General features: G+C 40.7%; 48 protein-coding genes (1 of these 48 running past the window's edge). 4 read left to right on the plus strand and 44 right to left on the minus strand.

Features of this window, described 5'->3' with window-relative positions; translation table 11 throughout:
* From HMPREF3237_RS00735 to HMPREF3237_RS00755, 5 genes are all read right to left on the minus strand, one after another.
* On the minus strand, window positions 1-1,104 hold a 1,104-nt coding region (locus HMPREF3237_RS00735; protein WP_070888503.1), incomplete at its 3' end, for an Ig-like domain-containing protein.
* A 134-nt stretch (window positions 1,105-1,238) separates the two neighbouring features.
* Window positions 1,239-7,097 carry a G5 domain-containing protein gene (locus tag HMPREF3237_RS00740; RefSeq protein ID WP_070888504.1) on the minus strand — a complete coding sequence of 1,953 codons (5,859 nt, stop codon included), beginning with the start codon at window positions 7,095-7,097 and terminating at the stop codon, window positions 1,239-1,241.
* A 269-nt stretch (window positions 7,098-7,366) separates the two neighbouring features.
* Window positions 7,367-8,647, minus strand: coding sequence for a histidine--tRNA ligase (hisS, locus tag HMPREF3237_RS00745; protein ID WP_070888505.1), 1,281 nt, complete (start codon window positions 8,645-8,647; stop codon window positions 7,367-7,369).
* 78 nt (window positions 8,648-8,725) lie between these two features.
* Window positions 8,726-9,973, minus strand: coding sequence for an MFS transporter (locus HMPREF3237_RS00750; RefSeq protein WP_070888506.1), 1,248 nt, complete (start codon window positions 9,971-9,973; stop codon window positions 8,726-8,728).
* A gap of 193 nt (window positions 9,974-10,166) precedes the next feature.
* Window positions 10,167-11,009, minus strand: coding sequence for an Rgg/GadR/MutR family transcriptional regulator (locus HMPREF3237_RS00755; RefSeq protein ID WP_070888507.1), 843 nt, complete (start codon window positions 11,007-11,009; stop codon window positions 10,167-10,169).
* 131 nt (window positions 11,010-11,140) lie between these two features.
* On the opposite strand from HMPREF3237_RS00755, the gene HMPREF3237_RS00760 reads away from it, so the two are divergent.
* Window positions 11,141-11,710: an MptD family putative ECF transporter S component gene (locus HMPREF3237_RS00760; RefSeq protein ID WP_070888508.1), complete on the plus strand. Its 570-nt coding sequence runs from the start codon at window positions 11,141-11,143 to the stop codon at window positions 11,708-11,710.
* A 30-nt stretch (window positions 11,711-11,740) separates the two neighbouring features.
* On the opposite strand, the gene HMPREF3237_RS00765 is transcribed toward HMPREF3237_RS00760, so the two are convergent.
* From HMPREF3237_RS00765 to tsaB, 11 genes are all read right to left on the minus strand, one after another.
* Window positions 11,741-12,433, minus strand: a complete 693-nt coding sequence (locus HMPREF3237_RS00765; protein ID WP_070888509.1) for a methionine ABC transporter permease — start codon at window positions 12,431-12,433, stop codon at window positions 11,741-11,743.
* A 1-nt stretch (window position 12,434) separates the two neighbouring features.
* Window positions 12,435-13,496, minus strand: a complete 1,062-nt coding sequence (locus tag HMPREF3237_RS00770; RefSeq protein ID WP_070888510.1) for a methionine ABC transporter ATP-binding protein — start codon at window positions 13,494-13,496, stop codon at window positions 12,435-12,437.
* A complete protein-coding gene (locus HMPREF3237_RS00775; protein WP_006146108.1) occupies window positions 13,489-14,862 on the minus strand; it encodes a M20 family metallopeptidase in 1,374 nt (457 codons plus the stop codon). The genes HMPREF3237_RS00770 and HMPREF3237_RS00775 overlap by 8 nt, the downstream gene beginning before the upstream one ends.
* Before the next feature lie 120 nt (window positions 14,863-14,982).
* Entirely contained in the window at window positions 14,983-15,837 is an 855-nt protein-coding gene (locus HMPREF3237_RS00780) for a MetQ/NlpA family ABC transporter substrate-binding protein (protein WP_070888511.1), read from the minus strand.
* Between the two features lie 153 nt (window positions 15,838-15,990).
* A complete protein-coding gene (locus tag HMPREF3237_RS00785; protein WP_070888512.1) occupies window positions 15,991-16,833 on the minus strand; it encodes an amino acid ABC transporter substrate-binding protein in 843 nt (280 codons plus the stop codon).
* Window positions 16,834-16,936: 103 nt separating this feature from the next.
* Window positions 16,937-17,260 carry an AzlD domain-containing protein gene (locus HMPREF3237_RS00790; RefSeq protein WP_070888513.1) on the minus strand — a complete coding sequence of 108 codons (324 nt, stop codon included), beginning with the start codon at window positions 17,258-17,260 and terminating at the stop codon, window positions 16,937-16,939.
* Window positions 17,250-17,945 carry an AzlC family ABC transporter permease gene (locus tag HMPREF3237_RS00795; protein WP_070888514.1) on the minus strand — a complete coding sequence of 232 codons (696 nt, stop codon included), beginning with the start codon at window positions 17,943-17,945 and terminating at the stop codon, window positions 17,250-17,252. Before HMPREF3237_RS00795 ends, HMPREF3237_RS00790 begins: the two co-directional genes overlap by 11 nt.
* Window positions 17,946-18,085: 140 nt before the next feature.
* Window positions 18,086-18,694, minus strand: coding sequence for a hypothetical protein (locus HMPREF3237_RS00800; protein WP_070888515.1), 609 nt, complete (start codon window positions 18,692-18,694; stop codon window positions 18,086-18,088).
* A gap of 66 nt (window positions 18,695-18,760) precedes the next feature.
* On the minus strand, window positions 18,761-19,771 hold the full coding sequence (gene tsaD / locus HMPREF3237_RS00805) for a tRNA (adenosine(37)-N6)-threonylcarbamoyltransferase complex transferase subunit TsaD (protein WP_070888516.1): 1,011 nt from the start codon (window positions 19,769-19,771) through the stop codon (window positions 18,761-18,763).
* Entirely contained in the window at window positions 19,761-20,198 is a 438-nt protein-coding gene (gene rimI, locus HMPREF3237_RS00810; RefSeq protein WP_070888517.1) for a ribosomal protein S18-alanine N-acetyltransferase, read from the minus strand. Before rimI ends, tsaD begins: the two co-directional genes overlap by 11 nt.
* Window positions 20,195-20,878, minus strand: coding sequence for a tRNA (adenosine(37)-N6)-threonylcarbamoyltransferase complex dimerization subunit type 1 TsaB (gene tsaB, locus HMPREF3237_RS00815; protein WP_070888518.1), 684 nt, complete (start codon window positions 20,876-20,878; stop codon window positions 20,195-20,197). The genes rimI and tsaB overlap by 4 nt, the downstream gene beginning before the upstream one ends.
* A 322-nt stretch (window positions 20,879-21,200) precedes the next feature.
* Between tsaB and HMPREF3237_RS00820 the strand changes: the two genes are divergently transcribed.
* Complete coding sequence (locus HMPREF3237_RS00820) at window positions 21,201-21,434, plus strand: DNA-dependent RNA polymerase subunit epsilon (protein ID WP_006146099.1); 234 nt, start codon at window positions 21,201-21,203, stop codon at window positions 21,432-21,434.
* A gap of 1 nt (window position 21,435) precedes the next feature.
* The gene (rnjA, locus tag HMPREF3237_RS00825) at window positions 21,436-23,118 is read left to right on the plus strand and encodes a ribonuclease J1 (RefSeq protein ID WP_006146098.1); all 1,683 of its coding nucleotides are present in this window, start codon (window positions 21,436-21,438) and stop codon (window positions 23,116-23,118) included.
* Window positions 23,119-23,150: 32 nt separating this feature from the next.
* On the opposite strand, the gene HMPREF3237_RS00830 is transcribed toward rnjA, so the two are convergent.
* The 7 genes from HMPREF3237_RS00830 to HMPREF3237_RS00860 all read right to left on the minus strand — a co-directional run bounded on the left by HMPREF3237_RS00830 (window position 23,151) and on the right by HMPREF3237_RS00860 (window position 29,916).
* Complete coding sequence (locus HMPREF3237_RS00830) at window positions 23,151-24,188, minus strand: aldose epimerase family protein (protein ID WP_070888519.1); 1,038 nt, start codon at window positions 24,186-24,188, stop codon at window positions 23,151-23,153.
* Between the two features lie 9 nt (window positions 24,189-24,197).
* Window positions 24,198-25,364, minus strand: coding sequence for an SIS domain-containing protein (locus tag HMPREF3237_RS00835; RefSeq protein ID WP_070888520.1), 1,167 nt, complete (start codon window positions 25,362-25,364; stop codon window positions 24,198-24,200).
* A gap of 139 nt (window positions 25,365-25,503) precedes the next feature.
* Window positions 25,504-25,908 (minus strand): PTS sugar transporter subunit IIA, encoded by a 405-nt coding sequence (locus HMPREF3237_RS00840; protein ID WP_006146095.1) that lies wholly within the window; start codon window positions 25,906-25,908, stop codon window positions 25,504-25,506.
* A gap of 5 nt (window positions 25,909-25,913) precedes the next feature.
* Window positions 25,914-26,738, minus strand: a complete 825-nt coding sequence (locus HMPREF3237_RS00845; protein ID WP_006146094.1) for a PTS system mannose/fructose/sorbose family transporter subunit IID — start codon at window positions 26,736-26,738, stop codon at window positions 25,914-25,916.
* Complete coding sequence (locus HMPREF3237_RS00850) at window positions 26,725-27,630, minus strand: PTS mannose/fructose/sorbose/N-acetylgalactosamine transporter subunit IIC (protein WP_006146093.1); 906 nt, start codon at window positions 27,628-27,630, stop codon at window positions 26,725-26,727. The genes HMPREF3237_RS00845 and HMPREF3237_RS00850 overlap by 14 nt, the downstream gene beginning before the upstream one ends.
* Before the next feature lie 25 nt (window positions 27,631-27,655).
* The gene (locus HMPREF3237_RS00855) at window positions 27,656-28,132 is read right to left on the minus strand and encodes a PTS sugar transporter subunit IIB (RefSeq protein ID WP_070888521.1); all 477 of its coding nucleotides are present in this window, start codon (window positions 28,130-28,132) and stop codon (window positions 27,656-27,658) included.
* Entirely contained in the window at window positions 28,129-29,916 is a 1,788-nt protein-coding gene (locus tag HMPREF3237_RS00860) for a glycoside hydrolase family 35 protein (RefSeq protein ID WP_070888522.1), read from the minus strand. Before HMPREF3237_RS00860 ends, HMPREF3237_RS00855 begins: the two co-directional genes overlap by 4 nt.
* Window positions 29,917-30,234: 318 nt before the next feature.
* On the opposite strand from HMPREF3237_RS00860, the gene HMPREF3237_RS00865 reads away from it, so the two are divergent.
* Window positions 30,235-30,951: a GntR family transcriptional regulator gene (locus HMPREF3237_RS00865; RefSeq protein WP_006146090.1), complete on the plus strand. Its 717-nt coding sequence runs from the start codon at window positions 30,235-30,237 to the stop codon at window positions 30,949-30,951.
* A 107-nt stretch (window positions 30,952-31,058) separates the two neighbouring features.
* Here the strand turns inward: HMPREF3237_RS00865 and purB are convergent, their stop codons facing one another.
* The 21 genes from purB to HMPREF3237_RS00970 form a co-directional block, all read right to left on the minus strand.
* Window positions 31,059-32,357, minus strand: coding sequence for an adenylosuccinate lyase (gene purB, locus HMPREF3237_RS00870; protein WP_070888523.1), 1,299 nt, complete (start codon window positions 32,355-32,357; stop codon window positions 31,059-31,061).
* A 63-nt stretch (window positions 32,358-32,420) separates the two neighbouring features.
* Entirely contained in the window at window positions 32,421-33,671 is a 1,251-nt protein-coding gene (locus tag HMPREF3237_RS00875) for an SNIPE associated domain-containing protein (RefSeq protein WP_070888524.1), read from the minus strand.
* Window positions 33,672-33,676: 5 nt separating this feature from the next.
* Window positions 33,677-34,768 carry a 5-(carboxyamino)imidazole ribonucleotide synthase gene (gene purK, locus HMPREF3237_RS00880; RefSeq protein WP_070888525.1) on the minus strand — a complete coding sequence of 364 codons (1,092 nt, stop codon included), beginning with the start codon at window positions 34,766-34,768 and terminating at the stop codon, window positions 33,677-33,679.
* The gene (purE, locus tag HMPREF3237_RS00885) at window positions 34,755-35,246 is read right to left on the minus strand and encodes a 5-(carboxyamino)imidazole ribonucleotide mutase (RefSeq protein ID WP_070888526.1); all 492 of its coding nucleotides are present in this window, start codon (window positions 35,244-35,246) and stop codon (window positions 34,755-34,757) included. The genes purK and purE overlap by 14 nt, the downstream gene beginning before the upstream one ends.
* A 185-nt stretch (window positions 35,247-35,431) precedes the next feature.
* The gene (gene purD, locus HMPREF3237_RS00890; protein WP_070888527.1) at window positions 35,432-36,694 is read right to left on the minus strand and encodes a phosphoribosylamine--glycine ligase; all 1,263 of its coding nucleotides are present in this window, start codon (window positions 36,692-36,694) and stop codon (window positions 35,432-35,434) included.
* A gap of 121 nt (window positions 36,695-36,815) precedes the next feature.
* Window positions 36,816-38,363, minus strand: coding sequence for a bifunctional phosphoribosylaminoimidazolecarboxamide formyltransferase/IMP cyclohydrolase (gene purH, locus HMPREF3237_RS00895; protein ID WP_070888528.1), 1,548 nt, complete (start codon window positions 38,361-38,363; stop codon window positions 36,816-36,818).
* 74 nt (window positions 38,364-38,437) lie between these two features.
* Window positions 38,438-38,992: a phosphoribosylglycinamide formyltransferase gene (gene purN, locus HMPREF3237_RS00900; RefSeq protein ID WP_070888529.1), complete on the minus strand. Its 555-nt coding sequence runs from the start codon at window positions 38,990-38,992 to the stop codon at window positions 38,438-38,440.
* Window positions 38,992-40,014, minus strand: a complete 1,023-nt coding sequence (purM, locus tag HMPREF3237_RS00905; protein WP_070888530.1) for a phosphoribosylformylglycinamidine cyclo-ligase — start codon at window positions 40,012-40,014, stop codon at window positions 38,992-38,994. Before purM ends, purN begins: the two co-directional genes overlap by 1 nt.
* Before the next feature lie 36 nt (window positions 40,015-40,050).
* Window positions 40,051-41,493 (minus strand): amidophosphoribosyltransferase, encoded by a 1,443-nt coding sequence (gene purF, locus HMPREF3237_RS00910; protein ID WP_006146080.1) that lies wholly within the window; start codon window positions 41,491-41,493, stop codon window positions 40,051-40,053.
* Window positions 41,494-41,774: 281 nt separating this feature from the next.
* Complete coding sequence (locus HMPREF3237_RS00915) at window positions 41,775-45,524, minus strand: phosphoribosylformylglycinamidine synthase (RefSeq protein ID WP_070888531.1); 3,750 nt, start codon at window positions 45,522-45,524, stop codon at window positions 41,775-41,777.
* A 200-nt stretch (window positions 45,525-45,724) separates the two neighbouring features.
* On the minus strand, window positions 45,725-46,432 hold the full coding sequence (gene purC / locus HMPREF3237_RS00920; protein ID WP_070888532.1) for a phosphoribosylaminoimidazolesuccinocarboxamide synthase: 708 nt from the start codon (window positions 46,430-46,432) through the stop codon (window positions 45,725-45,727).
* Window positions 46,433-46,596: 164 nt separating this feature from the next.
* A complete protein-coding gene (locus HMPREF3237_RS00925; protein WP_070888533.1) occupies window positions 46,597-47,490 on the minus strand; it encodes an HlyD family efflux transporter periplasmic adaptor subunit in 894 nt (297 codons plus the stop codon).
* A gap of 12 nt (window positions 47,491-47,502) precedes the next feature.
* The gene (comA, locus tag HMPREF3237_RS00930; RefSeq protein ID WP_070888534.1) at window positions 47,503-49,656 is read right to left on the minus strand and encodes a peptide cleavage/export ABC transporter ComA; all 2,154 of its coding nucleotides are present in this window, start codon (window positions 49,654-49,656) and stop codon (window positions 47,503-47,505) included.
* Between the two features lie 354 nt (window positions 49,657-50,010).
* A complete protein-coding gene (tsf, locus tag HMPREF3237_RS00935; protein WP_070888535.1) occupies window positions 50,011-51,051 on the minus strand; it encodes a translation elongation factor Ts in 1,041 nt (346 codons plus the stop codon).
* Between the two features lie 78 nt (window positions 51,052-51,129).
* On the minus strand, window positions 51,130-51,909 hold the full coding sequence (gene rpsB / locus HMPREF3237_RS00940; protein ID WP_025168745.1) for a 30S ribosomal protein S2: 780 nt from the start codon (window positions 51,907-51,909) through the stop codon (window positions 51,130-51,132).
* A 278-nt stretch (window positions 51,910-52,187) separates the two neighbouring features.
* A complete protein-coding gene (locus tag HMPREF3237_RS00945) occupies window positions 52,188-53,399 on the minus strand; it encodes an aminoacyltransferase (protein WP_070888560.1) in 1,212 nt (403 codons plus the stop codon).
* Between the two features lie 206 nt (window positions 53,400-53,605).
* A complete protein-coding gene (gene pcsB, locus HMPREF3237_RS00950) occupies window positions 53,606-54,817 on the minus strand; it encodes a peptidoglycan hydrolase PcsB (protein WP_070888536.1) in 1,212 nt (403 codons plus the stop codon).
* A gap of 93 nt (window positions 54,818-54,910) precedes the next feature.
* The gene (gene mreD, locus HMPREF3237_RS00955; protein WP_006146071.1) at window positions 54,911-55,405 is read right to left on the minus strand and encodes a rod shape-determining protein MreD; all 495 of its coding nucleotides are present in this window, start codon (window positions 55,403-55,405) and stop codon (window positions 54,911-54,913) included.
* The gene (gene mreC / locus HMPREF3237_RS00960; protein WP_070888537.1) at window positions 55,402-56,223 is read right to left on the minus strand and encodes a rod shape-determining protein MreC; all 822 of its coding nucleotides are present in this window, start codon (window positions 56,221-56,223) and stop codon (window positions 55,402-55,404) included. The genes mreD and mreC overlap by 4 nt, the downstream gene beginning before the upstream one ends.
* A 31-nt stretch (window positions 56,224-56,254) precedes the next feature.
* Window positions 56,255-57,049 (minus strand): energy-coupling factor transporter transmembrane component T family protein, encoded by a 795-nt coding sequence (locus tag HMPREF3237_RS00965; RefSeq protein WP_070888538.1) that lies wholly within the window; start codon window positions 57,047-57,049, stop codon window positions 56,255-56,257.
* Window positions 57,042-57,671 carry the 3' portion of an energy-coupling factor transporter ATPase gene (locus tag HMPREF3237_RS00970; RefSeq protein ID WP_070888539.1) on the minus strand. It continues 210 nt past the right edge of the window, so only the last 630 of its 840 coding nucleotides appear in the window; its start codon lies off the right edge, out of view — the gene reads right to left on this strand; its stop codon occupies window positions 57,042-57,044. The genes HMPREF3237_RS00965 and HMPREF3237_RS00970 overlap by 8 nt, the downstream gene beginning before the upstream one ends.

Consider the following 57,671-nt stretch of genomic DNA (forward strand, 5'->3'; position numbering starts at 1 on the left):
AGCCTCAGTTGTTGTTGTAGTCGTTGTTGGGGCTGCCGTTGTCGTTGTTGTGGTTGTTGGAGCTGCAGTCGTCGTTGTTGTGGTAGTCGTCGTTGTTGTTGTATTACCACCACCATCACCTGAAGCAGTTTCTAAACGAGCTTGTTCAGTGATAGAAGTCTCTTTAGGGAAATTAGTGGCTTTCCAATTCAAGGCGTTGGCTACTTTAGTTCCTTTTGGAAAATCTTGAGTAAGTTCAGTTGAATACTCAATCCAAACTGACTCTTTGTTAACATTTCCAAGGTTAAAGCTAAATCCTGTAATTTGACCTGCCGCATTTCTTGTGAAGACTGCTGACTTAGTGAGGTTTGCAGTTGGTTTTAACTTGTACAATTCGTCTACATTTAGGATTTTGCTTGGTTGAGTTGGATAACGTACAGCACGGAATGAGTCTTCTACAAGGACTTGACCATGATCACTAAAATCATCTGTAATCACTAAATTATCCAATTTATCTTGAACAGCGTTCAAAAGGACACGCCATTTGATACGTTTAGGATTTGCTTTGTCTTGGTAACCGACTTTCCATTCACGGTCACCTGGAACACCTACGTATTTTTCATAGGTTACTTGGTAAGTTTCTTTCCCAAACTTAAATGTATACTTCCCAGAATCTTTCAAAGTGTTTGCATTTGGACGAACTGAGTATGTTAAAGACATAACTTTGTTTAGGGGATTTTTAGAGAAGTAGTCCGTGAAAGTAATTTTTACTTTCCCTGTAGCTGGGTCAGTTACAGCATTTCCGACTATTTGACCGCTACTGTGTTTGATTGGGAATTCAAGTGTCGTAGTTAACTCTAATTCTTTTGGAAGATCCAAAGTCAGTGTATCCCCAGCATTGATTTTTTGTGAATCTGGGAAAGTAAGGCTATTTGTCGCTTCCAAGACACGACCAGTCGTGATCTTAGTCTCTGCAGTTAATGGTTTTCCATCAACCTTTACTTCTGTGTTCAAAGTATAGTTGGTAACATCAGTAGCAAAGACTGTCGTAAGCGTCGCCAATGAAAGAACCAAAATACTTACAAACGCTAAAATACGCGTTACGCTAAGCTGTGATTTCTTCATCACATAATCTCCTTTTTAAAATTAATCAGACGTATCATAGCATTTTTCTTAGCTATTGACAAGTCTTTTTTACGTTTTTTGCATTTTTCTTAAAATATTTCGTTATTTTACTATTTTTTCGATAAAAACCGGCTTCAATAGTCATTTTTTTTATCTATAAGGCCTACAAATGTTAAGAACAAGAGCAAGCTTCCAAGCAGACTTAACCACCAAGGTGACTGTTCTCCCGTTTCTGGTAACACCTTATCTTGATTTCCTTGAAAAGCAGTTTTCTGAGGTTCTTGAGTTGTATCGACTAACGGATTTTCTACTAGCTGCTTAGAAGATGGAATCATTGGGGTCGTCTTGTCCGCTGGTGTTGATGGTCTTTGCCCTGGTTTGAATTCTGGCTTCCTAACCAGTGGTTGAGCCTCGGGGGTTTGAACAAATATTCCAATTTCAACAATCTCAGCTTTGGGTTCTTCAAGGATTTCTGAGCGAATCAACTCTTTTTTGATGATAACGCCGTCCTCTAGAGTCAGACGATAGACATCTTGACGTTTGCCTGACTTCCCTTTTTGGAGCAGCCTTGTAGTTCCTTTAGCTAATGCCGCATTTTCAACCGTTTGTTTCTCAAAGGCTACTTCTTCTACTTGGTGGATTTCTTCGGTTGTGATAGTTGGAATTCGCTTAGTCCCGATTTCGGTAATTTCGGTCTGTGGTTTCTCAAGCACTTCTGAGCGAACTAACTCTTTTTTAATGATAACCCCATCCTCTAGAGTCAGGCGATAGACATCTTGACGTTTGCCTGCTTGCCCTTTTTGGAGCAATCTTGTAGTTCCTTTGGCTAATGCCGCATTTTCAACTATTTGTTTCTCAAAGGCTACTTCTTCTACTTGAAGGCTTTCTTCTGTTGTGATAGTTGGAATTCGTTTTGTTCCTACTAATATAATGGTTGGAACAGGCTCTCTGACAACTTTACTTTCAACTAGTTTTGATGAACGCTCTTCGTCATTGAAGAATTCCTTCTCGATAGTCTTATGAATAAGACCATCTTGACCTTCTTGGACAAGCTTTGTTTCACCTTCTGGCAAAGTACCATCGTTACGATACTCAATCGGACTTGTGATTCGCTCCTCTTGAATCTCAAAGACTGTATGCTCAATACCAGATCCCTCAACAACTACCTTATCAACAGGTGGAGTTGTATTCACAGTTCTGAGATGTTCACGCTTGGTTTCCTTACCATTGACGTAAGTTATTTGATAATAGTCTGTTTGAGTTCCTTCTTTCCCCTCTACTTCAACAAGGCTGTATCCAACTGGCTTGGTCTTATCCTTACGAAGGATAACATTGTATGGAATTGGACTTGTTGTGCTAATCTCCTTAGTTTCAGTGACTTGCGTACCGATATAGATAATCTCGTCTTGGACTTGTTGAACTTCCTTACTGCTGATCAAGTCTGTCTTCGTCAAGACTCCGTCTGTGTAGGTTAGTTGGTAAACTTTTTCTACGATCCCATTTTGGCCTACTTGCACTATCTTGGTCTCTCCTTTTGGTAGGTCAGGATCTTCGATCTTTTGGGTCTTATAGGCAATATTCTCAATTTGAGTGTTTTGCTCTACCTTGATCGTTGGCACGTGTTTGGTACCGACTAAGATAATGGTTGGGGTTGCTTCTTTGATAAGACTGCTTTCTACTACTGTTGTAGACCGTAATTCATCATTGAAGTACTGTTTTTCGATTGTCTTACGAAGGAGACCCTCTTCACCAACTTGGATAATTCGCGTTTCGCCTTCTGGAAGAGTGTCATCATTGCGATGCTCGGTTGTGCTGGCGATCTTATCTTCTTGAATCTCAAAGAGGGTACGCTCGACACCAGCACCTTCGACAATCACCTTATCAACAGCTTCTCTTACGACTGTTGTCTCGAGATGTTCACGTTTTGTCTCGGTACCATTGATGTAGGTTATTTGATAAAGATCTGACTTTTCTCCATCTTGACCTTCTACTTCAGTCACTCGATAACCGATTGGCTTTGTGGTGTCTTTACGAACCTTAACGGTAAATGGAATTGGACTTGTTTCGCTAGCTTCTCTAATCTCTTTGACACGAGTTCCGACTTGGATAATCTCATCCACTGGCTCTGTTGTCATGTTAGACTCTACAAACGTACGAGATGTTTCTTCTCCATTTACTTTCGTTACAGAGTAGCGAATTGTTTTCTGACCTTTCTTACCTGGCTGGAGAAGCTTGGTTGTTCCTGCAGGAAGTTGGTCTGAAAACTCTTTGCGAGTATTGTAATTGACTGGCTCTGTCTCGTCTACAAATTCAGTTGTTTCAACAATTGGTGTTGTACTTCCGACACGAACAACACGGTTGACAGCATCTGTAATCTTGTGCTCTGAAACGATAACACGACTATTCTCGTTACCGTTCTTATAGCTTACCAAGAAGGTACGGATCATTTGAACTGGAGTTCCTTCTTGTTCAACAACACTTGCTCCTGTTGGAAGAGTATTGTCAGCGATATAAACAGTCTTAAATGGTACATCAACCTGCTCATCTACTGTACGTTCGGTCATCTTAGAAGTACCAATTACTGTGATTTCGTCAACAACCTTTGGATTTTCGACTTTTGAGATTTCTTTGCGTGAAACTTCGACATCGCCCTCATAGGTCACTTCATAGGTTGTTGTGATGGTACCAGGAGATCCGACTTGAGTAATCTTGCTGTAGCCTTCTGGTTGGGTCTCATCCTTTTCAATGACCTTGTTGAAGTCTTTTTCTTCAACAGCAACTACGGATTTAACCGATTCAACTACACCTAGCCCTTTAACAATGATCTTGTCTTTCTTCTCTTTGAGGACATTTTCATTGACCAAGGTACGATCAACCAGTTCATCATTGATGTAGGTCAATTTATATTGGTTCTCAATGCGACCCTTTTCACCTTCTTGGCGGACTTCTTCGTAGCCTTTTGGTTTCGTGTAGTCGTATTCGATAACAGTTTTAAAGTCTACGTCCTTGACCTCAGTAGTGTATTCTACTTTTTCTACGGCACTACCAACTGTGATAATGCGTTTGACTGGTTGATCCACTACTGTTTCAGATGTCAAAGTCTTATCAACTTCCTTGCCATTCAGTTTTCTGATTTGGTAAGTCTTTTCAACAGAACCATTCTTACCAGCTTGATTTTCAAATTGATAAGTCTTTGGTTTTGTTGGGTCCCTTCTGATCTCTGTTTCGTATGCGAGAGTTTCTTTTTCAGTATTGGTTTCAAATGTTTCTGTCGCTGTACCAATCAAGACAATCTCTTTTGTTGGCTCTAGAATGGTTTCTTCAGAGACGAGCTGACGTCCTACTACTGAGTCTCCAACTTTAGTAATCTTGTAAACATTGGCCTTCTTACCAGGCAAACCTTTTTGAACAATCTTCTTAAATCCGATAGGAAGTTCATCTGTCTGACGAGTTTCGATGACGTATTCTGTTGTTGTGGAGGTACGGAGTGTTTCAACCGTCTTATCCCCAGCGATTTCAAATGGGGCTAGCGGTTTGCCGTCTAGGGTGTTATGCCCCAGAAAGACATTCTTTTCTTTGGCATTCAAGTTCACCCAGTCTCCATTATATAGTCTAAAGAAGCCATTTTTATTTGGTGTATCTGTAATGAATTTGTTGTCTGTCGCTGTTACTTTAACACTATCGTTGAGACGGTTGATACCAAAGAAGGCTTGCATCAAGTCTTTGATAACTGCTCCGTCTGTTTTTCGAGTGACATCGTAACGTTGCCATGGCTCATTGTCTTTATATTTAAAAGTATTACTATTGACACCTATAGATGCTGCATTTGTACTTTCAATCGCAACTGCGTTTTTCCATCGAGACTTGATTTTCGATACGGTCAACTCATTGTTATCAATGTTGATACTTCCTCTGGTCTTTGTAAATGGTACTTTTATAACCTTGTTTACACGTTGTCCAGTAGTAGGGTCAAGGACACTCGCTACATAGGTGGTATCATCGTTGATGTAAATCGGTAACTGTTTGATATCATCTACTTCAACCTGGTTTCTTGCAATAGTAATGTCACCTGATCCTCCACCTTCAACACCTCTAGATGCTTGAGCAGTATTGTTGTTGACAGAGATGATATAGTCTGTTGAATCACCAGTGATGCTATTTCCTTCGATGTTTAGGCTGTAATTATTTGAAGCCTCATTATTTCTAAAGAGAATGCCAAAAGTCCCCGGTTGTCCATTTTCAAATGGTTTTGTTAAACCGTCAATCGTATTATTTGATATTTCATAACGACCTTTTTCAAGGGGTTTTGTCCATTTATGGTTTTTCTCATTTGTCAGGATAGAGATGGCTGTGTACCCACGGTAACGATCTGAAGCATTGTCATCATTTCCTAGCTTAGAATTTGGATTTTGCGTGACATTGTTGTTGCGAACAATGACATCCGTCATTGGATTGGCGTGATTATAAACCTCAATACCTTTCAAACGATCTCCAAGTGAGACGTTGTTTTCAATTAAGATTCTATTCCCGTCATGGATATCCAAACCTTTGCTGTAGTTGTAGTTTGTATAATTCCCCGTATAGGTAATACCATCATTATAGGAGCCTTCCATTGAGGTTGCTCCATAGCCAGTGTCACCATCTAAAGCATGACCGTTGTATGACAAGATGTTATTTTCTACAAGAAAATCGCGTTGATAGCCAAACATAACACCAGCAACACGATTATTATGAAGGAAAGAGTTGGTTACCTTGTTCCCGTCCATGATAGGAACATCTGGATCTCCGATAGACTTGACTTCATTTGAAACCTTTTCAGAGATGCTACTATTCGGGATTGGTCTGCCATCAGCATCATATTCTTGTGCTGTTGCCTTACTTGAGCCGAAGAAGACACCTGCTCTGTTGAATTTTAAGGCGCGAACATCATTAATCGTAACATGTGAAGAATCGTTTACATAGATACCATTTGAACGACCAAAATAAGACTTGCCTTTGCGGTAAAATTCATTGTCTTTGGTATAGTCTGATGAATCATAGGCGTGCTCAACTGTCAAACGACCAACGGTAAAGTTGTTCTTGTTTTGAATGAGAATTGCAGATTCGTAACGATTATCCGTCATGTTTGTATCAGAATCATGTTCACCTTCTTGTTTTTTATCAAACAAGATTTTTGTATTGTTACGACTTGGACCGCTACCAATCAAACCTTTTACATTACTATAGTTCTCATCGATCACCAAGGTTTTCTTTAAGAGGACATTTCCTGAAACCATTACGGCAGCTCCGCCCTCAACCTCATTGGCTGCTTTCAGAGCTCTTTGGAGAGCATCACTTGCTTCAACGACCCCAGTAGTATCCAGACCAAAGTCAGTAGCTTTGACATATTTACCATAGGTTGCATCTTTATAGACTTTGGTATTACTAGTTACAGCTCTTCTACGACGAACCTTAGGAGTTGTTGATTCATCTTTAGGAGTCGTTGCCCCCTCTTGAGGTGTCTCTAACAACTTTTTCAGTTCTTCTTCAGGTTTTGTATTTTCAGCTACTGGTTTTTCTACCTTAGGCTGTTCTGCTTTTAGCTGCTCAGTTGTTGGTTTCTCTTGAGTAGGTTGTTCTGTTTTAGGCTCTTCTACTTTTGGTGGTGCTGTAACTGATTTTTGGACTACTGATTTTTCTACAGTAACTTCCTTCCCGGCAGGAGACTTGTCTGCCTCCTTTTCTGCTACTTCCGTTGTAGAGGTAGAATCTGCTGGCGTTAAAGATGCTGACTTTCCCTCATTAGTTTCCGCCTCTTTCTTGCCATTAGCGGTAGTTTCACTCTTTTCATTTGAGTTCTTATTTAATGAAGTTTCTTTTTCATCCTGATTTTGAACAACTGTATTATTTAAAAAATCAGTTGTATCAGCTTTAACATGCACTTGACCTAATTGGAAAGTAGTTAAAATCCCAATTGTCAATAGTGAATATTTTGTAGATTTTCTGATATTCATGTTGTATTTCTCCAAGCGCTCATTTAGCAATCATATCTAGTCTGACTGATTATCCTAAGTAAATATTTGATTCTATCCTACATGAGGGTGCAACATACTTATTCTATACAAGAATACAGGTATAAAGGCTTAAAGTCAATAAATTTTAACCAAAATTTTTATTTCTCTAACTAATTCTTTTCTGACAAAATATTTTTCTATACTTCTCGTCTTTTTGATGCTTTCATTCAAAAAGGCCAGGAATGATTTCCTGACCTACTTATCTATAATTAAAATCCTAATTTTTCAAAGACTTCTGAGAAGTTTTGACTAATTGTATCAAGTGACACCTGAACTTCTTCTCGGGTTTGGTTGTTCTTAACGGTCACTTGTCCACTCTCAACTTCACTTTCTCCGAGGGTGATGAGAGTCTTAGCCTCAAAAACGTCAGCTGACTTGAATTGGGCTTTGAGTTTGCGGTTGAGGTAATCACGTTCTGCTTTGAAACCTTGTTGGCGAAGGGCTTGTACCAACTCTAAAGCCTTGATATTTGCTCCTTCGCCAAGAACAGCAATATAGACATCTAGAGCGTTTTCGATAGGGAGATCTACACCTTGCTTTTCAAGGACCAAAAGGAGACGTTCCACACCAAGTCCAAAACCAAAGCCAGCAGTCTCAGGACCACCAAAGTAGGCAACCAGGCCATCATAGCGACCACCTGCACAGACGGTCAATTCATTACCCTCGATTTCTGTGATAAACTCAAAAATCGTATGGTTGTAGTAGTCCAGTCCACGTACCATGTTGCTATCGATGATGTAGGCTACTCCGAGATTCTCCAACATCTGACGAACAGCATCAAAGTGAGCTTGGCTTTCTGCATCCAGGTAATCCAAGATAGATGGTGCATTCTCCACTGCTATCTTGTCTTCTTTTTCCTTAGAGTCCAAAACACGAAGAGGGTTTTCCTCCAAACGACGTTGGCTATCCTTAGACAAGGTCTCCTTGAGCGGTGTTAAGTAGTCAATCAAGGCTTGACGGTAGGCTGCACGGCTCTCAGGATTTCCAAGAGTATTTAGATGCAATTTGACACCTTGAACACCGATTGCTTTCAAGAAGTGGGCTGCCATAGCGATGGTTTCTACATCAGTAGCTGGATTGCTAGAGCCAAAGCACTCCACACCAATCTGGTGGAATTGGCGTAAACGACCTGCTTGTGGACGCTCATAGCGGAACATTGGGCCCATGTAATAGAATTTACTTGGTTTTTGGACTTCTGGTGCGAAGAGTTTGTTTTCCACATAAGAACGAACAACTGGAGCAGTTCCTTCTGGGCGGAGGGTAATATGACGGTCACCCTTGTCGTAAAAATCATACATTTCCTTGGTTACGATATCGGTCGTGTCCCCAACCGAACGACTGATGACTTCATAGTGCTCAAAAATTGGAGTACGTACTTCTGCGTAGTTATAGCGTTTGAAAATTTCACGCGCAAAGCCTTCAACGTACTGCCATTTAGCAGACTCAGCAGGTAAAATATCCTGCGTTCCTTTTGGTTTTTGTAATTTCATAGGAAATCCTCTTTAAAACTTAATAGTCTTATTTTACCATAAATGACGGGATTGGGACAGTGTGAAGAAAACATGGATTTAAAGATTATTTTTGAGATTGAGACTTGTCAGAAGAATAGCTAACAGAGAAAGACCTACAAAAAGCATCCAAGTCAACTGCATATTCCATACGGCTACAAGTGAAAAACAGGCCGTCCCCACTGGTATGGATAGAGTAAACAACAAACCTAAAAAATTACTGGTACGAGAGAGAACCTCTGGAGCAAGATTTTTCATGAGCAGAGCACTAATTTTTGGAGAAATTTTCCCAGAAACATACATGGTAAAAAAGACGAAAAGCATCCCGAGCAAGACTTGGTTTAACAAATTAGATAGACCAACTAGACTGGCTCCTAATGTAACCCACATCATCAATCTAGGCAGAGATTGCTTCCCAAAATAATCATTGCCAGTAAGGCTACTGATGATAACTGCTAATAAGGTAATCAATTGTAAGATAAACAAGGCATCCTTGTAGGAAAAATCCAGTAAGGAATGATTTAAAAGGAAGATGTTATAGATACCACCTAAGGCACCACCCAAAGCATTGATAAGTAAGATAGCAAAGAGCATAAAACCAAAGTTTTTCTGTCCACTGTTAAGAAAAACGAGACGTAGGTTTCGGTAAATCGTTAAAAACTGATCTTTGATCGAAAGCTTCTCATTTTTCAGTGATTTACTATCGACAAGTGGAGTTGATAAGCTTAATTCAGTCCTTCCTAAAAAGAGAATGAGAGCTGACACTAGGAAAAATATGGCATTGATCCCCGCTACGAGCGAAAAGTTCTGTGTTGACACCCCTAATAGCCAAACTCCAAAAGCTTGGCCGCCAATCGCAGAGATGTAGGTAATAAACTGCGAAAAGGAATAGGCCTCCATCAGATCTGGCTCTGCTACTTTTTCTTTAACGAGAGGCATTCGCAAGCCACCAGCAAAATCACTGGCTACATCACTAATGACATTGATGAGGCAAAGGGTCGAAAAGGCAAAGAAACTAGCTTGCTGAACAACTAGGGCTGCTAGAAAAAATAAAATCGCCTGAAATAAACCGACATAGGTCATCCATTTGACCTTGTCCCTCGTGTAATCTGCCCGAATTCCCACAAAAACTGTAAAAAGAGTTGGAAGCATCATCACAACATTCGCTACAGCAACCGCAGACGAGGCCTGTGGTAAGGTCGAAGCGTAGACCACAAACACTAAATTAAAAATGGAAGCTCCAAAAGCATTGAAAAATCGTGATAAGCTCAAGATTCGATAAGCTTGATTTCTTAGTAATAATTTCATATAGATTTCTCTCCCACATACTACTTTTATGGTAGCTCTAGTATAGCATCAAGAATCCCTCGTGAATACTTTTTTGAATATATGCAACAGGCTAAACTGACAACGAAAACGATAGAATTTGTCTAATGCTCATAAATATCTTCACAGTCCTATCGTCTCAATTTAATTTATCTAGTTGCAGATACTCAACATTCTATGAGTTTCTATAATAATCTGCAGATTTGCTACAACCGATCATCTCAAAGATACGGACAGCGTCCTCCATTTTTCTCTGTCCTTCCTCTGCTCTTCCTTGCTTACTATCAAGCAAACCTTCTGCCCATAGGTAGACTATTCGAAAATAGGTTTCATTTTCTTCAAAGAAGTTCTTTTCAATTTGTTTTTTGAAATAAAGGGCATTGGTAAAATCATCAACTTCAATACAGACCATAAAAGCGTTGAGGAGCAAGGTATGCATTATATTTCGATTTTTCCCAACTCCTTGCAAGAAATCTGACTTCCGCAACATTTCTCGAGTATACTTTGTCAAAAGCTGGACTGATAAAAGAGAAGAGCAGGAAGAAAAGAACAACAGTTCATAGAGCCCCCAAATTTCAACAGAAAATAGATAATCATGTAGGACTCTTTCTTCCTCAGAGGTCAATGTAACCGTCTCATCAATGGCTTTCATATAGGATTTTATTAAAATCGCATTGAGAATGTGTTGCTGTCTTTCCTTTGAAAAAGGAAGTTGTTGATATTCTCTCTGGTAGAGAGTACGCAAGGATGTCAAATCTTGAGGGTCGATAGCCTCAAAGATTCTGTTTCTAAATTCAGAATAGGCATCCTGATGAAAACCTCTCGCCAAAAATAAGAGTTCTTCTACGTTAGCATGGATATTCTCTAAAGCAACAAACAACTTTTGAGCAGATATTTCACTTTTACCATTTTCAAAACGTGATAATAAGGATGCTGAAAAACCTCCACCTGTTGCTTTTCTCAAGGAGATTTTTCTAGATTCCCGTAGCTCTTTAAAAACTTTTCCTAAATTCTTCATCCTCTTACCACTCGTCTTTTACTTTTTCCTATTTTACCACATTTCCTAATAAATACTAGTTCCAAACCAGCATTTACAATCTCCCACAAGCATGATAAAATGAAAACCATCAGATATACAAAGGAGAACTTATGAAAAAGAATATTTTTACAACTCTTGTGGCTGCTCTTGTCTACTTTATCTGTATCGGAGTGGGTGTCCTATTGGGCAATCTTGTCGACCATACGGGAAACATGTTTTACGCGCCGGCCTTTGCTGCACTTGTGGGCGGTAGCGTCTATATGGTCCTTTTAGAAAAAGTCCCTCGCTTTGGAGCGATTACTACGATTGGACTTGTTATCTCTCTTTTTTTCCTCGGGAGCAAGCATGGTGCTGGAGCCTTTCTGCCAGGAATCATCTGTGGACTTGTGGCAGATGGCATCGCAAACTTAGGACATTACAAGGATAGGGTCAAGAATCTACTTTCCTTCCTAGTTTTTGCCTTTGGCACTACTGGTCCCATCCTACTTATGTGGTTGGCTCCTCAAGCCTATATGGCTACTCTAGTAGCTCGCGGAAAATCTCAGGACTATATCGACCGCATCATGGTTGCACCTAACACTAGCACCATCCTTCTCTTTATAGCAAGTGTCCTCATCGGTGCTCTACTTGGTTCCCTTATTGGTCAAGCACTGAGTAAGAAATTGGCGCAGAAAATCTGAGCAATAAAAAAAGAGCCATGTGGCTCTTTTTTATTTATGACTTAATTTTTTGGTCAAGAAGTCTCCTAAGAACTGGATGGTGAAGATAATCAAGATAATCACAAGTGTGGCAAGGACTGTCACATCATGATTGAAACGGTTAAATCCATAAGCAATCGCTACGTTACCGATACCACCGGCTCCGACCGCACCGGCCATTGCTGTTTCACCAACAAGTGAAATCAAGGTCACAGTTGTCACACGGATCAAGTCTGGAAGTCCTTCTGATAGGTAAACACCTACGATATCCCAGAAAGTAGCTCCGCTGGCTTGAGCTGCCTCGATGACACCTCCATCAAGCTCTGATAAAACCACTTGCACCTGACGGGCAAAGAAGGCAAAGACTGCAAAAGATAGGGGTACGATAGCTGCATTTGGACCGATACTTGTCCCTACGATTAGATGAGAGAAAGGCGACAATACCGCTAAGAGAATGATAAAGGGCACTGCACGAAAGATTGAGGTAATCTTATCCAAAACCCAAAAGACTAATTTATCTTCTAAGACGCCACCAGGAGCCGTCAGGACAAGGAAAAGTCCTGCAACTAGTCCTAGGAATCCTCCAATGATAAAGGAAAGAACTGTCATATAAAGCGTTAAGTAAATAGCTGTCCCCCAGCCCGCTTGGCCTAACCAGCCCATCTTGTAGACGTTTGGTAAGTATGTTTGAATCAACTCTGCCATCTTACTGTCCTCCCTTCAATACTTTCAACTGTACCCCAGCCTGTCTAATCGCTTCTTGTGCTGCTCCCAGAGAGGCTTTTTCACCTGATAAAACAACAACTAACTCACCCACAGGAGTACCATCCAAAATTTCAATGTTCCCATAGAGAATATTGGCTGTTACTTGATAGTCCTTGTACAATTCATTCAAAAGTGGCTCATCTGTAGAAGCGCCTGCATACTTGAGCTGTACCAAAATGCTGTTTTCAGATAAATGCTCCACGATTTCTTGCTTTTCAATCTTGACCATAGCTTCATCGATTCCTGTCGCTGTTGAGATAAAGTCCTGAGTTAATGGTTGCTTAGGATCTGAGAAGATTTCAAGAACGCTACCTTCTTCAATCAAGCGGCCATCCTGCATGACTGCTACACGATTAGCAATATCTTTGACAATCTGCATCTCATGCGTAATCAAGACAATGGTCAATCCTAGCTTGCGATTCAAATCTTGCAAGAGAGATAAGATTTGTTTCGTCGTCTTAGGGTCTAGGGCAGAAGTTGACTCGTCTGAAATCAAGATTTTTGGATCATTTGCCAAGGCACGCGCAATGGCTACACGCTGTTTTTGCCCACCAGAAAGTTGTGAAGGGTAGCTTTCAGCACGGTTCGCTAAACCAACCAAGTCTAATAACTCAGCTACTTTAGCCTTCTTATCTTTCTCACTGAGTCCAGAGTGTTTGAGGGCAAAGGCTACATTTTCCTCGGCCGTTTTTTGACTCATAAGGTTAAAGTGTTGGAAAATCATCCCAATATCTTGACGCTTACGACGTAATTGCCCGGCAGTTAAGGTTTCTTTACCATCGAAAATCACATCATCATCAATGGTAATTCTACCTGCAGATGGTTTTTGTAAAAGATTAATAACACGCACCAGGGTTGATTTCCCTGCTCCAGAATATCCTACGATTCCGTAGATGTCCCCTTCTTTGATATGAATGGTCACATCCTTGACCGCTGTGATGGTCTTTTTCTTTTGGTGAAAGATTACATCAATCTGATCTAACTTGATAATATCTCTACTCATAGCTTCTAATCAGCTCCTCTACTAATTCAATATGGGTATAATAATCGGCGATTCGCACATTTTCATCTCCACCATGGTCTCGGCTATTGGCATTTCCTAGACCGAAGGCAACCATAGGCACTTCCAAGGCATCAAATACCGTATGCATTGGTCCTGTACCAGCTGTAGTTGGCAAAACTGACACGCCTTGCGGATAGAATTTCTTAGCCAGTTCAATGACGTTGAGAATAGATGGTGCACTCATGTCGCTCCGATAACTGATTTCACCCAAGGTATAATTTAATTCTACCTTATCAAAACCATTTTTGTCTAGTTGTTTCTGAATCTTTTCCAAAACATCGCGTGGATCTAAGCCAGGAACCAAACGAACTTCTAGCTTAGCGCTAGCTTCTGCCGGTAAAATCGTTTTAACCCCTTGACCTTGATAACCTGACTGGATACCCTCGATATTGAGGGCTGGTTCAAAGAAGAAACGTTTTAGAAAGGCTGTACGTTCCTCTTGTAACAGTGGCAATTCCAAGCCATAAATCTGGCTGATTTCCTCTGGGTTGCGTTGAGCGTAGGTCTCAACCAAGGCCAGCTCGCGTTCATTAGGTTCCTGTACATCATCGTACAGACCTTCGACTAAAATACGTCCATCTTCAGCTCGCAAACTAGTCAAAGCTCGAATGAGATACCATGCGGCCGACTCCACAACACCACCATAACTAGAATGAATGTCCACATCCGCACTCTTAATCTTGGCATCAAAGGTTACAATTCCTTTGTTCCCGCCAGAAATTTCTAGTTGTTCCAAAGCATTTTTGGTTCCTTGCTCCCAAACCAATAAATCTGCGCCGCGGAGCTTATCCGCATGTTTTTCCAAATACTTATCCAAATCTGTCGAAGCAGACTCCTCTGCCCCTTCCATAATAAAGCTGATATTGACAGGCAGGTCATCGTGATGCTGCATATATTTTCTAAGGGCACTCAAGCGAGCAGTAATATGTCCCTTGTCATCATCAACCCCGCGTCCATACATGATGCCATCACGCACAGAAAGCGTAAATGGATCCTCTGTCCAGACTTGGTCGCCGTCCGCAGGTACTGTGTCATAGTGGTTGTAGAAAATGATAGTCTTGGCATCTGGTCGTGAACTTTTGAAATGTGCCATGACAAAGGGTGCTGTATAGCTCTCGTCAATCTCGACTTCCGCCCCTACACGTTTAAAAATCTCACCTAGATAACGAGCCACCTCTTTCAGGCCGACTTGTTGGGCAAAGACTGATTTTTTAGAAATCAAGGTACGCAAAACTTCAAAGTAATGCTGTGCTACATGATCCTTCTCAAACTTTTCAATTTGTTCTTCTTGACTAGGGAAAATCATTTTCTCTCTACCTTTCTACTAGGACTTGTACCTTTAGAGTCAATACAAGTGGAGTTCATTTGCTTTAGCTCTATACAAAAGCAAGAGGTGGAAAATATCTCTCCCACCTCCCTGTGTTTATTACCAAACTGGTTGATCCAAGCCATCTGAAGTTTCTTCGATGACTTTTTTCACTTCGTCAGTATGGTAAGCTGCGATAATTTTCTTGATGGCATCAGCTTTAGGTGATGATTCCCAATCTTTTTTCGCAACGATAATGTTGTACCATTGTTTTGAGTTTTCGTCAGCTTGCTCTTTAAAGAGTGCTTTCTTGTAGTCCAATTTTGCTTCTGTAACAAAAGTGTTGTTAACAACAGCGGCATCAACTGATGTCAAGGCACGAGCTGTTTGGCTAGCATCCAATTCAGTGATTTTCAAGTTCTTAGGATTTTCTTTGACATTTGCGACAGTAGCAAGTTCAGTACCTGAAACATCCAATTTAATCAAACCAGCTGATTGAAGAAGGTAAAGGGCACGACTTTCGTTAGTTGCATCGTTTGGAATAGCGATTTCACCGTTATTTGGGATTTCTTCCACTTTAGTGTACTTGTTTTCTTCCCCGTTTTTACCTGAGTAAAGGCGGATTGGTGAGATATAAGTATCTGCAATCGCTACAAGATCTTTACCGTTTTCTTTGTTCCAGTTGTTCAAGAAGTTATAGTGTTGGAAAGCGTTCAAGTCTACTTCACCATCAGCAGTTGCCCTGTTTGGTTGAGAGTAGTCTGTAAACTCAGTAAATTCCAATTTGATTCCGTCTTTTTTAACCAATTCTTGGACTTTGTCCCAACGTGCTTCTTCAGAACCACTACGGTTTACTGTTGCGATTTTGACAGTTGTTGCATTGTCTGCTTTCTTGTCTGAATTTCCGCAAGCTGCAAGAGTCAAGCCTGCTACTGTAGCAATCGCTGCTACGCTTAACCATTTTTTGATTTTCATGATTCTTTCTCCTTTAAAAATAATACCGTAATAGTATCTCATACTTTATTTGATTTCGCAAATTGTTATTAGATAGACAGACATATAGTTTGAAACTATATGCCTAAAAACTGTAAAATCATCCACCTACCAGAGAATGGATGACTTACAAGCTTATTTAATATCAGCTTCTGCTGGTAGGTAAGAACCACCAAAGAACTGTTGAGATAATTTTTCAAGTGTGCCGTCTTTGTAGAGTTCTTGGATGCGTTTGTCTACAAATGATTTCAACTCATCTTGACCTTTTGCAAGAAGTGGATATACGTAAGGTTGTTGGTCGCTTGGAAGTTCGATAACTTTCAAGTTATCCAAACCTTGGTCCTTGATGACTGTCTCTACACCGATTTTATCAAAAATCTTGTAGTCAAATCGGCCATCACTCAAACGTACCATGATTTGTTGGAAGTCCCCTTTAACGTAGTTAAGGATAGTTGGGTTATCTGAGTGTTGTTTGTTGTAGTCTTCTAGCTGTTTAGCAGATGTTGTTCCTTGAACAACTTCTGTTGATTTTCCACCGATATCATCAAGTGATTTGATGCTGTTGTCATCTTTTTTCACTACAAGAACGTTAGGGTTTTTAGCAGTTGGAGCTGCATAAAGGTATTTTTCAGCACGTTCTTTAGTGTAGCTGATGTTGCTAACAGCCATTTGGTAACGATCAGCATCAAGTCCTGCAAAAACACCTGACCACTCTGTCTTCTCAAACTTGACAGTATACTTGTCAGAATCTTTAAAGATAGCGCGAACCACTTCAATCTCGTAACCAGTCAATTCGCCATTTTCTTCATAGTTGAATGGTTTTGGTGTAGCATTGGTTACAACGATAATTTCTTTTTTACTAGATGTTGCTTCACCAGATGCAGCATCTTTCTTTTCACCGCCTGAGCAAGCTACCAATACACCTGCGGCTACAAGCCCTAGAGCAGCAAGTGATGAATATTTAATAATTTTCTTCATAATATTTCCTCCAAAATAGAATATAGTCTTATCTTAACAGAAAAAAAGCAATTACGCTATTATATGATTTCTATCTTTGCCATAAGTTTTCTTTATAGCTGATTTAAAAGACAAGACGCAAGATAGCAATCAAGACAACTCCAAAAAGAACAGTGCCAACCAGATTGCGGTAACGAAAGGCGACAAAGCCTGTTGGAAAAACTGCTAAAAAGTCCAACCACTTTATCTGTGGGAAACTTCCAACTTTTCCTGTCACTACACTTGAAAGAATCAAGGCGAAGATAATAGAGACAGGTAAAAATTTCAAAAAACGCTCTACGATTGCTGGCAATCCTTTGTACTTAGCAAGGATAAAAGGAATCATTCTCGGAATCCAAGTCACCAAGCCAGAAAAGACGATTGCCATTAAAATATACTTACTGACCATCCAAAATCACCCCCATTGTACAACCCAACAAGGTCGCAAATAGGACAGCTAGCGACTGAGACACTACTGTCAAGAGCACAAAAAAGAAAAGGGCAACAATTCCTAAAATGATGAAGAGATTGCGTAAGGGAATCCGTTTTTGCATAATTTGAAACTGGGAAGTGAAAATCCCGATAAACATTCCCACTAGGGCAAAATCTAGACCAAAAACTTCCGGATTTGGCAAAAGGCCACCTAGAGCAGTTCCGACAACTGTTCCCAAAAACCAAGAAATATAGCTATTGAGATTGTTTCCATGCATCCACATAGGGTTGACCTTATCCGTATGAACTAGCTCTCCCATCAAGACCCCATAAGTCTCATCGGTCAAGAGACTGGACATTCCGATATTATGCCATAAGCTAGTATGACGGAAATAGGTCGACGCATGCAAACTCAGCAAGAAGAGACGCAAATTAATCAAAAAGACCGTCATAGCAATGGCTGCCACAGGAGCTTGAACTGCTATCAAGGCTATCATGGCAAACTGAGCACTCCCAGCATAGACAAAGAGGCTCATCAAGCCCATCTCTACAGGGGTTACATAAGGGGAACCGATAATGCCACAAGCAAGACCAATGCTAACATAGCCCAGAGCCGTTGGCACCGCAGCCTGCACACCATCCCAAAATCCTTTTTCTTTCATAAACCTCCTCACTATTCATTCCTTCATCAACTGCTTTCCAGACAGTCACAGCAAAAATTATTATAACACATTCAAAGAGGAGAAAACAGTCTGGAATTTGAAACTAATAGCAAGTATCAGCACCTGAACAGTATGGTTCATTATGGATACATGAGAAATTGATCAATTCGAATTCTATACTTATAGCCTTCATTTTTTTCAGTATATTCATTTTCTATCGGGTAGACATCAATCCAGAGTTCTCTCCTTTCTCCTCTCAATTTGACTTTATAGCGATAGCCATCATCGTATAATCCTACTGTCTCGGTAGTTACGGATTTGAAAGTCGGAAGAGCTTCAATTTCTTTTTTTATAGTCTGGGATAAATTGTAGAGCGCTACTTGTTGCTCCATTTTTGAAGCTACAGGAATATGAACTGTCACTTCTTCCAAGCGATGTGATTTTGAAAATGTGAAATCTGCTCGACCTGTATAACCATTCAATGCAATATTTTCGTAATGATAGAAAAGCCGGCCTGTTTTATAGAAATAAGGATCCCTTGCATGCCATGTATCGTGATAACCCATTGCAGTTTCTTCCTCCACTTTATCAGCTTCTTCAAATACTTCCTCAAAAGATTTTGTGGACATATTGAAAAAAAGTGAATCAAACAGGACCAGTTGAGTCTTTTTAAAATTCTGGCAAGCTATCAGAGACAGCAACAATACCCCTAAGGAAAGTACAATTCTAATTGTTTTTTTAAATCTCATATTTCTACTATACTAAAAAACTCGCGCATTTGTCCAAGATAAAAGAGTTAACGCTGAGCTAACTCTTCATTCCATGGTATCAAAGGCAAGACTTGGTTTGGCATTGAGGTCCAAGTCTGCAAAGTTTTCTTTGTTCCACTCGCTGACACTGGCATAGGCAATCATACCTGCATTGTCTCCACAGAGACGCAGGGGTGGAATAATGACCTTGACATCAGTGATTTCAGCTGCTAAGCGTTCTCTGAGACCTTTATTGGCAGCCACACCACCAGCCACAACTAAGGTTTTAACAGGATATTTTTCTAAGGCCTTCTTGGTTTTTACCATGAGAATATCCATGACAGCTGCTTGGAAGGAAGCACACAAATCCTCTGTAGACAAGCTTTCTCCCTTTTGCTCAGCATTGTGATGCAGATTGATAAAGGAAGATTTCAAACCTGAGAATGAGAACTCCAGATTGTCTTCCTTAATCATGGCACGAGGGAAATCATACACATCCTGACCTTTATGAGCCAATTCGTCAATCTCACGACCTGCTGGATAGGTCAAGCCCATGACACGACCGACCTTATCATAGGCCTCACCAACTGCATCATCTCGGGTTTCGCCAACAATCTTGTAATCACCAGCCTCAGACACATAGACCAACTCTGTGTGTCCACCGCTGACTAGAAGGGCTAGCAAAGGAAACTCCAAGGGTTCCACACTTTGAGCTGCCATGAGGTGACCAGCCATGTGATTCACAGGAATCAGAGGAAGTCCATGAGCCCAAGCAAAGGCCTTAGCAGCTGACAAGCCAACCAGCAAGGCTCCGACCAAGCCTGGTCCGTAGGTAACCGCAACAGCTGTCACATCCTCTTCGGTAATCCCTGCTTCTGCTAACGCCTCCTCGATACAGGCTGTAATGACTTCGACATGGTGACGACTGGCTACTTCTGGCACTACTCCACCAAAACGTTTGTGACTCTCAATTTGACTAGCAATGACATTGGACAAGAGCTCGTCATCGTTTTTCAGTACGGCGACACTGGTCTCATCACAGGATGTCTCAAATGCTAAAATATATCTATCCTTCATCTATTTCTCTCTTCATGATGATGGCGTCCTCGACCGGATCATGGTAATAAGCCTTTCTCTCAGCGATGACCGCCATCTTTTCTTTCTTGTAAAATGCTTGCGCTCTGTGATTTGACTTTCTGACTTCGAGGAAAACTTCCTTGTCTGTCGGTAATTGAGCAAACAAGGCTGATGCAACCTTCTGACCTTGATAGGCTCCTTTTACAGCGATTTGCAGGACTTCTGCTTCAAAAAGATTTTCCTGCACGGTTAGAAAGCCAATCACTTCTGCCCCATCATAAGCTAGAGCATACCAGATTTGGTTTTGAGACAAATCCGCTTGGATTTGTTCCAGAGTCCAAGGGCTGACTGGGTAAACAGCTGCCATAACCGCATAGATGGCTTGAGCCAAGTTAGGCTGTTTTTGAATTCGTTTAATTTCTATCATAGGCGCTTAATGTAAGACTCGCCAGACTCAGTATGGCTCTTGAGCCAATTTTCCTCAGCTTCGACACGCTTGAGGTAATTCGGTACAAAATCGTGCAAAGAGTCTGCTTCCTTGTCCCAAGCCCAGAGGGCTAGATTGGCTGCATTTGGCAAAGTTTCTTGGTAGTTAGCCTGTGGTAATTGCTCTTGAATCTGCTCGACAAAGGCACCCACTTCACCAACAAAGGTTACCTGCTCGGCATCCTTGATTTGCTCTAGGACCTCCTCAAAAGACAAGTGAGCCTCGGGAAATACAGGCTGGGCATTTTCATAAAATCCTGCATAAACATTGTTGCGACGCGCATCCATCAGAGGAACCACCAAACCTTGCTGCTGGCTTGGTACCAGAGCTAAAAGGCTAGACATCCCGACTAACTCAATGTTTAGGGTATGAGCCAAGGTCTTGGCAGTTGCTACTGCGATTCGCAAGCCAGTATAACTACCAGGCCCTTCAGCCACCACGATTCGATCCAAATCCTTAGGTGTCCAATCCAAACTTGCCATTAAGAAATCAATAGCAGGCATGAGGGTAATACTGTGATTTTTCTTGATATTAATCGTGGTCTCAGCAAGAGGCTGCTTGTCCTCTAAAATAGCTAGAGAAAGAGCCTTGCTGGACGTATCAAAAGCTAATACTTTCATAACACATTCCTATCTTTTTGTCTGTTTACTATTATACTACAAAAGACTTCGCATGGGAATTTTCTTTGTGTCAAAGAAAGAATAGGCCTTCCGCAAGGCCCTATTCACAAGCCATACTCATTCTGATTCACTCTATTTTTCAAGTCTTTTCACAAGTTTCACTTTCCCATTTCCCTCTTTTACTAATTCACCTTTTTATGTTATAATTGAAGTAATTGTAACGAATCAAGGTCAATCTAGACACAAAAAATCAGATGGAAGCAATCAGCCGCCTAACGGATAATGTTGAATAAAAAATGACCTGAAAACAGAAAGGAAACACATGATTTACAAAGTTTTTTATCAAGAAACAAAAGACCGTAGCCCACGACGTGAAACTACACGCTCACTTTACCTGGACATTGATGCAAGCTCTGAACTTGAGGGACGTATCATTGCTCGTCAACTCGTCGAAGAAAATCGCCCAGAATATAATATCGAATACATCGAACTTTTAACTGACAAATTGTTAGACTATGAAAAAGAAACGGGTGTATTTGAAGTTACGGAGTTCTAATATGACTTATACTCTTAAACCAGAAGAAGTCGGCGTTTTTGCCATCGGTGGTCTAGGAGAAATCGGGAAAAACACATACGGAATTGAATACCAAGATGAGATTATCATTGTCGATGCAGGGATTAAATTCCCAGAAGATGACCTACTTGGTATCGACTATGTAATTCCCGACTATTCTTATATTGTGGACAATATCGACCGTGTTAAGGCTGTCTTGATTACACACGGGCACGAAGATCATATCGGAGGAATTCCTTTCCTTCTCAAGCAAGCAAATGTCCCTATTTATGCAGGACCACTTGCTCTTGCTCTCATTCGTGGAAAACTCGAAGAACACGGACTTTTACGCAACGCTAAACTTTACGAAATCAATCACAACACTGAGTTGACCTTTAAACATCTCAAGGCAACTTTCTTTAAAACAACTCACTCGATTCCAGAGCCTTTGGGGATCGTCATCCATACGCCTCAAGGGAAAATCGTCTGTACAGGTGACTTCAAGTTCGACTTTACTCCCGTTGGAGATCCTGCGGACTTGCACCGTATGGCAGCCCTAGGAGAAGACGGTGTGCTTTGCTTACTATCTGACTCAACAAATGCTGAAGTCCCAACCTTTACCAACTCTGAAAAAGTCGTTGGTCAGTCGATTATGAAGATTATCCAAGGTATTGAAGGACGCATTATCTTTGCATCTTTTGCCTCAAATATCTTCCGTCTTCAACAGGCGACAGAAGCCGCTGTTAAGACTGGACGCAAGATTGCTGTCTTTGGTCGTTCTATGGAAAAAGCTATCGTCAACGGGATTGAGCTTGGCTACATAAAGGCACCTAAAGGAACCTTTATCGAACCAAATGAAATTAAAGACTATCCTGCAGGCGAAATCCTTATCCTTTGTACGGGTAGTCAAGGTGAGCCTATGGCAGCTCTCTCTCGTATTGCTAATGGAACCCACCGTCAGGTGCAACTCCAACCAGGAGATACGGTCATCTTCTCTTCTAGCCCAATCCCTGGAAATACTACGAGCGTTAACAAACTGATCAATACTATTACTGAGGCTGGCGTGGAAGTCATCCACGGTAAAGTCAACAATATTCACACATCTGGGCACGGTGGTCAGCAAGAACAAAAACTCATGCTTCGCCTGATCAAACCTAAATATTTCATGCCTGTTCACGGTGAATACCGTATGCAAAAAGTTCATGCTGGACTGGCTGTCGATACCGGTGTAGAGAAGGACAATATCTTTATCATGAGTAACGGGGATGTCCTTGCTCTTACAGCCAACTCTGCTCGTATCGCAGGTCATTTCAATGCTCAAGACATTTATGTCGATGGTAATCGTATTGGTGAAATTGGTGCCGCTGTCCTTAAAGACAGACGAGACTTGTCGGAAGATGGTGTTGTTGTCGCAGTTGCAACTGTCGACTTCAAATCTCAAATGATCATCTCTGGACCAGACATTTTGAGTCGCGGTTTCGTCTATATGCGTGAATCAGGAGATTTGATTCGTCAAAGCCAACGCATTCTTTTCAACGCTATTCGTATCGCTTTGAAAAACAAGGATGCTACTGTGCAATCCATTAACGGTGCTATTGTCAATGCCATTCGCCCCTTCTTGTATGAGAATACGGAACGTGAGCCTATCATCATACCAATGGTACTCACACCCGATGAAGAAGAATAACAAAAAGTTGGAGTCTAACGACTCCAACTTTTTTATTTTACAATAACCTCATAGCGTGTTTTGCTTGTAAAAGATTGCCCTGCTTTGAGAATCACTTGATCTTTGAAATCGCTGTGGATAGCGTCTGGCAAGGCTTGTGCTTCAAGAGCAACTCCATTGTGCTGTAGCATTGGTTGACCAGCGATGATGACACTCTCATCCACAAAGTTTGCAGTATAAACGACCAGACAAGGAGCTTGCGTTTTAAAGAATAAAAGGCGACCAGATTCTGGGTCATAAAGAGAACCCGCACGATCAAACCCTCGTGAAAGAGCAAACGGATGATCTAGCCCTGATACAAGTTGAATTTGCTCATCTTTGTCTGCAAAAATATCTTTCAATAAAGCTCCATTAGCAATCTGTTGAACGACATGACGACTCGCATCTGGAGTTTTCTCAGGAACTCCATCGGCTGCGATTGGATAAATGCCTTCTGTATTTAATTGAAAGACATGATGATCAACTGTCTTTGTGAAATCCCCAGAGAGATTGAAATAGCTGTGGTTGGTTGGATTGACCAAGGTATCTTGATCCGTTGTTACCTTGTAGTGAATCTCATAGGCACCTCTTTCTTCCAATTGATAGCTAATCCAAATCTTCAGATTGCCAGGAAAACCGCCTGTCCCATCTGCTCGTTCTGTATAAAGGGTCAAGCCATGGTCGCTCACTTCGACCAACTCAAACAGGCTAGAATCCCAGCCGGTCGAACCACTGTGGTTGCAGTTGCTTTCATTATTAACTTCTAAGTTATAGATTTGTCCGTTTAAGTCAAAGCTAGCTTCAGCAATGCGGCCTGCCACAGGACCAACACTTGCACCGTGTTTAGGAGTATTTCCTACATAACTGGCAAATTCATCAAAACCTAGAATAACATTAGCGAAATGTCCCTTCTTATCAGGAGTGACATAACGTAAAATAGTGGCACCGTAATTCATAACTTCTAGTTGATAACCAGCATCTGTTTCAAAGTGATAAGCTATCACATCCTGACCCTTAACATGCCCAAATATCCGCTCTGTGTAGGTCTTCATCTTATCTCCTTATTTTTTAAATTCGTGAATAATGACGCCTTGTACCACTCGGTTAACAGTTCCTGTAGGAGAAGGTGTGTCTGGTTTATTTTTCACCTTAAGTGAAGTCAAAAGTGCAAAAAGCTGACCGTAAACAATATATGGGAAAACGCGGTAAATGTCCGTCAAGACACCACCACAGCCAAGCACGACTTCCTTGACATTTTCTAGATCAAAGGCTTGATCACTCAAGAGAACAACGCGACGAGCAATTTTATCTCCTGCAACTTCACGCACAAGGTCAAGATCATATTGGCGCGTGTAATCTCTAGTTGATCCAAATATCAAAACAATTGTCTGATCATTGATCAAAGATTTTGGACCATGACGGAAACCAACTGGACTTTCATACATAGTTGCGACTTGTCCCGCTGTCAATTCCAAAATTTTAAGTTGAGCTTCATGTGAAAGGCCAAAGAAAGGACCCGCGCCAAGATAGATGACACGATTAAAGTCTAAATCTACCAATTCTTTCACATCGGCTACATTGTCAAGTACTTTACGAGCCAAACGAACCAAGACTTCAAAACGTTCTGCTTTGATAGCAAATTCTGTTGGGTCAAAGACCAAGAGAGCTGTCAACATCATGGAAGTAAAACTAGAAGTCATGGCAAAGCCTGCGTCGTTAGAAGGCGCCGGTTGCAAAAGCAAGAGGTTGCGGTCATCACCATGTGCTTGGAGGGCTAGTTTCCCTTCAGCCGCACATGTGATGGTCACCTGATAAAGATCATCAACCAAAGATTTAGCTAAATCAACAGTTGCCACACTTTCAGGTGAATTCCCACTACGAGCAAAAGAAACTAAAATCGTCGCCACATCTTTTTTCAGATAAATCTGTGGATTAGCCACAATGTCAGTTGTCGCAATCGCATTAAAGTTCCATTTACGTTCATCATAGACTTCCTTAAAGTAAGGCACCAAGGTGTCTCCCACATAGGCTGATGTCCCAGCACCCGTCAAGATAACTTTGATATAGTCATGCTTTTCTGCAATTCCTTGCAAGAAGGCTGCGATTTCTTCACGCTTTTCTGTATAAGTTTGGAAAGCATCTTCCCACACATCTGGTTGTTGATAAATTTCACGTGTCGTGATTTCAGCACCCAGCTTGATCAAATCTTCCTTTGTATAATTTAGCATAAGGTTCCTTTCTTTCATTCTCTTTTTCTTATTCAAAATATGGGAATAGGAGTCTTTCCCATTCCCATCTCTATTTTACCAAATTTGTTTCAACAGTTTGTTTGGTGACAATGGTTTAGCAATTTCACGCTGTCACATCTTATTCATCTTCATCGTCATCAAAGCTCGCTAATAGGTCATTGACTTTCACGATGCTTTCTGCAGCACGACTCTGGTAATGAGCCTCTGCACCTGTTAGATTAGCATTGATAAATTCAATCACCATTGGTAGATTCATACCTGCGTACAACTCGATATCTCTGCCTTCCATGATGAGTCGACTCACAACGTTACAAGGCGTGCCTCCTAGGAGATCTGCAAACACAACGAAATCAGATAACTTTTCTATAGTCGCTTCAAACTTGGAAGCAAAATCTTCTGGCCCATCTTCTGGAAGCAGAGCGACTGTATAGATATTGTCTTGTGGGCCCATAATCATTTCTGTACTACCTTTAAGTTCCTCACAAAAATGACCATGACTCACTAATACTAATGATTTAACCATAAAACTTATTTAGGTCCCATTCCAAGTGCGAAATGACCAAAGGCAGATAAAGCCAAAGCAAGCACGATGATGATACCGATAGCTTTTGTAGAGTTCATGCCTTTCTTACCAAGCAACCAGAAGATAAAGGCAGTGAAGATCGCTGGAAGCAAGCGTGGGAAGATTGAGTTCAAGATATCTTGGAAGTCAATCATCTTTTCACCGATTGGCATTTTATAAGAAATATCGAAGTTAATCATTGTTGCTACAAGAGCACCCATCATGAAGACACCAAGTACAGATGCAGCTTCAATCAAAGCTGTCAAAGTGCTTTGCATGTTGTTAATAAGGTTAACCCCTTCTTTGTAGGCAAATTCCAACTGTTTCCAACGGAAGATGTCATACGCTACTGCAACTGCGATCCAAAGGAAGATACCCCAAGGCTGACCAGCAATCGCCATAGTTGCTGCGATAGAACCCATGATAGCAGGAACCAATGAACCAAAGATTGTATCTCCAAGAGGAGCGAATGGTCCCATCAAACCTGTCTTGATACCGTTAACCGCATCTTTTGAACCAACGCCATCTTTTTCTTCCATGGCAAGGTCAAAACCAGCGATGATTGTATGGAAGAATGGTGAAGTGTTGAAGAATTGAGTATGAACTTTCATCATTTCTTTCAACTCAGGAGTTCCATCTCCATACATTTTACGCAATTGAGGCAAGATCATGTAAAGATAACCTGATGCTTGCATCCGTTCATAGTTCCATCCTAATTGGAAAGTGAACAAGCTACGTTTGTTAATTTGATTAAAATCTTCTTTTGTTAATTTGTAATTAGAATTCGTCATCTTCAATTTCCCCACTTTCTGATGGTGTAGAAGGTGCTGCTACAGCTACTTTCTGGCTATTCTTGAAATGAAGAACTGCAAGGAAGATACCTATGATAGAAATACCAATCATAGACAATCCTTTGAAGTTATTTACAAAGCCAAGTTTTTCAGCGACATCAGCAGGAAGAGTACCTACGATACCCGCAACTGCTCCACCAATACCTGTTACATATGAGTAAAGAACAGTCAACATAGCTGTCAAACCAAATCCCAAAGCAAGGTAGTGAAGGTTCCGTCTAACTGGAAGATAACGAAGCAAGATTGCAAATCCAAGACCTGGAAGCATACGACCTGCAAGTGTCAAACCATCTGCCACCCATTGGTATTGTTTCACTAAATCTACAACTGATTGTACAAATTCGCCACCAAAAGCAAGGGCGAAGAAGACTGGAAGGGCACGAGAGAGAGCCCATGGAATAGCACCAAGAAGATAGTTGCGTTCGATTCCTTTGTAGTCAAAGCGTTCGATTGCAGCATCCACACGGTGAGCGAAGAATGTTGTGGTCATACGACCCAATACATCAAAGTAAGTTAAAAGTGCAGCTACCGGTACAGCAATCGTAGTAATCGCAAGCGCTGTATCAATTCCTTGAGAAACAGAGAAGGCTGTTGCAAGGACGGCACCAGAAGTTGCGTCGATACGAGAAGCACCACCGAAGGTACCAACCCCAAGAACGAACAATTGCAAGCTACCACCGATAAACAAACCAGTTGCCAAATCTCCCATGACCAAACCAGTGATAAAACCAGCAAATACAGGGGAACCTGCAGATGAAACGATTGTCAACTCATCACAGATTTGATAAGCTGAGTACAAAGTGAGAAGTAAAATTTGCCACCATTGTATCATAACAATGACCTCCTAAAAATTTTTCCTATTTTAATAAACTCAAAAAGTCTGATACTGGATCGTTGGGAACCATTTGAGCGGTTAATTTAACACCTTTTTCTGCGAGTTTGTGGAAATCTTCCACATCCTTGTCTACTACGTTGATTGAACGTGTGATCGAACGTGTTTCAGGTGTCTGAGACATATTTCCAACATTGAGTGTTTCAAGTGGAACACCTGCTTCAACCAAACCAAGGAAGCGGTCTGGCTTACGAGCTACGATAAATAGACGTTGACTATCGTATTTCCCAGCAAGAATATTTGCTGCAGCTTTTTCGATTGGCAGAATACTCAATTTCACACCTGGTGGTGTTGCAAGTTTTAAGCCACTTTTTTCAACATCATTATTGACAACGTCATTATCTACAACCATAATCCGTGAAACATTTAGTTTAGCAGTCCAAAGATTGGCTACTTGTCCGTGGATCAAACGTCCATCAATACGGCATCCTACGATTGTCATAAGTTTTCCCCCTTTATGTCTTTTTGTGTAGGTTTATCAGTTAAATGTATGTGTTCTTTATAATTTCCTTCTGTTTCAAATACGATAATACGATTCGCACCTGTGTGAAGATAACTATGAGGAATATAAAGTGATAAGATTGGTCCGACATTCCAGAAACGTCCCAGTGGATGGCCATTAACGAAGGCCACGCCTTTCCCAAACTCAGTTAGATCCAAGTAAGTATCCTTCGGCTCTTTTATGTCAAAGTCATAAGCATAAAAGGCAGGTTGTCCTTCTGTCCATCCCTTTGAAAAATCAATGTTCTCAGGATGATCGAGTGGAAGTGGATATTGTTTCCAATCAGTCAAGAAATGTAAGTCCTTGCAGACACCTGTACGGATTCCCTTTCGCTGCGTGTCTGCTAGGAATTTATGCCCATAATTGACACGCCCCATATTTTCAATCAGGATATCAATATTAGAGAGCGCTTTCTTTTTTCCTTGACAAAAGATATCTTCACCGATTTCTGTCTGGTACTGAGTTGCAATCCATCTTCCGTCAACATAGAGCTGAGCTCTATCACGACCATCAATGATTCGAATCCGTTCTTCATCTGCATCCCAACTAGCTTTTGTACGATAGAGTAGGTAGCCATAACTTTGGCCTAACTCTTCCATTTTCTTAGGATAGAGACTTTCTATTGGACTTGATAGACTATCTAAGGTTGCAAATAAGGAAACTTTTTCAGCCAGAGGTATCGCTTCTACTTTGGTACTTTCCTTGTAGAGTGGTTCTAGCTGTGGATACTCAGGAAAGTGAGTCGCCATCATTTCTTTCACTGCCAAGTATTTGGCTGTTGGATTTCCCGCTTCATCGAGTAGAGCATCATAATCATAAGATGTGACCTGTGGTAAATCCAGAGTGCCTCTAGCGGAGCAACCGTTCATAAAGCCAAAGTTTGTACCACCGTGGAACATGTAAAGGTTAATAGAGCCCTGCTCTATAACCTCGCGAACGGCATCTGCCAGTTCTTTGGGATCACGTTTGATAATCGGTTCTTTCCAACGGTTAAACCAGCCGTCCCAAAACTCCATACACATGAGCGGCCATTTCTTGCCGTGCTCATCTAAGAACTCTTGCATCTGTGAGAAATTATAAGCAGCTTTGGAGCCAAAATTCCCAGTCACAAAGAGATCATCCTCAATCAAGGTTCCAGCTTTAAGAGTAGCTCGCCATGGACCATCTGATGTAAAGAGCAGACAAGTAGCACCACGCTCTTCCATCAAACGACGAATCGCTCTCAGGTAAGCCTTATCTTCGCCATAGGATCCATACTCATTTTCGACTTGCATCATGAGAATGTTTCCACCGTTTTCCAATAATCTCGGAACTAAACGTGGAAACAACTGATCATAGTAGCGGCCAACCATTTCAATAAAAGCTGGGTCAGACGATCGAATTCTCATATTCTTGGTCAAAAGCCATGCAGGTAAACCACCGAATTCCCACTCTGCACAGATAAATGGAGAAGGACGTACAATAGCATATAAGCCCAGATCTTGTGCAATTTGTAGAAATCTCTCTAAATCAAGATTACCTTCAAAGTTAAATTTTCCTTCAGTAGGTTCATGCATGTTCCAAGCTACATAAGTCTCAACTGTGTTAAAACCTAAAGCTTTGAGATTATACAATGAATGATGCCAATCTTCCTCAGGAATTCTAAAATAGTGAATGGCACCAGACAAAATCTTGAATGGTTTTCCATCCAGATAGAATTCATCTTTAATTTTAAACCTAGCCATTCTTCCTCCCTTAAAAACGAAAGAGTTTGCGCTTTCATGTATTGTTATATCAACTATAAACTAATATTGACTTAATGTCAATACTTTTTGAATTTTTCTTTTAAATTTTTCTATTTTTTCTGAATATTTTCTTAAAATTGTCTCAAAATCTATAAAACTCGCATTTTAAATACCTGGAAAATATAAAATAAAACATAAATTATTTGCACATACTCTAATTTCTTATATCCAATATTATAATTTTTTATCGCTTTTCTACTCTTTTTTTCGATTTTATGTTAGAATCATAAGTGGAGAAGGAAAAAATGAGGTGAAAATATGGCAATTCCAAAGTATCAATACATTAAAGATGAATTAAAAAATAAGATTATTTCTGGCCAATTTGCTAGCGGAGACAAGTTCTACACTGAAGCAGAATTAATTTCCATGTATGATGTTAGTTCCATCACAGTGGTTCGTGCCTTAAATGACCTTGCTAAAGATGGTTACATTGTTCGCCAACAAGGTAAAGGAACTTTCGTAGCACGTGCCCGTAAGCATAAACTCGTTGAATTTTCTGATGTAGAAATCTTCGAAACTAAAGATGATAAGGTAACCGTTCTTTCCATCGAACGTGGGAACGATTTTAAATATCTAGAAAAGCTTGGTCTACGCAACGATCAATTCTATTACAAGATTGAACGTGTTCGCGAAACCAATGGTGTCACCTATATCTATCACAGTTCGTATATCCCTGAGCAATATATCAATGCCAACTATCCAAATCCTGAATACTATAGCTCTATCTATAATCGTTTCAAATTGGATTACCACATTCACATGAATGACGAGCATTTTGAAGAAATTAATGAAATTGTATTCCCAACTCCAGAACATGCCGCTTCTGTCCTAGGAATCGACACTCAATTCCCAACTGTACTACAAACTAAGACAACGAAACTTGAAGCAACTGGCCAAGTTTTGGAATACATCGAAACTTACAAACGTTCTGATTTCTACAAAATCAAATTCATTTCTTGTGATCGAGATCACTAATAAATAAAAATCTGAGGCAATGTTGCCCCAGATTTTTTAATTTTATTGAGATCGTCAATATAGAAAATAGTAAAAAAGCGAGACTCTCATCTCGCTTTTTTACCGTTTTAATCCCCAAGTCCAATTCGTTCAAAGATTTCATCCACCCGTTTAGTGTAGTAAGTTGGGTTGAAGATTTCGTCGATTTCTTCTTGAGTGAGGCGTGAAGTCACTTCTGGATCAGCTTCAAGAAGTGGCTTGAAGTCAACTTGGTTATCCCATGATTGGGCAGTCTTCGGTTGAACAAGGTCGTAAGCTTGCTCACGCGTCATGCCTTTTTCAATCAAAGTCAACATGGCACGTTGACTGAATATCAAACCAAATGTAGAGTTCATGTTGCGTTTCATGTTTTCTGGGAAGACTGTCAAGTTCTTAACTATGTTTCCAAAACGGTTAAGCATGTAGTCAATCAAGATGGTTGTATCTGGTGTGATGATACGCTCAGCTGATGAGTGAGAGATATCACGTTCATGCCAGAGTGACACATTTTCATAAGCTGTCACCATGTGACCACGGATGACACGCGCCAAACCTGTCATGTTTTCAGAACCAATAGGATTACGCTTGTGAGGCATTGCTGAAGACCCTTTTTGCCCCTTCGCAAAGAACTCCTCCACTTCACGTTGTTCTGATTTTTGAAGACCACGAATTTCAGTTGCCATACGCTCGATAGATGTTGCGATGCTCGCAAGAACTGCAAAGTACTCAGCGTGAAGGTCACGAGGGAGAACCTGTGTAGAGATTTCTTGAGCACGGATACCCAATTTATCGCAGACGTATTTTTCAACGAATGGTGGGATGTTGGCAAAGTTACCAACCGCACCAGAAATCTTACCAGCTTCCACACCTGCAGCCGCATGCTCAAAACGTTCGATGTTCCGTTTCATTTCGCTGTACCAAGTCGCCAATTTAAGACCAAAGGTTGTCGGCTCAGCGTGCACACCGTGGGTACGACCCATCATGATAGTGAACTTGTGTTCTTTCGCTTTGTCAGCGATGATGTTAAGGAAGTTTTCAAGGTCTTTGCGGATGATGTCGTTAGCTTGTTTGTAGAGGTAACCATAGGCAGTATCGACCACGTCAGTAGATGTCAAACCATAGTGAACCCACTTACGCTCTTCACCAAGAGTCTCAGAAACCGCACGTGTGAAAGCTACCACATCGTGGCGAGTCTCCTGCTCGATCTCCAAAATACGGTCGATGTCAAAGTCCGCTTTTTCACGAATCAAAGCCACATCTTCCTTAGGGATTTCTCCCAATTCAGCCCATGCCTCGTCAGCCAAGATTTCCACCTCAAGCCACGCACGGTATTTATTTTCTTCAGTCCAAATGTTCGCCATTTCTGGGCGAGAGTATCGTTCGATCATTGTTTTATTTTCCTTTCTTTTGATGTTTCACATCAGCTAGCAAGCGAGGGAAACTTATTATATCTATTTACCTTCAATGGCCTTGGTTTGCCTGTATTCAAATGCTTCAGCATCTTCATTCAGCTCTACCGTTAATTCTTTATGGGTTGCTAGAATATTTCTAATTTCTTCAAAGGAAACTTTGAAATACTCTTTTCGTCCATTCACCTTATTTACTTTATAATTAGCAAGTTGATTGTGTAATTCTGTTTCCAGTGCAAATGCTTCCTCACTAAATATCAACGCATGAACATCAAATTGGAATGGTACAGATGCACTACTCAATTCCCTAATTCGTTCCAATGGTTCTAAACGGCGAGTTACTCCAATTTTATATACATCTTCACCAAAAGAACCTATGTTAGATATTACATATACATATCCTGCCGTTGCATGGCCTTCTCTATAATCAATATCTTCTTCAATTTCATCTAATTCAGATAGTTTATCTTGATATTCAGCTAATTGGCGTCTGAGTTCATCTACTTCATCATTTTTTGCTTCTTTCAGTAACTCCGTTACCTTGGCAACCATATTCTTAAAGTGATCTCTGTCCTTCTCCAATTGTTTTCGTTTCGATTTAATCTCAGCTTGAAGTTTTTTATCTTCTCGTTCCTTTTCTCGTTGTTCACGAAGCAACTCTTTTTCTTCTTGTTTCTGAAGTTCGTACTCAGCTGCTAAACGTAGCTCTTCAATTTTCAAGTCTAAATATGGATAAGTGATTTCAATTAAATTCCGTGAATACATTTTATTCAACTGTTCAAATACTTTTCTTAAAGCTTTAATTTTATTATCAACATTTACCACTGAAACCTTGACTAAGAGAGCATCAGCCTCACCATTAAAGCCTCTTAAAGCTGCTTTAATTAGTTGATTCTGCATAGCCTTTCCTTTACTTTTACTATTATCTAAAAGCATCGGAGTGATTATTCTCCCAGCAGTTCCATTTTTAATCATGGATTTTTGTTGTATTCTTAAAGAATCTAATTTATCTTTATACTTTGTACTATCCGAGAAGCTATATTGTCTTTCAAAGAAACCAAATTCCTGCAAATTTAGATTGCCATTTGCCACAGCAATTTCCTCATTTAATCGAGCTAACTCATTCCTCTTTTGAGCAAGCTCCGTATCTAACGAAATTACATCCTTCCCTTTTTTTATTTGTTGCTCCAATTTGGCTAGTTCTATCTTTTTTATTTCAATATCATCAGTAAGTTTCTGTAACTTAGCTTCTAATACTTCATCTTTTGGTTTTCCGAAATTAAATAATCCCATAATTTTTACTCAAACTCTTCTTTTCCAAACTCATCCACACTATCCGGCACATCACTAAACAAAGTCACATGTCCCATCTTGCGGTTGTGCTTCGCTTCTATTTTACCATACAGGTGGAGGTGGGCGCTTGGATTTTCTGTGACATATTTTTCAGCAGCCTCAACATGCTGGCCGAGAACATTGAGCATGACGGCTGGGGCATGCAGTTTGATAGTTGGTAATGGTGCTCCGAGAACACCCAAGATATGGGTATCAAACTGGGAAAAGTCACAAGCTTCAATTGAATAATGCCCTGAGTTATGTGGGCGTGGGGCGATCTCATTGACAATGATATCATCAGCTGTCGCAAACATTTCCACACAAAGGGTTCCAGAAAGGTTGAGTTGTTCAGCGATTCGAACTGCCATGGATTTAGCCTTGTCTGCTAGACTTTCTGAAATGCGTGCAGGCACGATAGTTTTAGAGAGAATGTTGTTACGGTGGATATTTTCCTGAACTGGGAAAACCGTCACGTCCTTGCCATTTCCTGACACGATGACAGAAATTTCAAGGTCAAAGTTGACAAATTCTTCCAAGACACAAGCTGCTGAGTCAGCTAGCGCATAGGCTTCTTCCAAATCTTCTGCTGAGCGAATGACCTTCTGACCATGCCCATCGTAACCACCTGTCGCAGTCTTGAGGACATAGTTTTTCGACAGGTCAATATCTGCCAAGTCTTGACTTGAGGTCACGACCTTGTATGGAGCCACTGTTACTTGAGCCTTGTTGGAAAGGAAATCCTTCTCAAAAATGCGATTTTGAGAAATGCGAAGTAGGTCTGTCCCTTGAGGGAGTTGTCCATCCCTGATGACTGCATCCAAACCGTCAGCATCGACATTTTCAAACTCATAAGTGAGGACATCACATCGCTCCGCCAACTGACGAAGGGCGTCCACATCATTATAAGGAGCTACGATGATTTCCGCCACACGTGAGGCCGGACAATCGACTGCAGGATCCAAGGCGATAACCTTGTGCCCCATGTAGATAGCTGAGATGGCCATCATCTGACCCAGCTGACCGCCACCGATAATTCCGATTGTTTTAGATGAGCTCATTACTAGACTCCTCTGCGATTTTTCCTTGTTCTTCTGCATAATCTGCCAAAGCTGTCGCAATAGCCTGATCCTCCACTGATAGGAGACGGAGGGCAAATAGGGCCGCATTGGTCGCACCTGCTTCACCGATAGCCATAGTTGCGACTGGCACTCCACCTGGCATCTGAACAATCGAATAGAGCGAATCCACACCGCTAAGAGCACGAGACTTGACGGGTACCCCGATAACTGGAAGGATTGTTTTAGCAGCAACCATCCCTGGCAAGTGAGCTGCGCCTCCAGCGCCCGCGATAATGACCTTAATCCCACGGCTACGTGCTTCTTCGGCATGTTTAAACATGAGGTCTGGTGTACGGTGTGCGGAAACAACTTTCTTTTCGTAGGCCACACCAAAACGGTCTAGGACTTCTGCTGTTTTTTGCATGGTTGCCCAGTCGGATTTGGAGCCCATGATGATGGAAATAATTGGTTTAGTCATAATTTTTCCTTTTTCTTCTTTTTTGATAATGGTCTTAGGTGGTGGGGACGGAAGCAAACCTTCGGTTTCATTCCTAAAATTTGAGCCTAAGTCTCAAATTTTCCCTAGACCAGAACAGAAATTGTTCTGGTCTTTTCACCACGGTGACCATTATCGGATTTGGCGACTCAGTCGCTTTTGAAATTTTATTTGTTAGCTTTGCTACCAATGTCATTTCGGTAGAAGAGGCCTTCTGTGTTTTGTTTGTTGAGTTCGTTGTAGATAATGTTTTGGCCGTCTTTGACGGTGTCTGCTGTTGTGACGAGCATGTAGACACGTCCGCCGTTTGAGAGGAGGTCTTCCCCATTTTCAGCGAATTTTGCTCCTGCATAATAAGTGATGATGTCACCGTCTGTCTTGGCTGGAAGCTTGACACCCTTCTCATAAGCGAGTGGATAGCCGTTTGATGCTACAACCACGCCCAGTGTCACACCCTTGTCCGTCCAAGTGATGGCTGGCTCTTTGCCATCCAAAATGTCAGTGATATTTTGCGCAAAGTCAGATGTCAAACGAGGCAAGATGATTTGTGTTTCAGGATCACCAAAACGTGAGTTGAACTCGATGACTTTCGGTCCATCAGCTGTTAAGATAAGACCAGCATAAAGAACACCAAGATACGGACGACCTTCTTTGATCATGCCTTCAAGAACTGGCTTGACAATAGTGTCAACCGCTGTGTCAACCACGCTCTGTGGCAAGTGAGGAACCGGCGCATAGGCACCCATCCCACCAGTATTAGGACCCTTGTCACCATCGTAGGCACGTTTATGGTCCTGAGCTGTTGGCATGATGTAGAACTTGTCCCCATTGACAAAGGCAAAGAGAGAAAATTCTTCCCCGTCAAGGAATTCCTCGATGACTACACGCGCACCTGAATCACCGAATTTATTGTCCAAAAGCATCTCATGAGCGGCTTCGATGGCTTGCTCAACTGTCTCCGCAACGACGACACCTTTCCCAAGGGCCAAGCCGTCTGCCTTGACGACGATTGGAGCGCCTTTTTCTTCGATGTAGGCCTTGGCTTCTTCGAAATCTGAAAAGGTTCCATAGGCTGCTGTCGGAACGTCGTATTTGACCATGATTTCCTTAGCAAAATCCTTGGACCATTCCAGTTCAGCTGCAGCCTTGGTCGGACCAAAAGCCTTGAGACCAGCTGCATTAAAATCATCCACGATACCAGCTGCAAGGGCATCATCTGGGCCAATAAAGGTCCAAGCAATATCGTTGACTTTTGCGAAGTCAATCAGCTTAGAATGTTCGGAAATAGAGATATTTACCAAATCAAGTCTATCTAAGATCATCCCGTCATTCCCAGGAGCCACGAAAACTTGCTCAACGTCCTTAGACTCCAACAACTTTTTGGCAATCGCGTGCTCACGACCACCTGAGCCAACAACTAACAGTTTCATCTCTCAACCTCTTTTGCGAATTATTTACTAATATTATATCATAAACGTTCGTTTTAATCTTGTTTCGTTAAGTTTTTTTAAACAAAAAAGGAAAGAAACTGTTTTCTTCCCTTTCGTTTTCTTAATGTCTAAAATGTCTCACACCTGTAAAGACCATAGTCAAGCCGTATTTATCAGCCGCTTCGATGGACTCTTGGTCACGGACTGATCCACCCGGTTGGATGATGGCCTTAATACCTGCTTTGGCGATTTCTTCCACGTTATCCGCAAATGGGAAGAAGGCATCAGAAGCAAGAACAGCACCATCAAGACGGTCTTTAGCTTGGTCAATAGCGATACGAACTGAAGCCACACGGTTAGTTTGACCAGGGCCAACACCAAGTGTCATGTGGTCATTGGTCACGATGATCCCATTTGATTTGACGTACTTGATAGCCTTCCAAGCAAACTCAAGAGCTGTCGCTTCTGTTTCAGTTGGTTGGCGTTTAGTAACCACTTGCCAGTCTGCTGGACTTTCTTTGACCACGTCTTGGTTTTGAACGAGAAGTCCACCAACAACACCAGTGTATTCTGCTTCTGCTTCGCTAGCGTCTTGAGCATCAAACGGCAAGGCTAGGATACGCAAGTTTTTCTTCTTGGTTGTCAAGATTTCAAGCGCTTCGTCAGAATAGCTTGGCGCAATGATGATTTCAAGGAAAACACCGTGCATTTTTTGAGCTGTCGCAGCATCTACTTCACGGTTGAGAACGACAATACCACCGAAGATAGATACTGGGTCAGATTCATAAGCGTAGTCCCAAGCAGTTTCGATATCGTCAGCTTGACCGATACCACATGGGTTCATGTGTTTGAGAGCCACAACTGTTGGACGATCTTTGAAGTCACGGATGATACGGATAGCGGCATCAGCATCACGGATATTGTTAAAGGACAATTCTTTACCGTTAAGTTGTTTAGCTGAAGCAATGGAGTAAGCCGTTGGCAAACCTTTTTGGTAGAAGTCAGCATCTTGTTGAGGATTTTCACCGTAACGCATCGGTTGCTTAAGGTCATAAGTCAAAGTGAGTTTCTCAGGTTTTGTTTCACCCACTTGAGCTGTGAAGTACTCCGCGATCAAGGCATCATAAGCCGCTGTGTGACGGAATACTTTCGCTGCCAACCGTTGGCGAGTTTCGTAACTTGTTTCGCCGTTCGCTGACAATTCGTCAAGCACAACAGCGTAGTCAGCAGGGTCTACCACAACTGTTACGCTAGCGTGGTTTTTAGCTGCTGAACGAAGCATAGATGGACCACCGATATCGATGTTTTCAACCGCGTCAGCGTAAGTCACGTCTGGTTTAAGGATGGTTTCCTTGAATGGGTAAAGATTGACCACAACAAGGTCAATCAATTCGATATTATTGTCCTTAGCCACTTGAAGGTGGCTATCGAGGTCACGACGAGCGAGAAGTCCCCCGTGGATATTTGGGTGGAGAGTCTTCACACGACCGTCCATCATTTCTGGGAACCCAGTCACATCATCAATTGCAATGGTATCAACACCAGCATTGTCAAGGGCAACTTTGGTCCCACCTGTTGAGATGATGTCCCAACCAAGTTTTTTGAGTTCTTGGGCAAATTCAACGATGCCCACTTTGTCTGAGACTGAAATAAGTGCTCGTTTAGTCATTTTTTTCTTTTCCTTTTTTAAAAAAGTTCCTTATATGCTACAGTCGAAAATTGTCTTTCAGCTCTAGCGCTTCCTTATTTTCGTGCAACGCCAAAACTCTCCAACACTTCTGGATAGAGCTTGTACTCTGTTTCGTGGATACGAGTTTCGAAGGTATCAAGAGTATCCTCTTCAAGGCGAGGCACACGGACTTGTTTAATAACCTTACCGGTATCAACGCCAGAATCTACCCAGTGAATGGTCACGCCAGACTGGTCAACACCTGCATTCCAAGCATCCTCAATACCATGAGCACCTGGAAATTCTGGAAGATAGGCAGGATGGATATTGATGATACGGCCTTCATAAGCTGCAAGCAAGGTTGGGCCAACGATTTTCATATAACCCGCCAAACAAACCAAATCAATCTGGTGTTCATCCAAGAGTTTGACGATAGCCTCTTCATAAGCCGCTTTTTTGTCAAATTCCTTGAGTTCAAAGGCATAAGATAAAACCCCTAGCTTTTCTGCACGCTCAAGTACATAGGCATCTCGGTGATCTGAAAAGACAAATTCAACTGGAAATTGCTCTGCAATGACCTGAAAGTTTGAACCATTTCCAGAAGCAAAAATAGCAATTTTTTTAACCATTATTTTATCACCACACTTGCATCTGTCTTCTTGACAATACGACCGATTTCATAAACAGGTTCGTCAAGAAGATCTTTGACACGCTCCACATTTTCTGGTTTTACCGCAAGCATGAGACCAATCCCCATGTTGAAGATTTCAAACATTTCTTCGTGTTTGATTCGGCCATATTTTTCAAGGGCTTTGAAAATTGGAAGGACTGGCACTTTGCTTTCATCAATTTCAGCCGCCAAATCATCAGCGAACATACGTGGCACATTTTCGATGAAACCACCACCTGTGATGTGGGCAATCCCGTTAACCATTTCCTCTTTAATCAATGGCAAAGCTGCTTTGACGTAGATACGGGTTGGTTCCAAAAGAACGTCTTTGAGTTTCTTGCCTTCCAATTCTGGGAGAACTTCTTCACCTGTGTAATCAGCGAATACTCGACGAACGAGTGAGTAACCGTTTGAGTGGATACCGCTTGAAGCAAGCCCCAAAATCACATCGCCTGCTGCTACTTTTGAACCGTCAATGATTTGAGATTTTTCAGCGACACCTACTGCGAAACCAGCCAAGTCATAGTCATCTTCACCATACATACCAGGCATTTCAGCAGTTTCACCACCAATGAGGGCTACACCAGCTTGCACACATCCTTCAGCCACACCAGCAACGACCTGTTCTAGTTTAGCTGGTTCATTTTTACCAGTTGCGATATAGTCAAGGAAGTAAAGAGGCTCAGCACCTGCAGCGATGATATCGTTAACACACATAGCCACACAGTCTTGGCCGATCGTATCGTGCTTGTCGTACTTGATAGCCAGCATGAGTTTCGTTCCAACACCATCTGTACCTGAGATCAAAACGGGTTCTTTAACACCTGTCTTTGAAAGGTCGAACATGCCACCAAAACCACCAAGAGCTCCCATGACACCTGCACGCTCTGTACGAGCCACGTGTTTTTTAATCCGTTCAACAACTTCATAACCCGCTTCAACATCTACGCCAGACTGCGCGTAAGCATTTTTATTTGTCATTTGTTTTTTCCTTTTCCTTTCCTTCAATGGGGAATTTTATTTGTAAAAACTCGTTTTTTCTTCCAAACTTCTACGATATTCTTCTTCATAGTCATAGAGAGGAGTTGGATATTTCCCATCAAAGTAAGCCACACAGAGGCCGCCATTTGGCGCATCTGTTTCAATCCCAATAGAATTAATCAAGCCCTCGATAGAGAGATAGGTTAAGCTATCTGCCCCAATGATTTGGCAAGTTTCCTCAACCGTATGATTAGCCGCAATCAGCTCCTGACGCGTCTGAATATCAATCCCGTAAAAACAAGGATAAGCTAACGCTGGGCTTCCAATAGCAACGTGAACTTCCGTTGCCCCTGCTTCTTTCAACAATTGAACAATTCTCCGAGATGTTGTTCCTCGCACAATCGAGTCATCAATCATGACAACGCGTTTGCCTTTCACGACTCCAGAAACAGCAGAGAGTTTCATCCGAACCCCTTGCTCGCGCAACTCTTGAGTTGGCTGGATAAAGGTCCGTTGAGTGTATTGGTTTTTAATCAAGCCCATTTCATTTGGCAGGCCAGATTCTTCCGCAAAGCCCATAGCTGCGCTGAGTGAGGAATTTGGTACCCCAACTACGATATCCGCCTCATGCTTGAATTCACGCGCTAATTGAGCCCCCATTCTCTTACGAGCTGTATGGACATTGACCCCGTGGATGTTTGAGTCAGGACGGGCAAAGTAGATATACTCCATGGAACAGATAGCCAGTTGAGTATCGTTTGTGTAGCTATCATACTGGATACCACTATCATCAATAATGACAATCTCGCCTGGTTTCACATCACGTACCCACTCTGCACCAATCACTTCAAAAGCACAGGTTTCAGAAGAAACAACAACAGCTCCATTAGCCATTTTCCCAATAGAAAGAGGGCGGAAGCCGTTTGGGTCAAGGGCTGCAATCAACTTATCTTCAAACATCAAAAGATAAGCGAAACCACCTTTAACCAGACTGAGTGCTTCCTTGATTTTACCCATCAAGTTTGGATTGTGGCTACGGCGAATGAGGTGAGCTAAGATTTCTGAGTCAGAGGTTGAACTGAAAATCGCTCCTCTTTGTTCCAATTCTTGTTTGAGAGATTCTGCATTGGTCAGATTTCCATTATGTGCTAGCCCAAACTGCATATCGTGAAAGCGGAAAAGGAAAGGTTGGATATTGTCTACAGAAGCTTCTCCCGCCGTCGCATAACGCACGTGCCCGATAGCACCTGTTCCTGTCAATTTATCCAAATTCGCAGGATTTTTAAAGACTTCTGATAAGAGACCCATATCTCGATAGCGTTTCAAATTCCCGTTGTCGTTGGAGAGAATTCCTGCCCCTTCCTGACCACGGTGCTGTAGACTATGAAGACCAAAATAGGTTAATTTAGCGGCATCTGGATGACCCCAGATTCCAAAAACCCCACATTCTTCATTAAGAGATTTTACTTCGTATGTCATTTTATATACCTAATTTTCATTTGTGTATCATTCCTTAAGTAGTAGGGACGCTCTCAACTTTCTTTGATGATTTTCTAATTTTTTCATCATCGTCATAAATGCCGACGAAAAAACAGAAAGTCTATCAGGAAATTTTCGAGCTAGTATTTGAGCCAAAGTCTCAAATACTCCCTTAGCGATACTACAGCGGAATGATACAGTAGAAGCTCGTTTCACTCGCAACAACAAATCATTTGCAATTATCGCAAGTTTCATCTACTTGATTTTACATTTACTGATGGTTATCTATTAGAAAATCTGCAAAGCCTATTCCCAGTAAAATATTTCACAGCTGAAGCAAAGAGATGTTGATCTTTGCTTCCTGGGATATTTTGGAAGAGCCCTTCTTCATAACGTTCTGAGTGCCCCATCTTACCAATGATTTGACCGTTCTTACTTGTGATACCTTCGATTGCATTTACAGATCCGTTAGGATTGTATTTAGAATCCATGCTCGGTTTGCCTTCGAAGTCAACATACTGTGTAAAGATTTGACCATTGTCACGAAGCTCTGCAAATTCCTCAGCTGTCACTACAAATTTACCTTCACCGTGTGATACTGGAATGGCATGGATGTCACCAACTTCTACTCCAGCAAGCCATGGTGAGTTGGTATTGGCAATCCGTGTTTCAACCATCTTAGCCACGTGTTGGTTGGCATCATTGTAGAAGAGGGTTGGACTGGTACTACTTGCATCTTCAAAGTTACCATATGGAAGAAGACCCGATTTGACAAGAGCTTGGAACCCGTTACAGATACCGATGATTAAACCACCACCTTCGATGAAGTGATCAATGGCTGCACGTACTTTTTCATTGAGCAAGATGTTAACAATAAATTTAGCTGATCCATCTGGTTCGTCCGCTGCTGAGAAACCACCTGCAAAGAAGATAATGTTAGCTTTTTCGATATTGTCAACCATGGTGTCAACAGACTTGACAATCGCTTCTTCGTTGAGTGTGACAAATGGTACTAAGTTGACTTGAGCACCTTCTTTTTCAAAGGCCTTAGCGGAATCGTACTCAGAGTTAGTTCCTGGGAATACTGGGATGTAAACAACTGGTTTCTCAACTGTTTCTTTGGCTTTGATCACAGCATCTGACGCCACCGCAGGTACTTCTTCCAACACAGTTGCTTGTGCAAATTCCGTTGGGTAGACCTCTTCCAATTTACCTTGGAAGGCACTGTCAAGCTTATTTCCATCAAGCGTTACATCGTTGACAGTAAGTGTAAAGTCAGCTGCTGTTTGTCCAATCTTGGCAACACCTACAATTTCTTCAGGCGATGTGAAGATGAATCCACCCAATTGAGCTGACAAGGCAGTTTCGAGATTTTCAAGGCTTACAGTGGCACCGATATGGTTCCCAAACGTTGCAAGTGCAAGAGCTTCAAGGATACCACCATATTTGACCGCTGATGCTGCTGTGACTTTGTGAGTTGCTTGGATGGCTTCAAACTGAGCAAAGTTAGACTTGATAAGATCGAAGTCAATTTCTTGTGCCAAAGCTTGACCTGGGATGTAATAGATATTTTCACCAGCAGCTTTGAATTCTGGAGAAAGAACCTTACGGCTATCTGCAGTTGTTACCCCAAAAGCAACTAAGGTTGGTGGTACTGTCAATTCTTCAAAGGTACCAGACATAGAGTCCTTCCCACCGATAGATGGCAAACCAAGTTGAATCTGAGCTTCGATGGATCCAAGAAGAGCTGCTACTGGTTGTCCAAAACGCTCAGCTTGTTTATCCATACGCTCGAAGTATTCTTGATAAGAGAAACGAGCCTTAGACCAGTTTGCACCAGCAGCAACCAAACGAGCGGTTGCTTCGATGACCGCATAAGCCGCACCATGATATGGAGACCATTCTGCTACATAAGGGTTGAACCCTTGTGCCATGACAGAAGCAGTTGTTGTCACACCATGTTGGACTGGCAATTTCTGTACAGAAGCTTCAGTTGGTGTGATTTGGTAGCGACCACCAAGTGGGTGATTGACTGTTGAACGACCAACTGAGCTATCAAAGATGGTTTGTAACCCTTTTTGGCTGGCATGGTTCAGGTCAGCCAAGACTTCAAGAGTATCTGCTTCAAGGGTTTCAGCAGATGTTTGACGTTCTTCTGGCAGCTTGACATCCTTGTCAACCACCTTAGCATCTACAACGACACGCACACCATTTGTATCAAGGAAACGACGTTCCAAATCAACGATGGTTTCGCCATTCCAGTGCATGACAAGATTTGGTTTTTCAGTCACAGTTGCAACGACAACAGCATCAATATTTTCTTTATTACATGCTGCAATGAAGGCATCTACGTCTTCTGGACGAACCACTACAGCCATACGCTCTTGAGATTCAGAGATGGCAATTTCTGTACCGTTCAAACCTTGGTATTTCAATGGCACTTTGTCTAGATCAATTTCAAGACCATCTGCCAATTCACCGATAGCCACACAGACACCACCAGCACCAAAGTCATTTGATTTCTTGATTAGACGTGTCACTTCCCCATTACGGAAAAGACGTTGAATCTTCCGTTCTTCGATGGCATTCCCTTTTTGAACCTCAGCACCAGCTGTTTCAACAGATTCAACCGTTTGAACTTTAGAAGAACCTGTCGCACCACCGACACCATCACGTCCAGTCTTACCACCGAGCAAGATAATCACATCACCTGCTTCAGGTTTTTCACGGACAACATTTTCCTTAGGGGCCGCACCGACAACGGCACCTAGCTCCATACGCTTAGCAACGAAACCTGGGTGGAAGTATTCACGAACATAGGTTGTTGCAAGACCAATTTGGTTACCATATGAAGAATAACCATGAGCCGCTGTTTTAGAAATCACTTGTTGTGGCAATTTCCCAGCGCGAGTTGCTGAAATTGGAGATGTAATATCGCCAGCACCTGAAATACGCATGGCTTGGTAAACGTAGGAACGCCCTGACAATGGGTCACGAATGGCACCACCGATACAAGTAGCCGCTCCACCAAATGGTTCGATTTCCGTTGGGTGGTTGTGAGTTTCGTTTTTGAACATGAGAAGCCATGGCTCTTTCACACCATTGACATCCACTTCAATTTCAACAGAGCAGGCATTGATTTCATCAGACACTTCCATGTCATCCAAACGACCATTGGCACGCTCATAACGACCAAAAATAGTCGCCATATCCATCAAGGTTTGAGGTTTTTCCGTACGTCCCAACTCATCACGCATGGCAATATACTTGTCATAGGTCGCTTGCAATTGTTTTTGAAATTTAGAAGCTGAGAAGTCGATGTGTTTCAACTCAGTCTCGAAAGTGGTGTGACGGCAGTGGTCAGACCAGTAGGTATCCAACACCTTCAACTCAGTCTCAGTTGGTACACGTCCAATGGACTTAAAATAGTCTTGAATGAAGAGAAGGTCATCCACTTCCATGGCCAACCCTTGCTCTGACTTATACTTAGCAAAATCTTCTGCCCTATAAGTTTCAAAGAAATCCAAACTTGGAATGGTCTTGTCAGACTCAGAGAAATCCTGTTTCGCAATGCCGACAGTGATATCTTTGAAACGAGAATCCACTGGGTTCAAGAGGTAGTTTTTGACAGCTTCCAACTCATTCGCAGCAATATCCTTGTTAACCAAGTAAAGTTGCGCGGTATTAACCGTCACATCATTTGAGCTACCAAGTAACAGCAAAGCTTCTTGTGAAGATGCCGCACGTTGGTCAAATTGACCAGGTAAGCTTTCGATAGCAAAGAAAGCATACTTAGCAAGATCAGCCTTAACCGTAGCTTCATCTAAAACAGTATCGGTCACTTGTTCAGAGAAGATATGTTTTTCTGCACGCGCAAACAAATCCTCTGCCAAATTAAAGACATCGTATACCTGAACAATACGAAGGTCCTTCAAGGTTTTCAACTGAAGATTATGCTGTAATTCTTTTACTAAAGAGTCAGATTTCACACGAAAATCAGCTTTTTTCTCAACGAAAATACGTTTATCCATTTTATTTCCTTTATTTATTTCTACTAAAAACTGTATTAGAGAGGAATTCAAAAAATTACTTCAAACCTTGTAATTTTTCCAATACAACTTCATAAACATCTGTCAAGCTACCGAGATCACGACGGAGTGCAAAGGTCTAGTAGACCTTTGCAGCCTGAGTCCTTTTACTTGAAAGACGAAGGTTTTCCGTTCCAAAATGATTACTTCAATCCCTGCAACTTCTCTAACACAACCTTATAAACATCCGTTAGACTGCCCAAATCTCTACGGAAAACATCCTTGTCCATATGGTGCCCTTCAGCATCCCAAAGGCGGCAGTTATCTGGTGAAAACTCATCTGCCAAGATGATCTTGCCATCCTTATCAAAACCAAATTCCAATTTGAAGTCAATCAAACGAAGACCGATTTGTGCAAACCAATCCTTCAACAACTCATTGATACGGCGTGTTTCTGCCTTGATATAAGCAATTTGTTCATCATTGGCAACACCCAAGAATTTCACGTGTTCGTCGTTGATAAACGGATCATCCAGCTCATCGTTTTTATAGTAAAATTCAACGATTGGAGTTTCCAATTCCAACCCTTCTTCAACGCCAAAACGCTTTGAAAATGAACCTGCAGTCACGTTTCGAAGAACAACTTCCAAAGGAATAATTTTAACCTTCTTATTCAATTGTTCGGTATCAGAAATGCGTTCGATAAAGTGTGTTTCCACACCGGCAGCATTCAATTTTTCAAAAATAAGAGACGAAATCTGATTATTCAGCACACCTTTCCCCTTAATAGTCTCCTTACGAGCACCATTAAGCATGGTTGCTTGGTCCTTATAGACCGACTTAATCACATTTTCGTCTTCTGTAGTATAGATATCTTTAGCTTTTCCCGTATAAATTAATTTACCTGACATTTTATTGTTCGCCTTTCGTATTACTTGAGCACATTTTACCACAAAAGCCATAAAAATTCAAGAATTTTACGAATAAAATGGAATGTGCCACACCATTGGTAAATAAAAACTGCAATCCATTTTGGAATACAGTTTTTAAAAATTATTTAATAAGAGAACGAACATTAGTCTCTATTCAAAAATTTATCTAGATAATAGCGAAAATAACTCTTTTTACCTATCATTATTCGTAGACGCCCCTCTAATCCGTATCTAAGATTTTGAGCTTCTTCCTCGGTAACGCTTGTTTCTGCTTCTATTTTAAAGAAATTTCCTTGATCAGTTCTGGTTGCAATTGTATCTATGCCAGTAATCTTAGAAACGAGCAACACCTGATTATTATTGTCGTTACTTGTGGTAAAGCGCACAGGATCTCCCATCCGGATTCCCGTGATATCTTTTGAGCTAATATAAGCTGTCAATTTTGTTTTTCCTTCCCTATCCAATGGGGGATATAGTTTGGCAAGCGGGGTTCCTTCTGCGACTACCGAATATTGACCTATCTCAGGATTAAGGTGAAGAATCCCATCTTCCTCAGCTCTGATTACCCCTTCTTCAAGAAAACGAGATTGACTGTTTTTGCCTAATTTTCCTTCTAAAATTTCTTGCTTTTGAGGTTTCTGAGAAGTGATGCTTATCTTCTGCTGCACCTCACCATTTTTGAGACCACTTGCTTTACTTTTATAGTCTTGTGGCATCTCAAACTGACTATTATAAACTGCGGGCTGGTTTTCATCTCCTATTTTCTGATACTGAACAAGTAATTCTCCTCGTTTTACCCGTTTGTTCTCTTCCATATGATTGACTGCCATTCTCTGATTACTAGCTGACTGGATATTAGAGATGATGCGACTGGGTTCAACAGTAGCTTTCGAAGATAAGCTAATCTCCTTTTCTACAAACACTGAAAACCCAAACAAAAACACTATCAAAAATGACATAGGCAAAATCACACGACTTGAAAAATTATGGTAACGTCGATTATAAAACTCCGCACTTTCTAAAAATTCTTTATGCATTCTTTTCTCTTTCTAACAATTAACTAAATTGGCGTAAAAACCATCCTGGGTGATTAATTCCATATGCTTTCCCTCTTCGACAATCTTCCCCTGATTCAAAACGACCACTTTATCCACCCGCTCAGCAATAGTCAAGCGATGCGCAATGAAAATCAGTGTTTTATCTAGACTCATGAGATTTTCCATAACCCGCTTCTCTGTTAAGATATCCAGACTACTTGTTGCCTCATCCAAAATCAGAATTGGTGCATCTGTCAAGAGAGCACGTGCCAAAGCAATCCTCTGACGTTGACCACCAGAAATTCCAACGCCATCAGAAGTTAATTCCGTTTGGTAATTCAAGGGCATACGCTCAATATCTTCACGAATTTCTGCTATCTCGACTGCACGTAGTATGTCCTCTTGAGTCGTGTCCTCCTTAGCTCCAAGGAGGAGATTTTCTAAAATCGTTCCATTGAATACATAGGGTTGTTGGGGTAAATAGTTGATATGTTGGCGTAAGGATTTTTTATCAATCTGATTCAAATTCATACCTCCCAACTTGATTTCTCCCTGACTTGGATTATAAAAATTAACCATCATCTTAGCCAAGGTTGACTTCCCTGAACCCGAAACTCCTACAAAAGCTATTTTAGAACCTTGTTCTATTGTCAAATTAATGCCAGATAAAATATCTCGACCATAATCATACCTGTAGTGAATTTCCTTGAAGGTTAGATCTCCTTGAAGCATGCTCAAATCCTCTACTATTTTCTGCTCTTCAAACTCGGATTTAACTTGATACACTTCATTGAGTCGGTTATTTGCAACTTGAGCCGTTTGAAGTTTACTCTGAAGATTGATAATATTCTCTAATGGATTTGTGAAATAAAAAAGAAGTGCATTATAGGTAATTAACTGTCCCAAGCTCATTTTCCCATCCATTACAAGATTAGCCCCCATCCATAAAATACAGACATTTAGTAAAAGTTGAGCAAGTTTTTTAAGAGCTTTTTGCTGGCTTTCTGCTCGACCATAAGTAAAGGATTTTTTTAGATAGTCCACAAATTCACTATCAATCTTTTTGTAGCGTATTTTTTCGCTAGTCAAGGACTTAATCGTTTCAATGCCATTGATGTCCTCTATGATAGAAGACGATAAAGTTGCATTGGCTACCATGGTATCTCGATTCATCTTTTCAAAAGGCTTCATAAAAGCGACAATTATTATAGTATAGATGGGAATAGCCAATAAAGTCATTAAAAAGAGATTGCTGTTTTGTACAAATAAGATTACCGAGATAATCAACACAGTAGATATATTCAAAAAAACTGAAATAACGGCTGAAGCTACGGCGTCTATGATACTATTAGCATCTGTAAATCGTGATATAATTTCTCCTGTTCGACGGGTCGCAAAAAAAGACATGGGTAAATCGAAAACATGTTTAATATAAGATAAAATAATATCAATTGATAAACGTTGCCCTAGAACATGCAATAAATAATCCTGAGCATAGGATAAAATCTGTTGTAGAATATAAACAATAATCAATCCGACTGAAATAATGCCCAAAGTCGATGATGTCTGGTCTGGTACATAGGTATCAATAATAGACTGCAGATAGTAAGAACCGACAATATTAATCAAGGTCACTAGAAAAGCCGCTAAAATGATATTCAAAATCAACCCTTTCTGATTTACCAAAATAGGTAGAAAAGAAGTCAAATCCTGTTTCTTGTCCTGATGAGGTTGATAATTTGGAGCGGGAGCCATAAAGATAGTTGTCCCCGTCCATTCTTCTTCAAATCTCTCACGCGATAGTTTGGTCAATCTAATATCTGGATCTGGATCAGCTATATGAATACTCTCCTTATCATGTCCAATTACTACATAGTAATGAAGTAATTCTCCTTCCTTCAGTACATGAACTAGAAAAGGTAGGGGCAAATCAGGTAAATCAAACAAGGTCATATCTGCTTGAATAGCTTGAGTCTCAAACCCTAGTTTCTCTGCAACCTTCACAAGCCCTAAAGCTGTTGTTCCATTTTTAGTTGTCTTAGCTAATTCGCGCAAACGAGCTATTGAATAGTAGCTCCCAAAATAGCTAAATACCATAGCTAGCGAAGCAACTCCACAGTCCATCTGGTCCATCTGTGAGAGGTAGTGTTTTTTCTTGAATTTCATAACCTTATCCTTTTTCTAATAATCTATTGAAAAAATTTTGTAAGATTATTTTATCCAAACGCAGTACAAAAGTTAAAATTCTTTCTATAAAAACAGTATCTACACTTAAACTACACTGTTAAACCATTAGAAAGAACATATGAATTTATAAAATCGTTAGATTAAATGCTCTGTTAATCACAGAAACTGTTTAGATGAACTTCAAAAGTATGAATATACTTAAACCTAGTAAAATGGGATAGGTAACTAACTGTAGCACCAAAACCTTTACTCAGACCACTTATCTAACTATTCGAGATTAGCAAAATTCTATAAAAAAAAGGAAGCAAGTCTGCTTCCTTTTTTATTAGATTATTAGCTATTCAAAGCTGCTGCCATTGTAGCTGCAACTTCAGCTTCAAAATCATTTGAAGCTTTCTCGATACCTTCCCCAACTTCAAAACGAGCGAACTCAACTACTGAAGCGTTAACTGATTCAAGGTATGCTTCAACTGTCTTGCTGTCATCCATGATGTAGACTTGTGCAAGAAGAGTGTAGGCTTGGTCAACTTTAGTGTTGTCAAGCATGAAGCGGTCCATTTTACCTGGAATGATTTTATCCCAGATTTTTTCTGGTTTACCTTCTGCAGCCAATTCAGCCTTAATATCAGCTTCAGCTTGAGCGATTACTTCGTCAGTCAATTGTGCTTTTGAACCGAATTTCAAGTGTGGAAGTGCTGGTTTACCAACCATTGCGCGACTTTCGTTATCTTGGTCAATCACGTGGTTCAATTGAGCCAATTCATCTTTTACAAATTGTGCATCCAATTCTTTGTATGAAAGAACTGTTGGTTTCATCGCAGCGATATGCATTGAGATTTGTTTAGCAAGTGCTTCATCTCCACCTTCAATAACAGAGATAACACCGATACGTCCACCATTGTGTTGGTATGCTCCAAAGTGTTGTGCATCTGTTTTTTCAAGTAAAGCAAAACGACGGAATGAGATCTTTTCACCGATTGTAGCAGTTGCAGATACATATGCAGCTTCAAGTGTTTCACCTGAAGGCATTGTCAAAGCAAGTGCTTCTTCGTTGTTAGCTGGTTTTCCTTCAGCAATTACTTTAGCTGTAGCATTTACCAACTCAACGAATTGAGCGTTTTTCGCAACGAAGTCAGTTTCAGCATTTACTTCAACTACTGCTGCAACGTTTCCGTTAACATATACACCAGTCAAACCTTCCGCAGCAACACGGTCAGCTTTCTTAGCTGCCTTAGCCATACCTTTTTCGCGAAGCAATTCAATCGCTTTTTCGATATCACCTTCAACTTCAACCAATGCTTTCTTAGCGTCCATAACACCAGCACCAGATTTTTCACGCAACTCTTTAACAAGTTTAGCTGTAATTTCTGCCATTTTGATTCTCCTATATTTTTTAAAAATAGGAGAGCCGGGCTAAGCCCCGCCCTCCTAGGTAATGATTACTTATTTGAATTAAGCGTTGTCGCCTTCTACAACTTCAACGATTTCTTCGATTGAGTCAGCTTGTGCTTCTGAAGCTGCAAATTCAGCTTCAACTGCTGTTGCATCTTCACCTTGACGACCTTCGATGATAGCATCAGCCAATTTAGCTGTAATCAATTTTACAGCGCGAATAGCGTCATCGTTAGCTGGGATAATTACATCGATATCATCTGGGTCAGTGTTTGTGTCGACCATTGCTACAACTGGGATACCCAATTTCTTAGCTTCCTTAACAGCGATTTGTTCTTTGTGTGGATCCACAACGTACATTACGTCTGGAATACGAGGCATATCTTCAATACCACCCAAGAATTTTTCAAGACGTGCACGTTGTTTGTTAAGAAGTGCAACTTCTTTCTTAGGAAGAACTTCAAAAGTTCCATCTTCTTCCATACGTTTGATTTCTTTCAAACGAGCGATACGTTTTTGGATTGTTCCCCAGTTAGTAAGAGTTCCACCCAACCAACGGTGGTTGATGAAATATTGACCTGAACGTACTGCTTCTTCAGCAACTGCGTCAGCTGCTTGTTTCTTAGTACCAACGAACAATACAACTGCATCGTTAGCTGCTGCATCACGCATAAAGTCATATGCTTGGTCAGCGTATTTTACAGTTTGTTGCAAGTCGATAACGTGAATTCCGTTACGTTCAGTGAAGATGTACTTAGCCATCTTAGGGTTCCAGCGACGAGTTTGGTGACCAAAGTGTACACCAGCCTCGAGAAGTTGTTTCATTGAAATTACTGCCATGAGTATTTCTCCTTTTTTGTTTTTTCCTCTTCTTGATTTCAACTTGCAAAACGACCTAAAGGCAACGGCTTCACAATTCATCAAGAATGAGTATTATCGTTCACACGACAAGTTTTATTCTACCATAATTATAGGGTTATTTCAAGCAACATTCTTATTTTTTTCATTGAATCATCAATTACAAGTTCTAAAATAAAAGCACCTCAACATATACTGCTGAGATGTTCTAATAGCTAATTTTTAAAAATTTAATGTAGTAGCAAAATAATTAGTTCATCCTATCTACTTCGAAGTTTCTTGCGGATTTTATAGGCTATATTAAACAAGAAATACAATGAGCTAGTTGGATAGTTAAACTCACCAGCAAACTCCTCAATTGTGGGATTAAATTTAGATTTAAAATTAAATAATCCACCCTCTAAGTTGTTTTCAATTCCACCCATATTATGAGTCTCTGCCCCACGTTCAAATGAATGTTGAGCTGTCTCAAACCATGTAGGAATAGCAGGTTGATAGTGTCTAAACTCTTCATTCATTCCAGCATATAAGTTTTCTGAGGTTTTTCCAAATTCGATGGTCAAAGTTCCAGATAATGGGACGATATTGTCCCCTCTATCAATATGGCTCTTAAGAAAAGAAACCTCTTCCTCTAACCGTTTTCTCTCTTGCTGATTATCTTTTACTTTGCCTTCTTTCGTTTTATCTGTAAACTTCTGCGCTGTTTTTAGATTCTTTTCGAGTTGATTCTCAACTTCTTTCAATCTATTAGGTAAATCTAAATAGCTCAGTGTGATAAAGGAGTGATCAGGATAAGTGTTCAGTAACTTTTGATAATAATCTTTACCTCGTAAACTAATGTTCTTACGAGACTCTGTTTTCTTCATTAAAAATGAAAATTCATCTAATAAGTCGAGTCCACCGAATTTTACTTCCAATCCTTTATTTCTTGCAGTTCGGATAGCCTGCTTAGTAGACTTGGATAATTGATCTAGTGAGAAGTTTTCTTTATGAATATTGGCTTGAAAACGTGGTTGTATATTTTCTGCCATATCCTTTGTTAAGCCTGTCCAATGAACTTTATTCCTCTGTAATTCCTCTACGATTTCTAAAGTTCTAGAATCCTGAACAGCTTCTTGACCAATAAAAGTTCGACTGATAAATAGACTTGGATCAAATTTAACCATTATTGCACGGCTTTTTTTAGCAAGCTTTTTCAACGATAAAAGTACAAATTTCAGAAGTTCTTTATCAGTATAATCAATAACTGGACCACGTGGAATATAGAACATAGAAAGCCCTAATGGAAGAGGTTGAATTAAAATATTCGCTACCCCAACCAATTGGTCATCTTTATAAAACCCAACTCTCTCGTTCCCCCAGGTATTCTTTATCTTGGACCAATCACTACTTTGCAATAGATTTCCTTGAGGATGATTTTGTAAAAATAAATCCCACTCTTGAACATCAACATTCATTTTATAAGTAAACATAATTCCAGTACCAACTCTCTTAAAATCTATTTTATCTCCACCAACTTGTTTATGTGCTAATTCTCTATATTTCATCTAGTTTTACCTAAACGAATGAAAATAATATGTCAATGACTAATCATGATATGATGAAATTTATTTTTTAAACACTATACAAAGGGTGAGATTCATAAAACCTCACCCTAAATTGAATAATAATCAGTATATTAGTTTGGATAAATGTATCTTACTGTACCACGTGATGCTGTAGGATTAAACCATCCACGGTAATTTCCGATTGGTTGAGTACCACTACCATCATAGTTACATTCTGAAACTTGGATACGTGTTGTTGACTCAACGGCAGTAACAACCGCTACGTGTCCATAGCCACCATCATCCCAACAAGCAATCGCACCAACTTGTGGTGTAGAACCTGTACGGAAACCTGCTGCTGCTGCACTAGTAGCCCACTGACCACCATTACCCCAGTAATCACCAGCCCATGGAGCCAAGGTCTTAGCACCCCATGTACATTGACCTGCAGGGTAACTAGAAGCATTTGAACTATAAGTTGGTCGTTGACTTACAGTCGTTGCTGCGGGTGTGTAGCTTGAATCATCATCTGATGATGAAGAAGAGCTTGAAGTTGCTTGTACTTGTGCAGCAAAAGTTGTGTTAGCTGAAGCTGCAAGCGACTGTTGTTGACTTGCTTGTTTAGCTTTATAAGCTGCCTCTGCTTCTGCTGCGGCTTTGGCTTCTGCCTCCGCTGCGGCTTTCTTCTCTAACAAGCTAGCTTTATCGTTCTCTGCTGTAGCTTTTTCAGCTGCAAGATTTAACTCAGCTACTTTCAATTCTGCTTGTTTTGTTGTCAAAGCTTGAGCATCGTCAGCAAGCGTTTGTTGATTTGCAATAACTGTATTGATTGCTTCGTTGTTTGCAACTTGTTTTTCAGAAATAGCTTTCTTATCTTCTTTTTGTTGCTCCAACATCTTGTTATTGGCTGATACGATTTCACTCATAGCTGCTACACGAGAAATAGCTTCTGTGATTGAGTTAGAATTGATAATCGTGTTAATGTAGCTTGTAGCAGTTCCGCTAGTTTGGGCACTGCGAGCTTGGTTTTCAAGTGATTCATTACGAGCTACGATATTTTTTGAAAGTTCTGTGATTTCACCTTCAAGCTTTTTAGATTCTTCTTGAAGTTTTTCATTCTCAGTTTGTAACTTTTCTTGTTCAGTTTGAATAGCTGTAACCTTAGTTTGAACCTCATCTACTTGTTTTTGAGCTTCCTTCTGTTGCGTTGTCAACTCACTAATTTTGCTATCCTGAGCAGCAATTTTTTCATCTGTTGTTTCAGCTTTAACACTGGAAAGCACAGCTACTTGTGAAACTAATACTGTACTTAACATAAGTGATGTTAGGATTTTTTTCTTCATAAATGTAAATACTCCTTCTTTAAAAAGACAATACTAGTATATCAAAAAAAGGCTTAATAAATATTACGCCTTTATTACATTTTTGTTTCTTTCTTATAGATATATTTTTTCAAAAATATATTGGAAAATTAACATCCATATACAATTCAATATCATTGTAGGAACTAGACCATAAACTATGAATACTGATAGATTCTCAGCAGATAGCCCTACAAGATGAGCTAGCAGGAAACTACCAAACTCAAATATGAAAGTCATCATTAAAACAGCTAGTAGTCGAGTCCATCTATTTAACAAAATGACAGAATTCCTTTTATACACAACTGCTCCAATAATCACGAATAAAAGACTGGCAATCCCTATCAAATGAAAGAAGTAGATATCATATAAAAGTCCTATTGCCAGGCAATAAGCTAAAAATAGATACTCTGATACTTCTATCGTCTCAAACAATAGGAAGATAAAGATAAAGTGGCTAACAAGTTGAAAATGTGGGAAAAAGCTATTTACAAACTGCCCCAAATGGCTATCTATCAAGAGAATCATGGGCAATAGCAAAAACATTCCTATCTGCTTAAAAAGTCTCATGACGGATTCCCCACTAACTCTACGACCTTAAGATTTATTGGATTAGTATGCAGTTTAACCATAACTTCTCTTGCCAGATAGTCATTACTATGCGTTACGGATACGACTTCTCCGACAGGGATGTCCGTAGCGTTAAAGTTTCCCAAGCCTCCGGTTACCACTTTATCGCCTTGGCTTACATCTCCATTGCTATTTAACTGACTGACCTTCAGCAGCTCTTTTTCCTTATCGTAACCGACAATAATCCCATAAATGCTAGTAGAACCATGCTGGATTTTAACAGAAATCTTTTCTGTATTTTCAGCATTTGTTAATAGATTGATCACAGTTGAGTTGTTTTCTACTCTTTCCACACTTCCAACCAACCCTCCACCAGCAACAACCAGCATGTTCGTTGTTGCTTCTTGTTGTGAGCCAACATTAACGGTTAATTCTTGTCTCCATGTTGCCGGAGATCTCATGATGACATCCGCAGCAATTAGCTTGGTCACAGTTAATTTTGACTTCATATCTAACAGTTGGCGCAGTTGTTCATTTTCATCTTTTAACCGGTCCGCTTCATTCTTTTCCTTTTCCATTTGATAGAATTCTTTTTTGAGAGTTTCATTCTCGTTATAAGCTCTTGTCAAACTTCCTAAATCAGACTTTATAGATTCCAACCATTGAAATGGTTTCTGCACAATTCTGTCAATCAGAGAAATCCCATCTCCAGCCTTTGTCACAACTGCACTGGACCGTGTCGTCACTAAAAAAGCTGAAACTATCAATGCAACGACAAATAGAACAATGATATATTTTGATTTTTTAAAACGGTTCATACCTCTACCCTATCTCATTCTATACTACACTTTAGGATTTCAATAAAAATAGAATAACACCCAAAACACAAATAAGTAATAGAGTTGCACTATCTTTATTCATCCATTTCAACTGTCGATACTGACTACGTCCATTCCCTCCTTGATATCCTCTAGCTTCCATAGCTGTAGCAAGAGAATCCGCTCGTTTCAAACTTGTAGCAAATAAAGGAATCAAAATGGGAATCATAGCCTTAACCTTTTGGATTACATTACCTTCCCCAAAATCTACACCACGCGCCTTTTGAGCATTCATAATGCGAATCGTATCATCCATTAAGGTTGGTACAAAACGTAAACTCATGGACAACATGAGCCCAACTTCATGCACAGGAACCTTCAGCTTTTTTAAAGGCCCAAGCAAGGATTCAACTGCTGTTGCTAAGCTGAGTGGCATGGTTGTTAACGTAAGCAAGGTTGAGAAAAAGACGATCAACACAAAGCGGCAAAAAATAATTCCTGCCTGCTCAATCCCAAGACTTGTAATTTTTATAAACCCAATCTCAAGCAAGACATCGCCCCCAGATATAAAGAACAGTTGAAAAAGGGTTGTAAAAGCAATCAGAAAAAACATAGACCGCAAACCTTTTATGAAAAAAGATAAGGGAACTTCTGATAAAGCTACAAATATGCCAGTTGCCACGAAAAGAATTATATTTGTTATTGGATTATTAGCCCAAAAAACAATCATAATTAATAAAATCATCGCCACTAACTTACTACGAGGATCCAGACGATGAACAATCGAATTTCCTGGTATGTAACGACCTAAAATCATATTATCCATTGATGAACTCCTTAAACTCCTCTATCGTTATCGGCAATTGTTTAAAAGAAACTCCTCTGTTAGCTAGTCTTTGAGCAAATCTTGTAATTTTTGGAACACCTAATTGGATTTTTCCCATAAATTCAACCTGTTGAAAGACAAGACTTGGTTTCCCACCTTTCACTAGCTTTCCTTTTTCCATCACATATACTTGATCAGCAAATTCGGCAACGTCATCCATCAGATGGGTTACTAAAACAATCGTTATGCCGTCTTGATGAAGCTTTTTAAACAAGTTCATCAACTCTTTTCGACCAATTGGATCCAAACCAGCTGTTGGCTCGTCTAAAACTAAGATCTTAGGTTCCATTGCTAAAATTCCAGCAATAGCAACCCTTCTCATCTGACCACCTGAAAGTTCAAACGGACTTCGTTCAAAGAGGGATTCATCAATTCCTACTAAAGCCAGTTTTTCACGCGCAATAGCCTCTGCCTCTTCTACAGAAACTCCAAAATTTTGAGGTCCAAAAGCCACATCTTTCAAAACTGTTTCCTCAAAAATTTGATTCTCTGCAAACTGAAATACCAACCCAACTTGTTTACGAATTTGACGAATTTCCTTATTAACTGATGTGGGTGTAAT

Source organism: Streptococcus sp. HMSC34B10 (genome assembly GCF_001839505.1).
Lineage (GTDB): Bacteria > Bacillota > Bacilli > Lactobacillales > Streptococcaceae > Streptococcus > Streptococcus peroris.

Coding starts and splice junctions, on each gene's coding strand:
- HMPREF3237_RS00740 (WP_070888504.1), bottom strand. CDS start 7,097: ATGAATATCAGAAAATCTACAAAATATTCACTATTGACAATTGGGATT.
- hisS (WP_070888505.1), bottom strand. CDS start 8,647: ATGAAATTACAAAAACCAAAAGGAACGCAGGATATTTTACCTGCTGAG.
- HMPREF3237_RS00750 (WP_070888506.1), bottom strand. CDS start 9,973: ATGAAATTATTACTAAGAAATCAAGCTTATCGAATCTTGAGCTTATCA.
- HMPREF3237_RS00755 (WP_070888507.1), bottom strand. CDS start 11,009: ATGAAGAATTTAGGAAAAGTTTTTAAAGAGCTACGGGAATCTAGAAAA.
- HMPREF3237_RS00760 (WP_070888508.1), top strand. CDS start 11,141: ATGAAAAAGAATATTTTTACAACTCTTGTGGCTGCTCTTGTCTACTTT.
- HMPREF3237_RS00765 (WP_070888509.1), bottom strand. CDS start 12,433: ATGGCAGAGTTGATTCAAACATACTTACCAAACGTCTACAAGATGGGC.
- HMPREF3237_RS00770 (WP_070888510.1), bottom strand. CDS start 13,496: ATGAGTAGAGATATTATCAAGTTAGATCAGATTGATGTAATCTTTCAC.
- HMPREF3237_RS00775 (WP_006146108.1), bottom strand. CDS start 14,862: ATGATTTTCCCTAGTCAAGAAGAACAAATTGAAAAGTTTGAGAAGGAT.
- HMPREF3237_RS00780 (WP_070888511.1), bottom strand. CDS start 15,837: ATGAAAATCAAAAAATGGTTAAGCGTAGCAGCGATTGCTACAGTAGCA.
- HMPREF3237_RS00785 (WP_070888512.1), bottom strand. CDS start 16,833: ATGAAGAAAATTATTAAATATTCATCACTTGCTGCTCTAGGGCTTGTA.
- HMPREF3237_RS00790 (WP_070888513.1), bottom strand. CDS start 17,260: ATGGTCAGTAAGTATATTTTAATGGCAATCGTCTTTTCTGGCTTGGTG.
- HMPREF3237_RS00795 (WP_070888514.1), bottom strand. CDS start 17,945: ATGAAAGAAAAAGGATTTTGGGATGGTGTGCAGGCTGCGGTGCCAACG.
- HMPREF3237_RS00800 (WP_070888515.1), bottom strand. CDS start 18,694: ATGAGATTTAAAAAAACAATTAGAATTGTACTTTCCTTAGGGGTATTG.
- tsaD (WP_070888516.1), bottom strand. CDS start 19,771: ATGAAGGATAGATATATTTTAGCATTTGAGACATCCTGTGATGAGACC.
- rimI (WP_070888517.1), bottom strand. CDS start 20,198: ATGATAGAAATTAAACGAATTCAAAAACAGCCTAACTTGGCTCAAGCC.
- tsaB (WP_070888518.1), bottom strand. CDS start 20,878: ATGAAAGTATTAGCTTTTGATACGTCCAGCAAGGCTCTTTCTCTAGCT.
- HMPREF3237_RS00820 (WP_006146099.1), top strand. CDS start 21,201: ATGATTTACAAAGTTTTTTATCAAGAAACAAAAGACCGTAGCCCACGA.
- rnjA (WP_006146098.1), top strand. CDS start 21,436: ATGACTTATACTCTTAAACCAGAAGAAGTCGGCGTTTTTGCCATCGGT.
- HMPREF3237_RS00830 (WP_070888519.1), bottom strand. CDS start 24,188: ATGAAGACCTACACAGAGCGGATATTTGGGCATGTTAAGGGTCAGGAT.
- HMPREF3237_RS00835 (WP_070888520.1), bottom strand. CDS start 25,364: ATGCTAAATTATACAAAGGAAGATTTGATCAAGCTGGGTGCTGAAATC.
- HMPREF3237_RS00840 (WP_006146095.1), bottom strand. CDS start 25,908: ATGGTTAAATCATTAGTATTAGTGAGTCATGGTCATTTTTGTGAGGAA.
- HMPREF3237_RS00845 (WP_006146094.1), bottom strand. CDS start 26,738: ATGACGAATTCTAATTACAAATTAACAAAAGAAGATTTTAATCAAATT.
- HMPREF3237_RS00850 (WP_006146093.1), bottom strand. CDS start 27,630: ATGATACAATGGTGGCAAATTTTACTTCTCACTTTGTACTCAGCTTAT.
- HMPREF3237_RS00855 (WP_070888521.1), bottom strand. CDS start 28,132: ATGACAATCGTAGGATGCCGTATTGATGGACGTTTGATCCACGGACAA.
- HMPREF3237_RS00860 (WP_070888522.1), bottom strand. CDS start 29,916: ATGGCTAGGTTTAAAATTAAAGATGAATTCTATCTGGATGGAAAACCA.
- HMPREF3237_RS00865 (WP_006146090.1), top strand. CDS start 30,235: ATGGCAATTCCAAAGTATCAATACATTAAAGATGAATTAAAAAATAAG.
- purB (WP_070888523.1), bottom strand. CDS start 32,357: ATGATCGAACGATACTCTCGCCCAGAAATGGCGAACATTTGGACTGAA.
- HMPREF3237_RS00875 (WP_070888524.1), bottom strand. CDS start 33,671: ATGGGATTATTTAATTTCGGAAAACCAAAAGATGAAGTATTAGAAGCT.
- purK (WP_070888525.1), bottom strand. CDS start 34,768: ATGAGCTCATCTAAAACAATCGGAATTATCGGTGGCGGTCAGCTGGGT.
- purE (WP_070888526.1), bottom strand. CDS start 35,246: ATGACTAAACCAATTATTTCCATCATCATGGGCTCCAAATCCGACTGG.
- purD (WP_070888527.1), bottom strand. CDS start 36,694: ATGAAACTGTTAGTTGTTGGCTCAGGTGGTCGTGAGCACGCGATTGCC.
- purH (WP_070888528.1), bottom strand. CDS start 38,363: ATGACTAAACGAGCACTTATTTCAGTCTCAGACAAAGTGGGCATCGTT.
- purN (WP_070888529.1), bottom strand. CDS start 38,992: ATGGTTAAAAAAATTGCTATTTTTGCTTCTGGAAATGGTTCAAACTTT.
- purM (WP_070888530.1), bottom strand. CDS start 40,014: ATGACAAATAAAAATGCTTACGCGCAGTCTGGCGTAGATGTTGAAGCG.
- purF (WP_006146080.1), bottom strand. CDS start 41,493: ATGACATACGAAGTAAAATCTCTTAATGAAGAATGTGGGGTTTTTGGA.
- HMPREF3237_RS00915 (WP_070888531.1), bottom strand. CDS start 45,524: ATGGATAAACGTATTTTCGTTGAGAAAAAAGCTGATTTTCGTGTGAAA.
- purC (WP_070888532.1), bottom strand. CDS start 46,432: ATGTCAGGTAAATTAATTTATACGGGAAAAGCTAAAGATATCTATACT.
- HMPREF3237_RS00925 (WP_070888533.1), bottom strand. CDS start 47,490: ATGCATAAAGAATTTTTAGAAAGTGCGGAGTTTTATAATCGACGTTAC.
- comA (WP_070888534.1), bottom strand. CDS start 49,656: ATGAAATTCAAGAAAAAACACTACCTCTCACAGATGGACCAGATGGAC.
- tsf (WP_070888535.1), bottom strand. CDS start 51,051: ATGGCAGAAATTACAGCTAAACTTGTTAAAGAGTTGCGTGAAAAATCT.
- rpsB (WP_025168745.1), bottom strand. CDS start 51,909: ATGGCAGTAATTTCAATGAAACAACTTCTCGAGGCTGGTGTACACTTT.
- HMPREF3237_RS00945 (WP_070888560.1), bottom strand. CDS start 53,399: ATGTTTACTTATAAAATGAATGTTGATGTTCAAGAGTGGGATTTATTT.
- pcsB (WP_070888536.1), bottom strand. CDS start 54,817: ATGAAGAAAAAAATCCTAACATCACTTATGTTAAGTACAGTATTAGTT.
- mreD (WP_006146071.1), bottom strand. CDS start 55,405: ATGAGACTTTTTAAGCAGATAGGAATGTTTTTGCTATTGCCCATGATT.
- mreC (WP_070888537.1), bottom strand. CDS start 56,223: ATGAACCGTTTTAAAAAATCAAAATATATCATTGTTCTATTTGTCGTT.
- HMPREF3237_RS00965 (WP_070888538.1), bottom strand. CDS start 57,049: ATGGATAATATGATTTTAGGTCGTTACATACCAGGAAATTCGATTGTT.